The sequence below is a fragment of the Rhizobium sp. CF142 genome (assembly GCF_000281145.1).
GTDB lineage: Bacteria > Pseudomonadota > Alphaproteobacteria > Rhizobiales > Rhizobiaceae > Rhizobium.
On record NZ_AJWE01000015.1, the window covers coordinates 1 to 55,623 of the forward strand.

Below are 55,623 nucleotides of genomic sequence, written 5' to 3' on the forward strand. Positions count from 1 at the left end.
GGTGCGCCTGCCGGTGCCGGCTGCTGCGGACGAGGAGTTTCAACACGTGCTTCCGCTACAGGAGCGGCAGGTGGTTCGGCCAAGGCTGCTGCTGCGGCCTCCGCCTGGCGTACGGCCTCTTCTGCGGCACGCAGCTTGGCTTCTTCCGCTTCGGCGGCCTGGCGTACGGCCTCTTCTGCGGCGCGGCGCTTTTCTTCCTCAGCGCGACGGATGGCGTCCTGCGCGTCACGGGCTTGCGCGTCGGCAAGCGCGCGGCGACGGGCATCCATTTCCTCAGGCGAAAGGTGGTTCAGCACCACGGGACGCGGACGATCCTGCTGGCGCTGCGGCTGCTGGTAGGATTGCTGCGGACGCTGGTTTGTCTGCTGCGGGCGCTGGTTGTTCTGGCCACCAGGCTGTTGAATGCGCGGGGCCGGCGCCGACTGCTGCGGGCGAGCCTGCACAGGCGCCGGCGCCGGTTCAGGCGCGCGCACCGGAGCTATGGGAGCAGGTGTCATCGGCTTTTCGTCTTCAGGGCGCATGGGGCGCCGCTTGCGGGTCTCGACGACGACCGCTTTGGTGCGACCGCGACCCATATCCTGGCGAACGGTACCCTGGCTCATTCCTGATGGTTTCAGGGTGAGGGTTTTCTTCCCCGTTGCGCTGATTGTCTTGTCGTCGTTGCTGTCGGTCATTCGTTCCCGTTCCTTCGGACAGGGAACGATGAAGCCATCAGACCCTGTCAATCACATACAATCGATCAATGATATTGCGGCCGGCTTCCGCCGGTGACCGCATCATTGTTTTTGCTGGCCAGCGCCGCCCGGTGCCCGGGACTGACCGCCGTTACGGTACTGTTCGAGCATCTTTGCGCGCTTCACTACACCTTCACCCGCCTGCCCTGCAAGCACTGCGGCATGGATAAAAGCATTCTGGCCCATCACCCCTTCCATTTCGCTCTCCGAGAAGAGACGGAAGGAAGGTATTTCCTCCTCGGTTTCCATTCCGAGGTGCCAGGCCTTGCGAGCCTGGTCTATTTTTCTTACGCCGTCGGCTGCTGCCTCCGTCGAATGGAACACCGCCAGCGCAGCTCCGCTGCGGATCGCGGCATCCACCTTGGCCGAGCCGGTGACGAGCTGGCCCGCCTTGCGTGCCATGTTCATCATCTGCAGAAGCTGCAGCAGAAACAGCCGCTCCACCCGCTCGCCGAGATCATCGGCTGCCTTCACATCGGCCTTGAGGGCGCGAGCGAAAAGCTTTTTCGCCACCGCCCTCTCGACCAGCGACCGGTCGATCTTCACCCAGCAGCCGCGTCCCGGCAGCTCGCGTTTCAGATCCGGCACCACCGTCCCGTCAGGGGCGGCCACGAAGCGGATCAGCTCATCCGGCGATCCGCTTTCGCGTGTTGCGATGCACATGCGGCCGTTCACGTCGTAACCTGCAAGATCATCGTCCTCAGGAGATGTGTCCGGCGTCAGTGTCATTATGCGTCCTGCTCGGTCGCATCGGCTTCGACAGCTTCCGCGCCCTTCGCAAGGTCTTCTTCAGTGATCCAGCCGGCGAGCAGGCGGGCCTGCACAACCATCTGTTCGGCTTCGACGCGCGAAATGTCGAACTTCGAGAACAGGCCTTCGAACTTCTTCGTTTCGCCATTCTTGCGTTCGGTCCAGCCGACGAGATCGTCGGCTGCGCAGCCTGCGAAGTCCTCGATCGTCTTGATACCGTCTTCGCCGAGCGCCACCATCATCTGGGCGGTTATGCCGTCGATCTGGCGCAGCTCGTCGGCAACGCCGAGAGCCTTGCGCTTCTCGTCCATTTCCGCCTCGAGCTTCTCGAGGAATTCGCGGGCGCGGGTCTGGATTTCCTGCGCCGTGTCTTCGTCGAAACCGTCGATCGAGGAGATTTCGTCGAGATCGACATAAGCCAGCTCCTCGACGGCGGCGAATCCTTCCGAAGCCAAGACCTGTCCGACCATCTCGTCGACGTCGAGCGCATCCATGAAGAGGTTTGTGCGCTCGTTGAATTCCTTCTGACGGCGCTCGGACTCTTCGGCTTCCGTCATGATGTCTATGTCCCAGCCCGTCAGCTGCGAAGCGAGACGGACATTCTGGCCGCGGCGGCCGATGGCGAGCGAAAGCTGCTCGTCCGGAACGACCACTTCGATGCGTTCGGCATCTTCGTCGAGAACGACCTTTGCGACTTCGGCCGGCTGCAGGGCATTGACGACGAAGGTCGCCGGATCCTGCGACCAGGGAATGATGTCAATCTTCTCGCCCTGGAGTTCGCCGACAACGGCCTGGACGCGCGAACCGCGCATACCGACGCAGGCGCCGACCGGATCGATCGAGCTGTCATTCGAAATCACGGCGATCTTGGCGCGCGAACCCGGATCGCGGGCAACCGACTTCACCTGGATGATGCCGTCGTAAATTTCCGGCACTTCCATGGTGAAGAGCTTCACCATGAACTGCGGATGCGTGCGCGACAGGAAGATCTGCGGGCCGCGCTGCTCGCGACGGACATCATATACGTACGCACGGACGCGATCGCCATAGCGAACATTCTCGCGCGGGATCATTTCATCACGTCGGATGATGCCTTCACCGCGGCCGAGGTCGACGATGACGTTGCCATATTCGACGCGCTTGACCGTCCCGTTGACGATTTCGCCGACACGATCCTTGAATTCGTCGAACTGGCGGTCACGCTCGGCTTCGCGCACCTTCTGCACGATAACCTGCTTGGCCGACTGTGCGGCGATGCGGCCGAAATCCATCGGCGGCAGCGGATCGGCGATAAAGTCGCCGATGGCGGCGTCCGGGTTGCGGTCGCGGGCCAGTTCCAGCGGGATCTGCGTGGAATAGTCTTCGGCCTTCTCGACGACTTCGAGCAGGCGCTGCAGGCGGATTTCGCCGGTCTTCGGGTTGATGTCGGCGCGGATATTGGATTCGGTACCGTAACGGGAACGCGCCGCCTTCTGGATGGCATCGGCCATCGCGGCAAGCACGATCTCGCGGTCGATGACCTTTTCGCGCGCCACTGCATCTGCGATCTGCAGAAGTTCGAGCCGGTTTGCACTGACTGCCATTGTTGTGTTTCTCCGTCCTTGACTACCCGGGTTCCCGTCCCTGGAGCTTACGTTGATCGGTTATTCTTCGTCGTCCGCTTCGTTCTGGTTCGCAGCCTGCGCCTTTGCCAGCTTGTCGGCGCGCAGTGCATCCCGGATCAGATCGTCGGTCAGAATGAGTTTGGCATCGCTGAGCGCAGTGAAGGGAATGACGACCTTCTGCTCCTCGCCATAGGCAACCTGATCGCGTTCGATCGTAAACCCATCGGCGTCCGCTTCGACGATCTTGCCGCGGAAGCGTTTGCGATTGCCGATCATGATCGACGTTTCGCACTTTACGAGGTGGCCCTGCCAGCGAGTAAAATCGGACTTCCGCACGAGAGGGCGGTCGATACCCGGCGAAGACACTTCCAGATGATACTCTTTATCGATCGGATCTTCCACATCGAGCACCGGAGAAATCGCCATGGAGACCTGCTCGCAGTCCTCGACGCTCATCGTGCCATCGTTCTTCTCGGCCATGACCTGCATCGTCATGCCATTCTGGTTGAGCATGCGAACGCGAATGAGGCGAAAGCCGATGTCGACGAGTACGGGTTCGATGATATCGGCAAGACGCTGGTCAAGCCCGGTCTCGGTGATCAGCCGCGGCTCATGCTGATTGTCTGCGTTTGTCAGATCCGACAAGCGGTGCGCTCCCTGCGATTTCTGGCATTCGGGGTGATCGCGCTAATAAAAAAGAGCGGGTCCTTGCGGCCCACTCTTCATCGAACGATCAAGAATTTGAGTGCCATATAGTCCCGTTTTTTAGAAATTGCAAGGTCGGCGCCGATTCCGCCTCTTCCACCCCTGCAAGTGCAAGCTAACCTATGGCGAGCACCTATCTTCCGCATATATTGCTGTCGCGGCACAACGATAAAAGCGGGGGAAACGTGGCCTATACGTCTTCGACATTTGCGCCTTTACGGCATGAGACCTACCGCACCATCTGGTTTGCAAGCCTCGCCTCGAACTTCGGCGGCCTGATTCAGGCCGTCGGTGCCGCCTGGATGATGACGCTCATCACCTCGTCCGAGGACATGGTTGCGCTGGTCCAGACCTCGACGGCGCTGCCGATCATGCTGTTCTCGCTGATCTCGGGCGCTCTCGCCGACAATTATGATCGGCGTCGGATCATGCTGACGGCGCAATCCGCGATGCTCGTGGTTTCGATCGTGTTGACGGCCTGCGCCTTTCTCGGCTGGATTACACCCGGACTGCTGCTCTTCTTCACGTTTCTCATCGGCTGCGGCACAGCGCTCAACAATCCTTCCTGGCAGGCCTCGGTTGGCGACATGGTGCCGCGCGCCGATTTGCCGGGCGCGGTTACGCTGAACAGCATGGGCTTCAATATTACCCGCAGTGTCGGTCCGGCGATCGGTGGTGCCATCGTGGCGGCTGCCGGTGCCGCCGCGGCCTTTGCAGTGAACGCGCTGAGCTACATTGCGCTCCTTTATGTGCTGTTCCGCTGGCGGCCGAGCACGCCAGTCTCGACGTTGCCGCGCGAAACACTTGGCAGCGCCATTTTTGCCGGCCTGCGTTATGTCTCCATGTCGCCCAACCTCGAAAAGATCCTCCTGAGGGGGCTGATATTCGGTATCGGCGCGAGTTCTATCCAGGCGCTGCTGCCGGTCGTCGCGCTCGATCTCGTCTCTGGCGGGCCGCTGACCTATGGTTTCATGCTCGGCGCCTTCGGCGTCGGCGCGATCGGTGGTGCCATCCTGAGCACCAGGCTGCGCGAGATGTTCTCCAGCGAGACGATCATCCGCCTGGCCTTTTCAGGCTTTGCACTTAGCGCCGTGATCGCAGCTCTCAGCCCAAGTGCTGTGCTCACCTCGGCCGGGCTGCTTGTAGCCGGTGCCTGCTGGGTTTCGGCGCTTTCGCTCTTCAATATCATCGTCCAGCTTTCGACGCCGCGCTGGGTGGTCGGCCGCGCTTTGTCGCTCTACCAGACCGTTACTTTCGGCGGCATTGCCGGCGGAAGCTGGCTCTGGGGTGTTGCTGCCGATCGGTATGGTCTTTCGAATGCGTTGCTGATGTCGGCTGCGGTCCTGCTGTTTGGAGTCGTGATCGGCCTGCGCTTTCCCATGCCGGCTTTCGCTTCGCTCAATCTCGATCCGCTGAACCGCTTTATCGAGCCCGCACTCGGTCTCGATATCACGCCGCGCAGCGGCCCGATCGTCATCCAGGTCGCTTACCAGATTGCCGATGACGATCTGGCCGAATTCATGATGCTGATGGAAGAGCGCCGCCGCATCCGCATCCGTGATGGCGCGCGCAACTGGGCGCTGATGCGCGATCTCGAAAATCCTGGCCTCTGGACGGAAACCTATCATACGCCGACCTGGGTCGAATATATCAGGCACAATCAGCGCCGCACACAGGCCGATGCCGAAAATACCGACCGGCTTCGCGCCCTGCACCGCGGCGGGGGCCTGCCGAACGTTCATCGCATGATCGAACGACAGGCCATTCCGCCCGTCGATGACGTCTTCCACAAGGCACCGATCGATCTGCACCATTGAGGTCAGGCATGCACGTCTTCCGAAGCGCACGACAATCCGATCTCGCCGAGATCATCCGGCTGCTCGCCGATGATGATCTCGGCAGCATGCGGGAGGTCGTCTCGGATCCCGTCGATATACGCTATCTCGCGGCCTTCGCCGCAATCGAGGCAGATCCCAACCAGTTGCTTGCCGTCGCAACCGACGAGACCGACCGGGTCGTCGGCTGCCTGCAGCTGAGCTTTCTTCCCGGCCTTTCGCGAACGGGCATGTGGCGGGGCCAGATTGAAAGCGTGCGCATTGCAAAGGGCCATCGCGGTTCCGGGTTGGGCTCGCAATTCATTGAATGGGCGATTGCCCGCTGCGCGGAACGTGGTTGCGGTCTCGTGCAGCTCACATCCGACAAGACGCGCGGGGATTCGATCCGGTTTTATGAAAGGCTCGGCTTTGTGACGAGCCATAAGGGGCTGAAGCGCAACCTGTAAAGCCCGCTTGGCGCGCGCCTCTTACTTGAGCTTGCCCTTCATCGATGCCTCGGGAAAGCAAGTCGGTTTCATGCCGTTCTTTTCCTGCCACTGGCCGATCGCGCGGCGTGTCTTGTAGCCAGGCAGTCCATCCGAACCACCGACATCGTAACCCTGCCGTTCCAGCGCGCGCTGCATGGCGGCGACATCCGAGCGCAGCATCTTGCCGACATCGCCCCATTGTCCCTGGAAGGCTCCGGAACCGGAGGCGATACGGTCGGCAAGGTTGCCGATATAGAGGGCATAGAGGTCGGAGTTGTTGTATTCCTTGATGATATAGAAGTTCGGCGTGACGATGAATTCCGGCCCGTCACGCCCGGCCGGCACCAGCATCATGCCCTGCGCTTTTAACTCGCCGGATGGAAAACCCTTGCCGGAAATACGGTTGATGCCGAGCGACGCCCAGTGGGAGAGCGGCTTGGCAAGATCAGGCCCTTCCTGCGCGCAGGAGACGGCGTCGGGGATCGTCACTTCGAAGCCCCAGTCGCGGTCGCGCTGCCAGCCCTTTTTCACGAGGAAATTGGCAATCGAGGCGAGCGTGTCGGGAACCGAGGTCCAGATATTGCGGTGACCGTCACCGTCGAAATCGACGGCATATTTCAGGTAGCTCGTCGGCATGAACTGCGGCTGGCCGAGCGCACCTGCCGACGATCCCTTGAAATCGGCAGGGGTCACGTCGCCGCCGTCGAGAATATGCAGCGCAGCGATCAGCTCCATCCGGAACATCTCCTTGCGCGTCGACATGAAGGCCTTGGTCGCCAGAACCTCGACGGCGGAATTCGGGATCTTCGCAGCGCCGAAACCCGTCTCGCGTCCCCAGATTGCCAGCACGATCGAGCCCGGCACGCCATAGGTCTTTTCAATGCGGCTGAGCGTCGAGGCATATTGCGAGGCAAAGCCGCGTCCGGTCATCGCAAGCCGCTTCAGCCGATCCTCGTTGAAATAGGGGCCAGGGGAGGAAAACTCAGCCTGGGTCTGCTTCTGCTCCTTCGGCGGCGGAAAGCCGGGAGGAGCAAGATCGGTCAGGGTCCAATCCAGTTCGACACCGGAAAAGGCGGCGCGGAAGGTCTTCTCTGAAATGCCGTTCTTTTTCGCTTCCGGCCAGAGATCGGCCTGCACCCATTTTTCGAATTGGGCTTCGACATCGGCTTTCGAAGGTGCGGCGTAAGAGGGCAAGGGAAAAAGTGCGGGCACCAACATGAGCGTCAATATCCGCAGCCGCCGTAAAATACCCCCCTCTGCCCTGCCGGGCATCTCCCCCACAGGTGGGGAGATTGGCTGGGCGCGCTGTTTTTCGCCAGCTATCGACGTCTCAACCGGGCAAACCGTTTGTGAGGCGGGAAACCAGAGCCGCTTGCGATCTCCCTCCTTGTGGGGGAGATGCCCGGCAGGGCAGAGGGGGGTGGTTTGCCGCATCCTCAATTCCCTCATATTGCTGTGCGCGCTCGAAGCGCAGCTGTCAGCGTACCCTCGTCGAGATAGTCGAGCTCGCCCCCCACGGGTACGCCATGCGCCAGCCGCGTGATCTTCACATTGAGATCCGCAAGCTGATCGGTGATGTAATGCGCCGTCGTCTGGCCCTCGACGGTCGCGTTCACGGCGATGATGATTTCCTTGATGCCGCCCTCGCCGACGCGGTTGATCAGCCCGCGGATATTGAGATCGTCAGGGCCGACTCCGTCCAGCGGCGAGAGCGTGCCGCCAAGCACATGATAGGCGGCGTTCAGCGCGCCGGCGCGTTCCAGCGCCCAGAGATCCGAGACATCCTCGACGACGATGATGACGGATTGGTCACGCTGCGCATCGGTGCAGACCGTGCAGGGATCGACCGTATCGACATTGCCGCAGCGCGAGCAAATCTTCACCTTGTCATAGGCCTCGCCCATTGCATGTGAGAGAGGACCAAGCAGCTGGTCCTTCTTCTTGATGAGATGCAGTGCCGCCCGCCGCGCCGAGCGCGGCCCGAGGCCCGGCACTTTCGCCAGAAGCTGGATCAGTTTTTCGATTTCGGGGCCGGTGACTCGCTTTGCCATGCGCCGTTCTTAACTGATATGGAACGAAAACGGAATCACGGAAGAATCGCTGAAACCATGAAAATCTTCGCCGTCTGCCGTGGCTCTGCCGAAAGGCTGCCGGGCAAGAGCTATAAGACCGGTATCTTCAAACATGCCGTCACCGGCGGCGTCATGATCGATGCCGAAGGCCTCCTCGGCGATGCGATCTGCAACAGGAAACACCACGGCGGCGTCGATCAGGCCGTCTATCTGGAGGGTTCTGTCAGCCTCGACTGGTGGGCGAGCGAACTCGGCCACCCCGTCGAGCCCGGCACCTTCGGCGAGAATCTCGTCATCGAAGGGCTTGATAACCGCGATGTCGCGGTCGGCGACCGCTTCATGACAGGCGAACTGATCCTCGAAGTCACATCCTGCCGCATCCCCTGCGCCACGTTTGCTGCGAGGATGAACGATCCGAAATTCGTCAAGCGCTACACCAGGGCAGCACGCCCCGGCATTTATTGCCGCGTGATATCAAATGGAATCGTGGAAGCTGGAATGCCGGTCGAGTATAAGCCATTTTCGGGCGTTGCAGTCACCATGCTGGAAATGATGGAAACCTTCGGACGCCGGCTTTCAGCAGCAGACCGCGAGCGCTATCTGGCGGCGCCTGTTCACTACAAGCTGCGAGCCGAACTGGAAGCACAGCAATAGCTCAGCGGATCGCGATCGTGACGGCAGCGCCCGCCATCGTTCCCGCACTCACCCGATTGGCGATCCGCACGGCACGCCGGCTCTTCAGGAAACCGCGCGCCTTTGCTGCGAGGAACATCCAGCTGAAATCGACGACAGCCAGAACGACGAACAGCGTGACGACGAGTTCGGCCCAGCCGGCAAGCGATACCGACGGGATGTCGATGATCGACGGCAGAAGTGCCACATAGAACATCATGATCTTCGGATTGCCGAGCGCAATCGCCAACCCGGTCAGAAACATCCGACCACGCGAACGTTCCTGCGGCAGCTCTTCTTCCTCGACCTCGGCTTTGGCAACCCACATTTTCCAGGCGAGATAGAGAAGGTAGAGCACGCCGAGCCACTTGATGACGACGAAGACGTGGTAGAAACTTTCGGCGATCGCCGAGAGGCCGGCAATGGCGCAGGTCAGCCAGATCGCATCCCCGGCCCACATGCCGAACAGGAAAGGCAGCACGTCACGCGCGCCTTTCGAGATGACCCGGGCAACAAGCGCCGCAACGCTCGGACCGGGCGTCCCGGCTGCAATGAAAAGAGCGCCGGCGAAAACCAGCAGCGTCGTCAAGGTCATCATCTCCCGTCTCCTCTTCCGGGACCAGTCATTACCGGACCAGTCGACGAGATCAGAAAGGCAGCTTGAAACCGGGCGGGATCGGCAGGCCGGCCGTCAGCGCCTTGGTCTTTTCGGCAGCGATGGCTTCCGCCTTGTCCTTGGCGTCCTTGTGGGCGGCAACGATCAGGTCTTCGAGGATTTCGACATCGTCTTCCTTGAAGAGGGAAGGGTCGATCTTCAGGCTCTTCAATTCGCCCTTGCCGGAGATGATGACGGTGACGAGCCCGCCGCCTGCCTTGCCTTCGGCGGTCAGCTCGGCGATTTCCGCCTGCATCTGCTCCATCTTGGCCTGCATTTCCTTGACTTTGCCCATCATGCCCATGATGTCGCGCATCGTCTTCTCCTTCTTGAAACTAGAATTCTATGTCGTCGCCGGGCAGGATATCGCCCTCTTCGGATTCGGCGGCAGCTGGCGGGTTGACCTCCTCCGCTTCTTCCTCCGGCGTCGGCGCCCTCACGCGCACGTCGATGATCTTGGCGCCCGGGAACTGGGCGAGGATTGCCGCGACGTCAGGATCCTGGCGTGCGTCGCTGACGCGCTGCTCCTGCGCTCTTGCCTCCGCCTCCACCATCGTCGGCCCGCCTTCTTCGCGGCTGGTGCTGACGATCCAGTGGATGCCTGTCCATTCCTTGAGCTTGACGGCAAGCTCGTTGAGCAGCGTGCCGGGTGCGCCCTCGGTGAGGTTTACGTCCAGACGGCCTGGCTCGATCCGTACGGGCCGCACGAAGTTGCGCACCAATGCCTTGAGTTTGACATCGCGTTTTTCGGCAGCGAGATCAACGATATCGCCGATCGAATTGACCGGCACGAGCGGCTTCGGCGCTTCCGCCGGCTTCGTCTCGACGCGGCCGATACTCTGCGGCTCCGGATTGGGCACGGCGCGCAGCATGGCGGTTGGCCCCGAGGGCTGCGTCCGTGGGGCGGGCTCGGGAGCCCGTGCCGTCACATTCGTCTGGTAGGGCACACGCGTGCCGCCGCCATTGCCCGAAGGCACAGGAGAAGACGGGCGTGGCGCACTGTTTTCGTTGGAAAATTCCGCAAGCCGCCGCGCCGCATCCTCAGGTGCCGGCAGATGTGCTGCATGCGCGAGCCGGATCAGCACCATCTCGGCCGCACCCGCCGTGCGCGAAGAGTTTTCCGTCTCCGGAATGCCCTTCAGCAGCATCTGCCAGATGCGCGAGAGCGTTGTGACTGCGACACCTTGCGCAAATTCCGCAGCTTTGGTGCGCTCCACTTCGCTGAGCGATGGGTCGTTCGCGGCATCGGGTACATATTTCAGCCGCGTCACCAGATGCGTGAAGTCGGCAAGATCCGTCAGCACGACGACCGGGTTGGCGCCTGCCTCGTACTGGCTCTGGAATTCATTGAGGGCGCTTGCGACATCGCCGCGCACGATATGCTGGAAGAGATCAACGATGCGGGCGCGATCGGCAAGGCCGAGCATGCCGCGCACGGCTTCCGCCTGCACCACGCCGCCGCCATGGGCGATCGCTTGGTCCATCAGCGACAGGCCGTCACGGGCAGAACCTTCCGCGGCGCGCGCGATCATCGCCAGCGCATCCGGTTCCGCCTCGATGCCTTCCTTGGCGGCGATGGTCGAAAACAGGCCGACGAGATCGGAAGCGCTGATGCGGCGCAGGTCGAAGCGCTGGCAGCGCGAGAGAACGGTGATCGGAACCTTGCGGATTTCCGTCGTCGCGAAGATGAATTTCACATGTTCCGGCGGCTCTTCGAGTGTCTTCAACAACCCGTTGAAGGCTTGCGTCGAAAGCATGTGCACTTCGTCGATGATATAGACTTTGAAGCGGGCAGAAACCGGCCGGTAGCGCACCTGCTCAATGATCTCTCTGATATCGTCGATGCCGGTATGCGAGGCGGCATCCATCTCGATCACGTCGACATGGCGGCCTTCCATGATTGCTTGGCAATGTTCGCCCGGCACACGAAGGTCGATCGTCGGCTTGTCGATCTCGGCAGTCTTGTAGTTCAGCGCCCGCGCCAGAATGCGCGCCGTCGTCGTCTTGCCCACCCCGCGCACGCCGGTCAGCATATAGGCCTGCGCGATGCGGCCGGTCTCGAAGGCATTGGTGAGCGTGCGGACCATCGGCTCCTGGCCGACCATCAGGTCCGTAAAATCCTTGGGGCGGTATTTGCGTGCCAGCACCCGGTATCCGGTGCCCGTCGAGGCGGCATCTTGTGATTGTCGCTCGGTGTCGCTCATCGCCCTGCTTGCGCCCGGAAGGCCGGGCTTCTTGGAAGAGAAGGTGGGAGGCTGGCACGATGACCCGTGCCGGGGCTCGTTAGGGCTGCTTCCTTCCGGACCTGACCCGGTTGGCGAGTGGCTCGTCCACCACCAACCTCCCGGATGCACATATCGGCAAAATCGTCATCAAAAGCAAGCCAAGCTCCAAAAAAACTGCTAGTCCATTGGAAAACATGAGGAGAATGCCTTTGAGCGATTTCGTGATCGACCCCAGGCTGGAAAACGACAGCACCAGTCTCATGGTGACTGGCCTGTGCGACGTCAGGCTGTCGAAGGATGCTCGCTGGCCCTGGTTGATCCTGGTGCCGCGCCGGGCTGATATCACGGAGATCTTCGAATTGACGCCGCTTGATCAGGTGCTGTTGACCTTCGAGATCGAGCTTGTCTCCGCAGCACTCAAGAAGGTCACCGGTGCCACAAAAATCAATGTCGGAGCTCTTGGCAATATCGTCCGCCAGCTTCATGTTCATGTCATTGCGCGTTCCGAAGGTGACGCGAACTGGCCGGGTCCCATATGGGGTTTCGGCAAGGTCGAACCTTACGAGGACGCAACAAGAGACGAATTCATAGCAAAGCTGCGGGAAGCCCTTTCACCATGAGTCATTCGCTTTTCGATTCGGACGTGCCGCATCCGGAACCCAGCAATCTCACCGCCTTTGCCGCAAACGACCTGCACCGCGACAGCGAACATCGCGATGAAGGCTCTGTCGAAAAGGCGCTCGCCCGCGAAGGCACGCATATTTTCGCCTTCGCCAGGGACAAGCTAGTGCTCAAGCACGACGGCCAGGTGCTCGATCCGCTCTTTGCCCGCTATGAACTGCAGGAGCTGAAACCGAATTGGGACGAAACCGTGCTGCTCGGCTATCGCAAAACCGGCGAGCCGCGCCTGGCCGTGCCCGTCGGCATCGATGTCGAGGATATGGCGAGCCAGTACAAGCCGGTCGACGGCCGCTCGCTCTTTCGCGACGAGCTTGTCGACGAAATGCTGCTCGGCGAGTTCGCCCAGGCGGCAAGCCTCATCCGCTGGAACGGCGACAATCAGTTTTGTGGCCGCTGCGGCTCGGTCATGGAAATCCGCATCGGCGGTTACAAGCGGGTCTGCACTGCTTGCGAGCACATGATCTTCCCGCGCACCGATCCCGTCGTCATCATGCTGACGATCGATGAGGAGCGTGATCTTTGCCTGCTCGGACGCAGCCCGCATTTCGCGCCCGGCATGTATTCCTGTCTGGCGGGCTTCCTGGAACCAGGCGAGACCATTGAAAATGCCGTTCGCCGTGAAACGCTGGAAGAATCCGGCATCAAGACCGGCCGTATCCGCTATCATGCCTCCCAACCTTGGCCGATGCCGCATTCGCTGATGATCGGCTGTTATGCCGAGGCGAAGTCGCGCGATATCCACCGCGATGAGGCTGAGCTCGAGGATTGCCGCTGGTTCACCCGCGAGGAAACCATCGAAATGCTGGAGCGTCCTGGCGTCAACGGCAAGGCGCCGCCGCCGAAGGGTGCGATTGCCCATCGCCTGATGCGCGATTGGGTCGAGTGGAAACGCTGAACAAGAGGTCGGAGAGCACGGATGATCGTCAGCCGGCCCGGCCTGTCTGCATGAGGGCATAATCATGGTCGCCCGCTCAGAACGGCTGCTGACCCTGCTTCAGACACTCCGGCGCTATCGGCGGCCGGTCACTGGCATCGTGTTGGCCGAAGAAACGGGTGTCAGCCTTCGCACGCTCTACCGCGATATTGCGAGCCTTCAGGCGCAAGGCGCCATGATCGAGGGCGAGGCCGGCATAGGCTATGTGCTGAAACCCGGCTTCATGCTGCCGCCGATGATGTTTTCCGAGGAGGAGCTGGAAGCACTGGTGCTTGGCTCGCGTTGGGTGGCGCGCGCCGCCGAGCCGCGCCTGGCCAATGCCGGCGCTGATGCGCTGGCAAAGATCGCCGCGGTGTTGCCGCCCGACATGCGCGATATGGTCGATTCGGCCACACTTTTTGTCGGCCGCAAACGGCAGGATGAGGACAAGGCGGATGTTTCGGCCATCCGCAAGGCAATCCGCCTGGAGCGTATCCTTGAACTGCATTATGGCGACGAACAGGGGCGTATCTCCCGCCGCCGTGTCTGGCCTTTCGCGCTCGGCTATTTCGAGCATGTGCGCATCATCATGGCCTGGTGCGAACTGCGCCAGGATTTCCGTCATTTCCGCACCGATCGCATCATCGATATGACGATCCATGACGCGCGGTATCCGCGTCGTCGCACCGTTCTCCTGAAGCAATGGCGGGAAACGCAGGATACTCCGATCGAGCACTAACGCTACTGCCATAAACTGTCAGCAGGAACCGCTATTATCAGTACCAGTCCAGCAGGAAGGAGTACTGATCATGGGAATGCCTCAAGTCGTTCAATATGCCGGCCGTCGTACTTCAGTCGAAGCCGGAAAAAACCTTCGTTCGCGTCTGGTGCGCCTGTTTGCCGACAGGTTCACAGGAGCGTCATCACGCCGTCCGCGCCTCGATCTCGAGACGATGCCGCAATGGCACAAGCGCGATCTCGGCATCATGGACGGACAGGATTGGCGCGTCGGCGACGATCTCTTCCGTTAAGGCCGCACGCCGGCCTCATTGATATTCCTCCCGGTAACGAAGCGGCGCTGTCTGCAGCGCTGCAATCGGAAAGCTGCTGCCATAAAATGGCAGCAGCTTTCGGCCGGGCATCTTTCAACCCAGTGGAGAACTGAAATGGCCAGCCCCAATCTTATTATCCTCTATGTCAAGGATCCCGCCGAAAGCGCCGCCTTCTACCGCAATATTCTAAGCCGCGAGCCGGCGGTGGAGGCGCCGAATTTCGTCGCCTTTCCGCTCGATGGCGGCTTCACCCTCGGCCTCTGGCGCCGCAGCAACGTCGAACCGCAACCCTCTGCCATCGGCAATCGCGGTGAGGTCGCCTTCATGGTCGATGGAGAAAATGCCGTCGCCAGGCACTACGAAGACTGGCGCGGCCGCGGCCTGCCCTTCGCTCAGGATCTGACCGAACTCGACTTCGGTCCGACCTTCGTCGTGCTGGACCCGGATGGACATCGGCTGCGTGTTTGTGAGCCGGATAAATAAATTGAAATATGGATAAAGCCTCTCCGGTCTGCCGCCGGGGAGGCTTTGGCTAATCCTTAGAGAAGTCCCCGCATTGGATGGCCCTTGTAGACGCCGAGGATGCGCACTTTCTCGGAGAAGAAACGCAGTTCCTCCAGTGCCCGCCGCACATGCGCATCGTTCGGGTGGCCCTCGATATCGGCGTAGAACTGCGTCGCCACGAACTTGCCGCCGAGCTGATAGCTTTCGAGCTTCGTCATGTTGATGTTATTAGTCGCAAAACCGCCGAGCGCCTTGTAGAGCGCTGCCGGAATATTGCGGACGTTGAAGACGAAGGTGGTGACGATCTTCTCGTCACTGGCAGCGCGTTCTGCCCATTCCTCATCACGTGACAGCACAACGAAGCGCGTCACATTGTTTTCTGTATCTTCGACATTCTCGGCGATGATATCGAGACCATAGAGATCGGCGGCAAGGCGCGGCGCGAGCGCTGCCATAGAGCGATCGCCGGTTTCCTTGACGAGCTTGGCAGCCCCTGCCGTATCGCCGGCGATCACAGGCTTCCAGCCATTGGCGCGTACGATCTTGCGGCACTGGCCGAGCGCATGGATATGGCTGTGCACCGTGCGGATCTCGTCCTTCGTCACCCCCGGCAGCACCATGAGCTGAAAGCGGATCGGCATGAAATATTCGCCGATGATGTGCAGGCGCGATTCCGGCAGCAGGTGGTGGATATCGGCGACGCGGCCTGCGATCGTGTTCTCGATCGGAATCATGCCGATATCGGCGTCGCCATTGTCGACCGCCGTGAAGGCATCCTCGAAGGTCTGGCAGGGCAACGGCTCCATGGTCGGAAACATGTCGCGGCTCGCCATGTCGGAATTGGCGCCGAATTCGCCCTGGAAGGCGATCCTGTTGGTCTTGATGTTCATGAGGAAAATCCGTCAGTTGGCCTTTGCCGAGAGAATGCGCCGCGCCTTTTCGAGGTCGGCGGGAGTATCGACACCGAGCGGAACCGTGTCAACGATCTCGACATCGATGCGCATGCCGGCTTCGAGCGCCCGCAACTGCTCCAGCGATTCGCGTTTTTCCAGCGTCCCACGGTCGAGGGAGACAAAGCGCTCCAGTGCTGCGCGCCGATAGGCGTAAAGCCCGATATGGTGATAGAGCGGCCCTTCGCCATAAGGCGCGGTCGTGCGCGTGAAGTAAAGCGCGCGCAGACGGCTTTCGGAGACAGGCGTGCCGACGACCTTGACGATGTGTGGCGCTGTCTTGTCCTCCTCGTTGTCGATCTCGGTCGTCAACGTGCCGATATCGACCTCCGGGTTATCGAGGGGACGCAATGCTGCACGGACCGTTTCCGGATCGATTGTCGGAAGATCGCCCTGGACGTTCACGATAATTTTCGCCTTTTTGTCCGGATCCACGATCGTCAGTGCCTCGAAAATGCGGTCCGAGCCGACCTGATGGTCCTTGCTCGTCATGATCACTTCAAAGCCTGCTGCGGCCACAGTGTCGAAAACGTCCTGATCATCGACCGCCACGATGACGCGCCCAATAGCCGCTTCCTGCGCTCGTTTCGCCACCTGTACGATCATCGGCAGACCGCAAATATCGGCGAGCGGCTTGCCCGGAAGACGGGTCGAGGCCATGCGTGCGGGGATCAGCACCAGCACGCCATCTAATTTTGAATCAGTCATTGTTCGGGCCTTCTAATCCGGGCTGAAAAGTGGCAAAAAGTCTCACGCACAAGACCATTTAGACAGTTGCAACGAATAGCCAAAAGACATAGGTTCCGCGCAATTTCAAGATGGTCCGGTTTCTGGTCTGCCGGCTGCAAGGGGAGCATTGCAGATGAATTCATACGTCAATACGGCCGTGGGGGCGCTGCTGGGAACGATCTTCGTTCTTATGTCGGTCTCCATCGCGTCCGAGGGGATCTTCCATTCCGAGGCGCCGGAGAAGGAAGGTTTTGCCATCGTCGCCGAGGAGGCACCCGCCGCCGGCGGTGAAGGCGCACCTGCTGCCGTTGCTGTCCCGATCGCGCAGCTGCTTGCCAGCGCCGACGCCAAGGCCGGCGAGACCGTATTCAAGAAGTGTCAGGCCTGTCATGACGGCACCAAAGGCGGACCGAACAAAGTCGGTCCGAACCTCTTTGGTGTCGTAGATCGCCCGATCGCCTCGCATGAAGGCTTTGCCTATTCCGCTGCCATGAAGGACTTCTCCAAGGGCAGCAGCGAACATTGGACCTTCGAAAACCTCAACAAGTTCCTGACGGCGCCGAAGAAGGATGTCCCGGGCACCGCCATGGGCTTTGCCGGTCTGCCGAAGGATCAGGACCGCGCCAACGTCATTCTCTATCTGCACACGCTGGCAGATTCACCGGCTCCGTTGCCGGATCCGAATGCGCCGACTGCAACGCAGTAAGAAGCGCCTAATTTTTTCGAGAAGAAGCCCGGTCGTAAGCCGGGCTTTTTTATTGCCTCAGGCACCGAGAATATAGGCCCAGAAGGAAACGGTGATGGCGCCAAGCGCCGTGGTCACTGTGATCGTCGAGGCGGCGAGGCTGTGACCGACGCCGAAGCGGTTGGCGATCAGCCAGGCATTCACCCCCGTCGGCACCGATGAGGTCAGCACCAGAGCCGCCGCCCACTCGTTGTTGAGGCCGAAAAGATGGCTTGCAGCCCACACGCAGCCAGGCAGCAGCAGCAGCTTGAAGGCGGAGGTCACGCTGGCGATTCCGACATTGCCGGAGACGCCGTATTTCTGCAGCGCCATACCGAGCGAAATCAGCGCCGCCGGACCGGCCGTGCCGGCGATCTGCCCAACCACGGAGCTGACCGTTACCGGCATGGTCAGGCCCGAGACGTGAAAGGCGGCACCCGCCGCGATGCCGATGACCAGCGGGTTGTGTAGCAGGTTCAGGCCGATCTGCTTCAGTACCAAGGTCATGCTACGGTCGCTCTTGCCGGAAATCTTGCGTTCGGCATGTTCCATCATGATCGTGCCGGCCACCATCATGATCGGCAGATGCACGGCAAGCAGGATGGAAAGGGCAACAAGCCCTTCGCTGCCCACGGTACGCTCGACCAGCGGCAGGCCGATGAAGATGTTGTTGGCAAAAGCCGAGGATACGCCGGCAAGCACGCCGATCCGCTCATCGCGCCCGAAGAAACGCGTGGCAACGATGTGCCCGGCCGTCCATGTCACCGCGACACCGGCGAAATAGACGATCCAGAGTCGGAACGGCGACGCGCCATGGAAATCGGCCTCGGCGATAGTGCGGAAAAGCAGCAGCGGCACGGCGATCTTGAAGACGAACTCGCTCAAGGCATCGCCGACCTCAGCCGTCAGCAACCCTATACGGACAATCAGCCAGCCGATGAGAATGAGAAGGAAGATCGGAAGAACGTCGAAGATGATGGCTGACATAAACTGCTGCTCTGCGCGGGGATCCCCGAGGTCTAGCAGCTAATCGCCAGCCATGACAAATGCCTTGGATATAATATCTTTCGCGGCGCAACAAAAAAAGCGGGCTAGGCCCGCTTTTCCGCATCCGGTCCTGCCGGATAGCCGGTTGCGATACTGCCAGTTCATCCGTGGTCAGCGTCGTCCCGGTAAGATTGAAGAGATCATCTCTCCCATACCCGGCCATACGAGATACCTGCATGCCGGTCTTCCTGATGCTGTTTTTAGGCAGGCACGATGACAGCGGCATGACGAATAAACGGCAGTTTTGCGAAGACTTGGAAGGCGGTGTGCTGTTTATCCTTCCAATACCGACAAATTTCGCTAAGACCGATTACCGGCTATCACAAATCCGGGACTTCCCATTTCATGACCAAATTCGATGTTCTGACAGTCGGCAACGCAATCGTCGATATTATCGCCCGTTGCGACGACCAGTTCCTCATTGACAACAAGATCACCAAGGCAGCGATGAACCTCATCGATGCCGACCGCGCCGGACTGCTCTATTCTCGCATGGGGCCGGCACTCGAAGCTTCCGGCGGCAGCGCCGGCAATACGGCTGCAGGCGTTGCAAGCCTCGGCGGCAAGGCCGCCTATTTCGGCAAGGTCGCGGAAGACCAGCTCGGCGAGATCTTCGCGCATGATATCCGTGCTCAGGGCGTTCACTACCGGACCGAGGCCAAGGGCAAATTTCCGCCGACCGCACGCTCGATGATTTTCGTCACCGATGACGGCGAACGCTCGATGAACACCTATCTCGGCGCCTGCGTCGAACTCGGGCCTGAGGATGTCGAAGCGGATGTGGTGGCGCAAGCCAAGGTGACGTATTTCGAAGGTTATCTCTGGGATCCGCCGCGTGCCAAGGAAGCGATCCTCGATTGCGCCCGCATCGCCCACGAGAACGGCCGCGAAATGTCGATGACGCTCTCCGACAGCTTCTGCGTCGATCGCTACCGCAGCGAATTCCTGGACCTGATGCGCTCGGGCAAGGTCGATGTCGTCTTTGCCAACCGCCAGGAGATCCTGTCGCTTTACGAGACTGACGATTTTGAGGAAGCGCTGAACAAGATCGCCAAGGATTGCAAGATCGCCGCCGTGACCATGAGCGAGGACGGTGCCGTGATCTTGAAGGGCAACGAGCGCCATTACGTCGATGCGATCAAGATCAATGAAGTGGTCGATACGACCGGCGCCGGCGACCTCTTCGCCTCAGGCTTCCTCTACGGCTATACGCAGGGCCGCACGCTGGAAGACTGCGGCAAGCTCGGCTGCCTTGCCGCCGGCATCGTCATCCAGCAGATCGGCCCGCGGCCGATGAAGTCTCTGTCCGAAGCTGCAAAGGAGGCAGGCCTTATTTGAAGGCCTCGCCTGGATAGGCACCCCAGATTTCCGACTGCGCCACCCAGCCTTCGGCGCCGTCGGTTTTAGCGAAGCACCAGTCGCCGTTGCATTCACCGATCGAGATCATCACGCCAGGCTCCAGCTTGGCGACAATGCTGGCGGACGGCTGTGACTCACGGCGCAGGTTGACATAGACGCCCTTGCCCTTGCCCTTCATCCACGGTGCCGCGATTGCGGCCCGCTGGCCTGACAGCAGCGACTGATTGACCCAGCCCTCCGTGCCGTCGGCATCGCGGATACGGCGCCAGTTGTCGTATTCCTGGATGATCTCGACCGGCAAGCCCGTCTTCAGATACATCCACGAAACCGCATAATCCGTTCCCGGCCCGATGCGCAGGTTCACGCGTTTGGACTTCAGCGTCACGAAGCGCGGCAGCGGCAGGCCGCTCGGCCCCTTGGCCGCCTGTGCTTGCGCAAATTCGATGGTGCCCGCCGATACGGCAAAGGCAACCGCCAGGACGAGGCAGGAATTCATAACTGTGCGACGCATGGAAGCTTCCGTTGGCTCGAATTCGCAGCAGGCCGCGCCTGCTCGCTTTCCGGGATTTCCCGGCCGCCACACGAGTTTTGTTTGTCTTCGCGTGCGGGTCTGGTAGAAAATGCCCGGAACGGGAAAATGATCGCCCATCTTGGTTAAAGACCTCTAAACAAGGCACTGCAAGCCGCTATGACGACGAAGAAAAAACCGAAGGTCTACATAACCCGCAAGCTGCCTGATGTCGTCGAAACCCGCATGCGCGAGCTTTTCGATGCCGAGTTGAATATCGACGATACGCCGCGATCTGTCCCCGAACTCGTCGAAGCCGTCAGGACCTGCGACGTGCTGGTTCCGACCGTGACCGACCGCATCGATGCGGCCCTGATCGAACAGGCCGGGCCGCAGATGAAGCTGATCGCCAGCTTTTCCAACGGCACTGACCATATCGATGTCGAAGCCGCCGCCCGTAAAGGCATCACCGTCACCAACACGCCGAACGTACTGACCGATGACACTGCCGACATGACCATGGCGCTGATCCTCGCCGTGCCGCGACGGATCGGCGAAGGTGCGCGCGTGTTGACCGACAGGCCCGGCGAATGGGCAGGCTGGTCTCCGACATGGATGCTCGGGCGACGCATCCATGGAAAGCGAATCGGCATCGTCGGCATGGGCCGTATCGGCACGGCCGTTGCGCGACGCGCCAAGGCCTTCGGCCTGTCGATCCATTATCACAACCGCAAGCGCGTCAATCCGGCGACCGAGGATGAGCTTGAGGCGACTTATTGGGAAAGCCTCGACCAGATGCTCGCCCGCGTCGACATCGTCTCGGTCAATTGCCCCTCAACGCCTGCAACCTTCCATCTCTTGTCGGCAAGGCGCCTGGCGCTGCTTCAGCCGACGGCCTATCTCGTCAATACTTCTCGCGGTGACGTGATCGACGAGGCTGCTCTCATCAAAAGCCTGCGGGAAGGAAAGATCGCCGGCGCCGGGCTCGATGTTTTCGAGAACGAACCTGTCGTCAATCCGAAACTGGTAAAGCTCGCCAATGAGGGCAAGGTGGTGCTCTTGCCGCATATGAGCTCGGCAACGATCGAGGGACGTGCGGAGATGGGCGACAAGGTCATCATCAACATCCGCGCCTTCATCGATGGTCATCGCCCACCGAATCGGGTGCTGCCGGGCCGGTGACGGCCGAAGCGCGCTCATCTTCAGCCGGCCGGATTAGCCGGCCAGCGCTTTCTTCATCTCGATAAACGTCACGCGCGTAAAACCCGGATGGGATTTCTCTGCGGTCTTTTCAAAGCCCCAGGCAGCGAAGGTCGAGTGATTGTCGACGAGCTCTATCCGTGTCTCGAGCCTCAATGCCGGAAGGCTCAGATTAAGCGCCGTCTCTTCGGCGATATCAAGCAGTTGCCGGCCGATGCCCCTGCCTTGCGCGGATGGCAGAACCGCGAGTTTTCCGACATAGAGGCAATCTTTCTCCGGGCGCAGGAAAATGCAGCCGGCAAGCTGCCCCGCATTCTCGACGACATAGGCGATTTCTGCCTTTGCCTTTTCCACCAGCGATTCCATCGTCAGGCGAGTTGCGGAGGAGGGCGGATCGATGCGGCCCTCCATATAGGCGAAGGATGCGAGAATGAGATCGAGCAGTTCGCTCCAGCGGGCAAAGCTCTCATCGATGCGAAAAGGCGTCATGCGGTCCTGCTCTGCCTCGCGCGCCGACGCTTGTAGCGGATCGTATCGAAACGAGCAGACAGGGCGTCATAGAGCAGCAAGCGGCCGATCAACGGCTCTCCGGCACCGGTAATGAGCTTGATCGCTTCCATGGCCATCAGCGTGCCGATCACGCCCGTCAATGCACCAATGATACCGGCCTCCGCGCAGGCGGGGATCAATCCCGCCGGCGGTGCTTCGGGAAATAGGTCGCGATATCCAGGGTTCTGCGTGCCGTCTTCGGCGGCCTCATAGGGTTTCAGCACGGTCAGCGATCCGTCGAAGCGGCCGACGGCCCCTGTCACAAGTGGGATACGCGCTTCTTCTGCTGCATCGGCGGCCATATAGCGCGTATCGAAATTATCCGAGCCGTCGATCAGGAGATCGAAGGAGGAGAGGTGCAAACGCGCCGTATCGGCGGAAAGGCGCTCAGTGAAACGGATGACCTTGATATGCGGGTTCAGCCGAACGATCGCAATGGCCGCGCTTTCCGTCTTCATTTCGCCGATCGTGCCGGAATCGTGGATCACCTGTCGCTGCAGGTTGGAGAGCGAAACACGGTCGTCATCGGCAATACCGAGCGTGCCGACGCCTGCGGCCGCCAGATATTGCAGGATCGGCGCCCCGAGCCCTCCGGCGCCGATGACAAGCACGCGCGCGGCCTTGAGCTTCTGCTGGCCCGCGCCGCCGATTTCCGGCAGCAGGATATGGCGATGATAACGTGCGATTTCGTCCGGGCTGAGGGGTTCCATGGGCGTGATGCTAACACGCCCCGAACCGTCGGGAGAAGCGCTGTCGCTCATTCGAAAACCCTTCCGTCGGCAACCGTGAAAAACTGTGCCCGCTCGGCAAGTGCGGCAAACATCTGATGGTCCGTTCCCGTCATGAAGGCCTGGCCGCCAAGCCCGTCTATGAGGTCGAACAGTGCGGCTCGGCGTCCCTCGTCGAGATGGGCGGCAATTTCGTCCAGGAGCAGAACCGGCGCATGGCCGGTAAGGTTGCCGACGAGCCGCGCATGGGCAAGCACAAGGCCCACCAGCAGGGCTTTCTGCTCGCCGGTGGAGCAGCGCGCCGCTTCCATCTGCTTCTCACGATGATGCACGATGAGATCGGCGCGATGCGGCCCCTCCAGCGTGCGTCCGGCGCCGGCATCGCGGTAACGGTTGGCGGCGAGCGTTGCCGTATACTCATCTTCCAGATCGACCGAGGGTCGGGAGAACTGGCCATCCATGAAGCCCGAGAGCTGCAGCGACGCTGATGGGAAGGGGGAGGTCTCGCGGCTTTCCTCGATGAGGCGTGTCAGCAGGCCGAGCATTTCCTGCCGGGCGAGCGCCATGGCAATACCGAGGCTTGCCATCTGCTCCTCGATGCCGGAAAGCCAGGACGGGTCGAAGCGGCTCTCATCGAGCAGCTTGTTGCGGCTGCGCATGGCGCGCTCGAAATCGCTCGCCCGCCTGCCGTGCTCAGGGTCGAGCGACAGCACCAGCCTGTCGAGGAACCGTCTGCGATCGGATGATCCGCCGGTAAAGAGCCCGTCCATTGCCGGTGTCAGCCAGAGCACGCGCAGGTGGTCCGTCAGCTCGTCAACCGTCTTGGCCGTGGTTCCGTTGATGCGCAGACGGCGTGCCGTCGTCTCGTCGCTGGCATCGATCCCCGTGCCGATCTCGACATCGCCTTCCATGCCATCGAGCTCGGCAAAGATCGAAAATCCGCCCGTAGCACCGACGCGGGTGATATCGCCATAGGCGGCGCGGCGCAGCCCGCGTCCCGGCGACAGGAAGGAGACCGCCTCCATCAGGTTGGTTTTGCCGGCGCCGTTGTCACCGGTCAGCACCACGTGCCGCCCGTCGAGCGCAAGCGAGGCCGACGCATAATTGCGAAAGTCGGTCAGTTTCAGACGGGCAAGGGCAACCTTATGCGGCATCGGATATCCGGAAACATCAAGGCTGATAGTGAGAGCCTTTCCTGGTCAGAATGATTCAATCTGACCAGGAAAGGCTCTAAGCCGAAGCTATCGGGATATCAAGGCTGAGAGCCGTTTCGGCTGTCAATGCCTGCGAGGGGTGGGCGGCTCAAGCTGTGCCTCGGCCTCCGCAATCGCCTTTTCGATCCAATAGCGGAGATCCGGCCGGTCTTCGATGGAGCCGCGCAGCGATTTCAATGAATCGATCATCATCATCAGTTTCTGGCGGCGCATATCGATGACGATACTGTCGGCATCAGATTTCCCGGTGGGAGCGGATGTCATGCAGTATTCGAAGCCTCTTATCTGACCGGTACTATAGGGGTTCCGGCGCGAGTAACTATCGTCCCATGCAATGAAGTCAACTACAGGGTGTTCAATTTTTCGCGACATCGCCGCAAAGTCATTAAGTGAGGATTAGAAGTTGTAGATCAGCGAAGCGAATAGCTATTTTGGCGGCCTAATGTCCAAAAAAAGTCGGTTGAAAATTGCAACTTCCGGGTTGAGATATTCAGCTGACGCTATATGGTAAATGAAGGTTTTACCGGGAGAGAGTGCAGCAGTGCCAGATCCGATTGATATCATTGTTGGCAGCAACGTGAGACAGCTTCGCGCCCGCCGACGTGTTTCTCAACTGGAGCTCGGCGAAGCGCTTGGCCTTACATTCCAGCAGATACAGAAATACGAGAAGGGGACTAACCGCGTCTCGGCCAGCAAGCTGCATCAGATAGCGGTCTTCCTGGGGGTCGATATTTCAGAGCTATTTGAAGGTACGGGAATTTCCCAGTTTACCAACCGCGTCGAGCTGAGCCCCGAGGCCTATGAACTGGCGGTCAGCTTTGACAGGTTGAGCTCGATTGCGGGCAAGCAGGCGGTCAAGACGATCCTCAACCTCATGTGCGGTCAGGCAACCGAAAACGCCGCTTGATACGTCGCACGTATCCTTGAAATCGACGGGATTTCAGTGAAGCTCGCGCTCATGCAGAGCGACGAGCAGGGCATCCTGCGTCTGATGGCCGGCATGATAGAGGTCAATCGCGATGCTGGCGATCGAAAGGCCCTGCTGGCTGCGAAGCTTGATGTTGCGTTCGGCACACCACGAATAGAGCGCACCTGCCAACGCATCGACATCTTCGGACAGGCAATTTGAAAAGTTCGTTGCCGACATGGAGATACCCTCTGTTAGTCCCGGACTGCGGGCCAAAGACAGTATGGATCTCAGTAACTTGCAAGCGTCATCGGATCTGTGCGTTAACACAAGACATCTGCGTTTCGATCTGCGTCCCGACTTGAAACAGCTGTCCTGAATTGGAGCGCGCATGAAAAAAGCCGGAGGCGGAACCTCCGGCTTTCGCAATTTCGATGCGTGTCGAGATTAGCCCTCGAAGAATTCCTTCATCCGGGCAAAAAAGCCCGTCGATTCCGGATTGTTCTCCTTGGAGGAGAGCTGCTCGAATTCCTGAAGAAGCTCGCGCTGGCGCTTGGAGAGCTTCTGCGGCGTCTCGATCTGGATCTGGATGTAGAGATCGCCGGTCTGGCTGGAACGCAGCACCGGCATGCCCTTGCCCTTCAGGCGGAACTGTTTGCCTGCCTGCGTGCCCTCGGGAACGGTGACGCGCGACTTGGTGCCGTCGAGCGTCGCCACATCGAAGGTACCGCCGAGCGCTGCCGTCGTCATGGAGATCGGCACGGCGCAATAGAGATCGGCTCCGTCGCGCTGATAGAACTCATGCGGCTTCACCGACAGGAAGATATAGAGATCGCCCGCCGGGCCACCACGCGTACCGGCCTCGCCTTCGCCCTGCAGGCGAATGCGGGTGCCGTCCTCGATGCCGGCAGGGATGTTGACCGAGAGCGAACGCTCTTCGGTCACACGGCCCTGGCCGTGGCACTTCGGGCACGGATCGGGAATGATCTGGCCGCGACCATGACAGGTCGGGCAGGTGCGCTCGATCGAAAAGAAGCCCTGTGCGGCGCGGACACGACCGGAGCCCTGACAGGTGCCGCAGGTCTTCGGCTGCGTGCCCGGCTTGGCGCCGGAGCCGGAACAGACGTCGCAGGTAATCGACGTCGGAACACGGATCTGTGCCGTCTTGCCCGAGAAAGCCTCTTCCAGCGAGATTTCCATATTGTAGCGAAGGTCGGCGCCGCGTTCGCGACCGCCCGAAGAGCGCTGCCGTCCGCGGCCACCGCCCATCATCTCGCCGAAAATGTCCTCGAAAATGTCGGAGAAGCCGCCACCGGCAAATCCGGCGCCACCGCCGAAGCCGCCGGGACCGCCCATGCCGCCATGTTCGAAGGCCGCATGGCCATAGCGATCGTAGGCAGCGCGCTTTTGCGGGTCCTTCAGCGTCTCGTAGGCTTCGTTGATTTCCTTGAACTTGCGTTCGGCGTCTTTGTCATCCGGGTTCTTGTCCGGATGGAATTTCATCGCCAGCTTGCGGAAGGCGCTTTTCAGCTCTTTTTCATCCGCCGTCTTGGCTACACCCAGAGTTTCGTAAAAGTCCGCTTTTGCCAATTTAAGCCCCGGAAATGGATTTCCGGCTGCCATGGTGAGCAGCCGGATGTCTATCGTCTAGCGTAGGCCGCCAGTCCGCTGATTAAGCGGACTTCTTGCGGTCGTCGTCCTTGACTTCTTCGTAGTCGGCATCGACGACATTGTCATCCTCAGCCGAAGCGTCGGTCGCGCCGCCTTCGGTCTGCTGGGCTTCATAGATCGCCTGGCCGAGCTTCATGGAAACTTCCATCAGCGTCTGGGTCTTGGCCTTGATGTCTTCGGCGTCGGCATCGGTTGCTTCAGTCGCGGACTTCAGAGCGGCAATCGCATCGGAGATCGCGGTGCGGTCGGCTTCGGAAACCTTGTCACCATAATCCTTGAGCGACTTTTCGGTGGAATGAACAAGGCTTTCGGCCTGGTTCTTGGCTTCCACACCTTCGCGGCGCTTCTTGTCTTCGGCAGCATGCGATTCTGCGTCCTTGACCATCTTCTCGATGTCGGCGTCCGAAAGACCACCGGAAGCCTGGATGCGGATCTGCTGTTCCTTGCCGGTGCCCTTGTCCTTGGCCGAAACCTGCACGATGCCGTTCGCGTCGATGTCGAAGGTGACTTCGATCTGCGGAACGCCGCGCGGTGCCGGCGGCAGGCCAACGAGGTCGAACTGGCCGAGCAGCTTGTTGTCGGCAGCCATTTCACGCTCGCCCTGCGAGACGCGGATGGTGACGGCCTGCTGGTTGTCGTCGGCGGTCGAGAAGGTCTGGCTCTTCTTCGTCGGGATCGTCGTGTTACGTTCGATCAGACGGGTGAAGACGCCGCCGAGCGTTTCGATGCCGAGAGACAGCGGGGTTACGTCGAGAAGCAGAACGTCCTTGACGTCGCCCTGGAGAACGCCGGCCTGGATGGCGGCGCCGAGAGCGACGACTTCATCCGGGTTGACACCCTTATGCGGTTCCTTGCCGAACAGCTGCTTGACGACTTCCTGTACCTTCGGCATGCGGCTCATGCCGCCGACGAGAACGACTTCGTCGATTTCGGCAGCGGTGACGCCTGCATCCTTGAGGGCTGCCTTGCACGGAGCGATCGTGCGCTGGACGAGATCGTCGACCAAGCTTTCGAGCTTGGCGCGGGTCAGCTTCAGCGTCAGGTGCTTCGGGCCGGAAGCATCGGCCGTGATGAACGGCAGGTTGATTTCGGTCTGCTGCGAAGAGGATAGCTCGATCTTTGCCTTTTCAGCAGCTTCCTTGAGGCGCTGCAGGGCGAGCTTGTCGTTCTTCAAGTCGATGCCGTTGTCCTTTTTGAACTCGGCAACGAGATATTCGACGAGACGCATGTCGAAGTCTTCACCGCCGAGGAAGGTATCACCGTTGGTGGACTTCACTTCGAAGACGCCGTCGCCGATCTCGAGGATCGAGATGTCGAAGGTACCGCCGCCAAGGTCGTAGACGGCGATCGTCTTGCCGTCCTTCTTGTCGAGGCCATAGGCGAGAGCAGCAGCAGTCGGCTCGTTGATGATGCGGAGCACTTCAAGACCTGCAATGCGGCCGGCATCCTTGGTTGCCTGGCGCTGCGCGTCGTTGAAATATGCAGGAACCGTGATGACGGCCTTTTCGACCTTTTCACCGAGGTAGGATTCGGCGGTTTCCTTCATCTTTTGAAGGATCATCGCGGAAATCTGTGCAGGCGAGTAGCCCTTGCCGTTGGCTTCGACCCAGGCGTCGCCATTGTCGCCCTTGACGATTGTGAAGGGAACGAGGTGCTTGTCCTTCTCGACGGTCGGATCTTCGTAGCGGCGGCCGATGAGGCGCTTTACGGCGAAGAGGGTATTCGTGGGGTTGGTGACCGCCTGGCGCTTGGCCGGCTGGCCGACGAGGCGTTCGCCATCATCGGAAAATGCCACCATGGAAGGGGTCGTACGCGCGCCTTCTGCGTTCTCGATGACCTTTGCGTCCTTGCCGTCCATGACCGCGACGCAGGAATTTGTCGTTCCAAGGTCGATACCAATTACTTTTGCCATGTCATTCTCTCCTTGAAGCAAGCTGTCGGAACCCCGGTAAGGCATTTCCCTGACAGCCCCTTACGGGATGGGTCTACTAAGATTACGCAATCGTGATTGCGGTGATGCGGCGTATATAAGGAGCGGTTTTCTGGACTGCAAGGCGAGAAATGGCCCGGAATCCAGCAAAACGAATGTGTTGCCTTCAATTTTTACAGTAGCCGGAAAAGGGTCTGCTTTGCACGTCCAAACCGTGCAATTCTTGCACGTCGAGCCTTGCGCGGGCCGTGCTCCTGCAAGGCGTCTTATCCGGTCTCAATACTGTCTACTGTCTCCTATTGCCCCATGATGAGATCGAGAAGGGTCGTGCGACGTGGCTGCGCCCCTGATGTTGCCTGCGGTCCGCCGACATCACCGGGCGGCACCATGTCGTCGTAACCGCCGCCGGCGACATCGGCAGGCGGCACGGGGCCGCCATTCACCGGCATCGCCGTCTGCCGCTGTCCGGGTGCCGGCGGATAGCGGTTGAGGTCGGCATTGCCGCCGAAGACCCCGGAAATGATGCTCCCGACCGTCGAAGGCTGCTCAGGTGCCGGCTGCGCCTGCGCCATCGGTTGGCCGTTGGCGGGATCGGTTCCAGGGTCGGAGAATGTCTGGCCCATGCCGAAAAGCGGTGCCGGCGAAAGCCCCTTATGCGCGGCGACCATGAATTCCTTCCAGGCCTTGGCCGGGAGCCCGCCGCCGGTCACCTTCTTCATTGGCGTGCCATCGTCATTGCCGAACCACACGCCCGTCGTCAGATTGCTGGTGAAGCCGACGAACAGCGCATCGCGCGAATTCTGTGTCGTACCGGTCTTGCCCGCTGCCTGCCAGCCGGGAAGCTTGGCGCTCGAGCCTGTGCCGCCGTTGATGACGCCCATCATCATCATGTTCATTTCGGCAACGATCTGCTCGGAAAGCACGCGCGGCGGATTGTCATAGGTGTTCTCGTAAAGCACCTTGCCGTCGGTGGTGGTCACCCGGCGGATCACATGCGGGGTAGCCTTGTAGCCACCGTTCATAAAGGCGGCATAGGAGGCCGTCAGTTCCATGAGAGAGACTTCGGAGGTGCCGAGCGCGATCGAGGCATTGGGCTGCAGGTCTGATTCGATGCCGAGGCGATGGGCGAGTTTGATCACCTGATCCGGCCCGTCATACATGACGAGCTGCGCCGCAACCGTGTTCAGCGACTTGGCAAGCGCCGTGCGCAGCGTCACCTGGCCATTATATTTCTTCTCATAATTTTCCGGCGTCCAGTCGCCGATGCGGATCGGCGCATCGTTGAAGACGGAGTCGGGCGTCAGGCCCTTTTCGAGCGCGGCGGCATAGACGAAGGGTTTGAAGGAGGAACCCGGCTGGCGCTTGGCCTTGACGGCGCGGTTGAACTGGCTCGTCGCATAATCCCTGCCGCCGACCAGCGCCCGGATCGCGCCCGTACCGTCGATCGAGACGAGGGCGGCCTGCGATGCATCGAATTTGCCGCCTTCCTTGTCGAGCACATCGACCAGCGACTGCTCTGCCTTCTTTTCGAGGTTCTTGTCGATGGTCGTATCGACGATGACGTCTTCCTTCACGTCTCCGACCAGCCCCTGCAGCTCGTCCATCACCATATCGGCGACATATTGTCCGGCACCCGACCAGTAGCTGCGGGCAGAAGCCGGTGTTTGCGACATCGCCGTCTTGATCTCGCCGTCGCTGATATAGCCCTGGTCGCGCATGGCCTGCAGTACGATCTGCGCGCGGGCATTTGCTGCCTCCGGATCACGGGCCGGCGAAAGGCGGGACGGCGCTTTCACAAGGCCCGCAAGCAGGGCTGCTTCGCCAAGGTTCACATCGCGCGCCGACTTGTTGAAATAGCGCCGGGCAGCCGCTTCCACGCCATAGGCGTTCGAGCCGAAATAGACGCGGTTCAGATACATCGCCAGGATCTGGTCCTTGGTGTATTTCTGTTCCAGCCAGAAGGAGAGCAGCACCTCCTGCACCTTGCGCTCGAGCGTGCGCTCGGGCGAGAGGAACAGGTTCTTGGCAAGCTGCTGCGTCAGCGTCGAGCCGCCCTGGATCGGCTGGCCGGTCGCATTGTTGACGAAGGCGCGCGCCAGCCCGAACGGGTCGACGCCGAAATGCGAATAGAAGCGCCGGTCTTCGATGGCGATGATCGCTTCCGGAATATAGGGAGACATGTTCTCCAGCGACAGCTCCTCGCCGCCGGTCGCACCGCGGTTGGCGATCGCGCTGCCGTCTACGGCGGTGATCTTGACGTTTGGCGGCCGTTCCGGGATTGCCCAGGTGCTGGCGCTCGGCATGCGCGAACCATAATAGAATACGAGGCCGGCAACACCGATGCCGACCCAGATGCCAAGCACGATGCACCAGTAGATGACCCTGCGCAGGAACGCGAACAGCCCGCCGCCTTCGCGCTCGCGCGGCTCGGGACGGCGCTTTGCCGGTGTGCGGCGGGGAGCAGGCGATCGCGATGGACGCTTGGAGCCGTGCCGCCCGTCGATGCGGTCGTCGGCATCGAGCGCGAATTCGTCGTCCTCCTCACGGCCGCCGCGGCCGTTGAAGGACGGTTCGATCCTGTCGTCTGATCTGCGTCTGGCTACCATCGTGGAGCGGCTGAACCCTTGCTCTAAGACCGCGCCCCCAGGCAACGGTTTTATCCGATTGAATTGTAAATGCGGCGAATTAACGGGCTGTTAAGAACAATACCAATACGGCCAAGTACTCTCCCTGCCTGCATTTTTTCCGTCAGCCAGCCATGACTTTCCCACATGGCTGCCATTCATTGTGAGTGTCACAAAACTGACATATATCGCCGCGACTTCGCTCCTCCAAAGAAGCAGAGCGCAATATCAGGCAGAAAATGACGATCGATCCCGACAAGATGGACGAAGCTCGCCTCCGCGAAGTCTGGAGCGTGCATGCCTTTGCGCAGCATTATCGCCTCGACAGGGTGGAGGAGAGCCGGCTGAAAATGCTGCTTGGCCCTTATGCAGAGATGCGCGACTTGCTGGCGACCCAGCGTCGCACATCTTCTGGCTGGTGAGGGAACCAATAGGCTTCGCAGCAGTTTTATCGAGAGCGGGACATACCCCTCACGTTCCGCTCAGATCGGCCGTCTCCCCTCAACACGTGCCGATCGATATCAGGCCCGGCGTATCACCAGATACGTCGGGTCCTTTTCTTAAGGGGCGATAAGGCTCGCGATCGCGATAATAGTCCGGCCCGCGGCGCCAGCGGTCGCGATCACGGTAGAAGTCGCGATTGCGGTAATAACGATCCCAATAGGGGCCGACGCTGAAGGTGACGGCGATCGAGGTTTTTCACGGGGCCTTGAAATGTGAAAGGCGGCTTCCGATATAAGGTTTCAGAAATCGCAGCCCGGAAATGTTGTACGCGTTATCCGTCGTATCGTTTCCGCGATCTGGTCGGACTAGCCGTTTACCGGCAGTAAACCTTTCGGGATCACTCTGGCTGTGCACTATCCGCTTCTCCTTTGACCACGGATGTACTGGCACTGAGATGAGGCGGATAACGGAAGGCCGGTTTGCCCCGGCCTTTTTGTTTGCAGATTTCGGATGGCGTGCCGCGCAGACCGCGGGCACGCCTTTTTTATTTCAAGCCTTCAGTGCAGCAAGGATACGCACCCAGGAGCGGATGCCCTTGTGGTAGGAGGCGAGCTCGTACTTTTCGTTCGGCGAATGGATACGGTCATCGGAAAGGCCGAAGCCGACGAGCAGGGATTCCATGCCGAGCATTTTCTGAAAATCTCCGACGATCGGGATCGAGCCACCCATGCCGATGACAATGGCAGGCTTCGGCCATTCATCGGAAAGCGCGTTGCGCGCCTTGGTCAGAACAGGCGAGTCATAGGAAAGATGAATGGCCGGCGAGGCGCCATGCGGATGGAACTCGACCGAGCAGTCGGCCGGGATCTTCGAGCGAACGTAGTTGCGGAAGCTTTCGCGGATCGCTGCCGGATCCTGCGTGCCGACGAGGCGGAAGGAAACTTTCGCCGATGCCTTTGCGGCAATGACGGTCTTGAAGCCTTCACCGGTATAGCCGCCCCAGATGCCGTTGACCTCGGCCGTCGGGCGCGCCCAGGTGAGTTCCAGGACCGAACGGCCCTTTTCGCCCGAGGGAATGGAGAGGCCGACTTCGCCGAGGAAGTTTTCCGCCGACTTGCCAAGCGCCTCCCAGGATGCCTTGATGTTGGCGGGCGTTTCCTCCACACCGTCGTAGAAGCCTTTAAGTGTAATGCGGCCGGTCTCGTCATGCAGGCCGGCAAGCGCTTCCACGAGAATATGGATCGGGTTGGCGGCGGCACCGCCGAACAGGCCGGAATGCAGGTCGCGGTCGGCAGCCGTCACCACGATTTCTTCACCGACAAGGCCGCGAAGAGCGGCCGCGATTGCCGGCGTATCGCGATCCCACATGCTCGTGTCGCAGACGAGGGCGTAATCGGCCTTGAGCTCAGTGGCATTGGCTTCGAGGAACGGCTTCAGCGACGGCGAACCGGATTCTTCCTCGCCTTCGAAAAGAATGGTGACGCGGCAGGGAAGCGCGCCGTTGATCTCCTTATAGGCGCGGCAGGCCTCGACGAAGGTCATCAGCTGGCCCTTGTCGTCGGCAGTGCCGCGGCCGGTCAGGATCTTGCGGCCGTTGCCGGCATCCTTGACGGCGGGAGAGAAGGGGTCGTTTTCCCAGAGCTCGATCGGATCGACTGGCTGCACGTCATAGTGACCGTAGAACAAGACGTGGGGCGCATCAGCCGAGGCGCCTTCGTGATGGGCGACCACCATCGGGTGGCCGGGCGTATCGCGAACCGAGGCATCAAAGCCAAGCGTCTTGAGATAGTCTACCAGCCACTCGGCTGCCTTGCGGCATTCGGCCTTATAGGCCGGATCGGTCGAGATCGACTTGATGCGCAAGAGCTCGAACAGCTTTTCGAGGCTTGAATCGAGATTCTTGTCGGCACGCGCAAGGATGGGATTTAGTTCGGTCATTTCCGACTCCTTCTGAAATTCGGCCGGACGATAGACCCAATCGGCTGCGGTTTCGAGCGTCAAATTTCAAGATGTTATGTTGGCACTAAATGCTACAATAGATAAAGTGATGATGAATAATGCAATTTACGGTTATTTAGTATAATCTAAATAACATCGCGCAGAGGTCGACTTTCGAGGTGGCGAATGTTCTCGGTTATTGCCTGCATCAGGGATAATCATGACTGGCGGCTCGTCATTGCCGCTGTGATCGTCTGCCTCGTTGGCAGCCTGACGACCATGCTCCTTCTTTTCCGTGCCCAGGAATGCGATGTCGGCCAGAAAAAGCTCTGGATCGGCACGTCAGCCTTTGCCTGCGGCGTGGGCGTATGGGCAACGCATTTCATCGCGATGCTCGCCTATGATGGCGGCATGCCGATCAGCTACGATCTGCGCCTCACTTTTCTCTCGGTATTCCTGTCGATTTTCGGCTCCTGGGTGGCCATACTGATCGCGTCGGAGGGCAGGACCGGCTATTCCCTTGCTTTTAGTGGCTTGCTGATGGCGCTTGGTATCACGGCCATGCATATGACTGGCATGCAGGCGATCGAGGCCCCGGCCGTCATCGTCTATGATGCCTTCACGTCGGTCGTTGCTTTCTGCTCCTGCGCGGTTCTGGCGACGGTAGCCTTCCTCGTCTTCTTCCAGTTGAAAGGCATCAAACGCTTCGCCGCCTCCTCCGGCGCCTTTGTGCTGGCGATCTGCACGCTGCATTTCATCTCGATGAGCAGCATCACGCTGGTGCCCGACCCGACGCGCGAGGTGCCCGCGATGGCGCTTCAGCCCGAGGTGCTTGCGGTGATCGTCATGGTTGTCGCAACCGGCCTCATCCTCATGGCTTTCGGCGCAGTCTTCCTGGAAAGCCATCTGACCGATCTTCGCGGCCTTGCCAACGTTTCGCAGGAGGGCCTCGTCATCCTGCGCGAAGGCAGGATCATCGACACCAATGAGCGCTTCCTGGCCCTATCTGGCTGGAAGCTTGCGGAACTCGCTGGCAACATTCCCTCTGCCGTCCTGTCTCTCATCCAAGTTGAGCAGGAGAGTGATCACCGGGAAATGCTGTTGATTGCCAAGGATGAGAGGCAGATCCGTGTCGAGGTCGTCACACGGCGGATCGTCTATCGCGGGCGCCATTGCGATGTTCTCGTCGTTCGTGACCTCACCCAGCACAGGCGCGCCGAAGAGATGAGCGAGCATCTCGCCCATCATGACGTTTCGCCAGGCTCTGCAGGTCGCTGAGCCAGAGTGGGCGCGGATTGCCGGCATGCCGAGGTCAACGTAGTAAAACTCAAGCGCAATCACGCCGCCCCAGAGCGATTCAGAGTGCCTTGGCGTTGTTGATGAGCCGCCGGATATATTCGAGCATCAGCTCCCGCTCGAAGACCCGGAAGCCCTTGAAGAGCGCAAGATCGGCCTCGCGCGCCGTATCGATGGCCTCAGCCTCCATCGCCTTGGCTTTCTCGGAGAGGAAGATCAGTTGGGCGCGTTTGTCGGTTGGGTGCGGGCGCCGCTCGATCAGCCCGTCGCGCACCATGCGGGAGAGCGTGTTGGCCATCGTCGCTTGTTCGATATCGACGCGCTCCAGAAGCTGCTTCTGGGTGAGCCCGTCTTCGGCCCAAAGTTCCAGAAGTATCGGGAACTGGCCGGGAGAAAAACCGAGTCCTGCCGCGCGCTGATGCAGCGAGCGGGCAAAACCCTTGGCCAGCTGGCTGGCAAGGTAGGCGCCGGAATCCATTCGATTAAATCCCATGATTGTAAATTAGGCTCAAAATCGTGCAGTAGACAATGCAACAAATCGCATACGATCCATCAAAACATATGCGGCAGGCTCTTAAATTTTCGAGAGGTGAAGCGATTGGCTGAAAAACAAAGCCGCCATGGCCTGGAGGGTGGCCATGGCGGCTTGAAAATGGGGACAAAGGCCCGGAGAGGGGGATGAGGCCTTTGTCCAAGCCTGACGCGGCGGGGGACAAGCCGGCTATCAGACCCGCGGCGCGATCAAACGCCGGTAGGTCTGATTTGTGATTGAAAATGTGGTTTTTCAAGGGAAAGAGAAAAAACCGCCTATTACAAATTGGTAACAGTTTGGTGAGGCGGAATCTTTTTGCGCACCCAAGTTTATATGGACCTTGAAAGGCCGCCGCGCTATCCATGCTGCCATGAAAAAAGGCGATCACCTCTTCCTTATCGACGGTTCGGGTTTCATCTTCCGGGCCTTTCACGCTTTGCCCCCGCTGACACGCAAATCCGACGGCCTGCCGGTCGGCGCGGTCTCCGGTTTCTGCAACATGCTTTGGAAGCTGCTGAGGGATGCACGCGGTACCGACGTGGCTGCCACGCCCACCCATCTTGCCGTCATTTTCGATTACTCGTCGAAGACCTTCCGCAAGGATCTCTATGACGCCTATAAGGCGAACCGTTCGGCGCCGCCCGAAGAGCTGGTGCCGCAGTTCGGCCTGATCCGCGAAGCGACGCGCGCCTTCAATCTGCCCTGCATCGAGACGGAAGGTTTCGAGGCTGACGACATCATCGCGACCTATGCCCGCCAGGCCGAAGCCGTCGGCGCCGACGTGACGATCGTCTCCTCCGACAAGGATCTGATGCAGCTCGTCACCTTGAATGTCCACATGTACGACAGCATGAAGGACAAGCAGATCAGCATCCCCGATGTCATCGAGAAATGGGGCGTGCCGCCGGAAAAGATGATCGACCTGCAGGCGATGACCGGCGATTCCGTCGACAATGTTCCCGGCATTCCCGGCATCGGCCCGAAGACGGCCGCCCAGCTTCTCGCCGAATATGGCGATCTCGATACGCTTCTCGAGCGTGCCCATGAGATCAAGCAGGAAAAGCGCCGCCAGACCATTCTCGAAAACATCGACAAGGCAAAGCTGTCCCGCGAGCTGGTACGCCTTCGCACCGACGTACCGCTGGGACTCGATCTCGACGCGCTCGTCCTGGAGCCACAGAACGGTCCCAAGCTGATCGGCTTCCTGAAAACCATGGAGTTCACGACGCTGACGCGCCGTGTCGCAGAGTTCTGCAATTGCGATGCCAGTGAGATCGAGCCAGCCTTCGTGAAGATCGAATGGGGTGCGGATGCGCATGGCCCGGATCTCGACGCTGAGGAGCCGAAGCCTGTCGCCGGCGCTGTGCCTGACGTGGGTGGGGAAGCCGTCGCCGTTCCGCCACGGGCGAAGGCGAAAGCTGCGGTCGAAGGCACGTTTGCGCCGGCCGACCTCGCCAAGGCACGTGCGGAGGCCTTTGCGACCCTGCCGTTCGACCATTCCTCCTATGTGACGATCCGTGACCTTGCGACCCTCGACCAATGGATCGCCGACGCGCGGGATACCGGCCTTGTCGCCTTCGATACGGAAACGACCTCGCTCGACGCGATGCAGGCCGAGCTCGTCGGCTTCTCCCTGGCGATTGCCGACAACACCGCCGATCCGACAGGCACGCGCATTCGCGCCGCTTATGTGCCGATCGGCCACAAGACGGGCTTCGGTGACCTGCTCGGCGGCGGCCTTGCCGACAACCAGATCCCGATGGGCGATGCGCTGTCGCGGCTGAAGGCACTGCTGGAGGATGAATCGATCCTCAAGGTGGCGCAGAACCTGAAATACGACTACCTGCTGATGAAGCGCTACGGCATCGAGACGAAGAGTTTCGACGATACGATGCTGATATCCTACGTGCTTGATGCCGGCACCGGCGCGCATGGCATGGACCCGCTGTCGGAAAAGTTCCTCGGCCACACACCGATCGCCTACAAGGATGTCGCCGGCTCCGGCAAGTCGAACGTCACCTTCGACCTCGTCGATATCGAGCGCGCCACGCACTATGCCGCCGAAGACGCCGATGTCACGTTGCGCCTCTGGATGGTGCTGAAGCCGCGCCTTGCCGCCACCCAGCTGACGCGCGTCTATGAGCGCCTGGAACGTCCGCTCGTGCCGGTTCTGGCGCGGATGGAAGCGCGCGGCATCACGGTCGACCGCCAGATCCTTTCGCGCCTCTCGGGCGAATTGGCCCAGGGTGCAGCCAGATACGAGGATGAAATCTATCAGCTTGCCGGCGAGAGGTTTAATATCGGCTCTCCCAAGCAGCTTGGCGACATCCTGTTCGGCAAGATGGGTCTTGCCGGCGGCACCAAGACCAAGACCGGCCAATGGTCGACCTCGGCAAGCGTGCTGGAAGACCTGGCGGCAGCCGGCTTCGAGCTGCCCCGCAAGATCGTCGACTGGCGCCAGCTCACCAAGCTGAAGTCCACGTATACGGATGCGCTTCCGGGTTACATCCATCCGGAAACGAAACGGGTGCACACCTCCTATTCGCTGGCATCGACGACAACAGGCCGTCTTTCCTCCTCGGAGCCGAACCTTCAGAACATTCCGGTGCGCACCGCTGAAGGCCGCAAGATCCGCACCGCCTTCATTTCGTCGCCGGGTCACAAGCTGATCTCGGCCGACTACAGCCAGATCGAGCTGCGCGTGCTTGCCCATGTCGCCGAAATCCCGCAGCTCGTGCGCGCTTTCGAAGACGGCATAGACATCCACGCCATGACCGCCTCCGAAATGTTCGGTGTGCCCGTCGAAGGCATGCCGGGCGAGGTGCGCCGCCGCGCTAAGGCCATCAACTTCGGCATCATCTATGGCATCTCGGCCTTCGGCCTCGCCAACCAGCTTTCCATCGAGCGCTCAGAAGCCGGCGACTACATCAAGAAATATTTCGAACGCTTTCCCGGCATCCGCGATTACATGGAAAGCCGCAAGCAGATGGCCCGTGACAAGGGCTACGTCGAGACGATCTTCGGCCGCCGAATCAATTATCCGGAAATCCGCTCGTCGAATCCTTCCGTCCGCGCCTTCAACGAACGCGCGGCCATCAATGCGCCGATCCAGGGGTCGGCCGCCGATGTCATCCGCCGCGCCATGATCAAGATCGAGCCGGCGCTCGCCGAGGCCGGCCTTGCCGATCGGGTGCGCATGCTCTTGCAGGTGCATGATGAATTGATCTTCGAGGTCGAAGACGGGGATGTCGAAAAGGCGATGCCGATCATCGTCTCTGTCATGGAAAACGCCACCTCGCCGGCGCTTGAAATGCGCGTGCCGCTTCGCGTCGACGCCCGCGCTGCCACCAATTGGGACGAAGCGCACTAAAGCATGTCGCGCAAAACTGTGTAGCGGTTTTGCGCCAACGACATGCGAAAACGAAAGCCCAAAGTGCGGCAAGCGAATCCGAAAGATCGCGCCGCGCTTTAGGCGCTTCGTCAGATTGCCTCAAAGATTTTTCCTGAAGAGTCAAATCTCTGAAACCAATGAGGTTTCGTCTTTTTGGTCGTCCCGGAACGAGACGGCTGGAAGGAACTTATTAACCTTCATTTCCTATCCGGAAGGATGTCAGAATTTACCAAGCGTGAGTGAGTAACTGTCGCATGCGTTTTCCTAGAACCAATTTGACGGATGCCGGAGATTTCTCTTCCGGACTTGAAGCTGAACATCCCGTGGAAAATGCACCCGTGGAATATGAGGGCGAAAAGCCGGTGCCGCCGCTCTGGCAGAGCAATTTCTCGCTCGCCCCGAACGTCCGCTTCACCCGCACGCCGGAAACGCTGATCAGCAAGCGCCGCGCGCCGGAAGAGCCAGGCCGTGAGGAAATCGTCGTGCCTCCTCCGCAGGCCGTAGCAGCGCCGCAACCCTTAGCAGCACCGCAGATGCGCGCGCCGATCACGGTGAACGTGCCCTTCGATATCTATCTGCCCGAGGTCGCCGAACCGATCGTCGCGCCGGAACCTCAGCCGCAGCCCGTTGCCGCAATTCCCGTGGAAACCACGCTACGCGCCGCAACGGAGCTTTCCTCCATTTCGGATTTCGCCTTCTGGGAAGTCATGGCCTTCGAGGAGGCAGATGTCAGTCCGTCGCGTACCCCGGTCGTCGCATTGCAGCAGGCCGAACCCGAATCGATCACCTCGCGCTTCCGCATCATGGAATGGCGCCCGGGCCGGCATAATCCGGCGCCGGTGGCACCGCGCGCAACGCTGCCCACTGCACCCGCGCCCCGCCCCGCACGTCCTCCGGCTGTCCGCGTTGCTCCGGCTCCGGTCGCCCCAACTCCAATCGCCTCAACTCCGACCGCTCAGGCTCCGATAGTTCGGGCCCCAGCAGGTCAGGCTCCAGTAGTTCAGCCGCCTGTGGTTCAGTCGAACCAGGCACCGGCAGATGTCCGGCCCGCGTCGCGTGTCGAGATCGCCGCACCTGCACTGTCCCCGGTTCGTCCGGCCCGCATGATCGTCGAGAAGGTCGATGCATCCGGCTACGAATTCCCGCCGCGCGCTCTGCTGCAGGAGCCGCCGGAGCGGCTCGGCGAGATCATGTCGCAGGAAACACTGGAGCAGAATGCTGGCCTTCTGGAAAGCGTGCTGGAAGATTTCGGCATCAAGGGCGAGATCATCCATGTCCGCCCCGGTCCGGTTGTCACCCTCTATGAATTTGAGCCGGCGCCGGGCGTAAAGTCATCCCGCGTCATCGGCCTTGCCGATGATATCGCCCGCTCGATGTCGGCACTGTCCGCCCGCGTGGCTGTCGTTCCCGGCCGCAACGTCATCGGCATCGAATTGCCGAATGCGACGCGCGAAACCGTCTATTTCCGCGAGATGATCGAGAGCGACGATTTCGATAAGAGCGGCTACAAGCTGGCGCTCGGCCTCGGCAAGACGATCGGTGGTGAGCCCGTGATCGCCGAACTCGCCAAGATGCCGCATCTGCTCGTCGCCGGCACCACCGGCTCGGGCAAATCCGTCGCCATCAACACCATGATCCTGTCGCTGCTCTACCGGATGACACCGGAACAGTGCCGCCTGATCATGGTCGATCCCAAGATGCTGGAACTCTCCGTCTATGACGGCATTCCCCACCTGCTGACACCAGTCGTCACTGATCCCAAGAAGGCCGTCATGGCGCTGAAATGGGCGGTGCGCGAGATGGAAGAGCGGTACCGCAAAATGTCGCGCCTCGGCGTGCGCAATATCGACGGCTATAACGGCCGCGTCTCCCAGGCCCGTGAGAAGGGCGAGACCATCCATATCATGGTCCAGGTTGGTTTCGACCGTCAGACCGGTGCGCCGATCGAGGAGCAGCAGGAGCTGGACCTTGCGCCGATGCCCTATATCGTCGTCATCGTCGACGAAATGGCCGACCTGATGATGGTCGCCGGCAAGGAGATCGAAGGCGCGATCCAGCGCCTTGCGCAGATGGCGCGTGCCGCCGGCATCCATCTCATCATGGCAACCCAGCGTCCATCGGTCGACGTCATCACCGGCACGATCAAGGCGAACTTCCCGACCCGCATCTCCTTCCAGGTGACCTCGAAGATCGACAGCCGCACGATCCTCGGCGAACAGGGCGCCGAACAGCTGCTCGGCCAGGGCGACATGCTGCATATGCAGGGCGGCGGCCGCATTTCCCGTGTCCACGGCCCCTTCGTTTCCGACGCGGAAGTCGAGAAGGTCGTGGCACACCTGAAGACGCAGGGCCGGCCGGAATATCTCGATACGGTCACGGCCGGCGAGGAAGAAGAAGGCGAGGATGAAGAGGACGGCGCCGTCTTCGACAAGAGCGCCATGGGCGCTGAGGATGGCGACGAGCTCTACCAGCAGGCCGTCAAGGTCGTCATGCGCGACAAGAAGTGCTCGACCTCCTATATCCAGCGCCGCCTCGGCATCGGCTACAACCGCGCCGCCTCGCTGGTCGAGCGCATGGAGAAGGAAGGGCTCGTCGGCCCGGCAAACCATGTCGGCAAGCGTGAAATTGTCTCGGGGCGCGGCGACGGCGAATAATCGGATCGCGGCTGGTTATCCTTCTTCAGAGGCCAGCCGCAGCGTCTCCAGCACGAAGTCACGCTTGCCGCCGGTATAATAATCCCAATCGTCATTTGCCTCGCCCATGAGCTTCATCTTGAGGGCGGCATAGGCCTCTGCTCTTTCTGGATGTGAGCGCAGATAGTCGCGAAACGAGATCCGGTCTCGCAGCACGGCGTTATACGTCGAGCATAGATAGAGCCGCGCGCCATACGAGCCCTTGCCGCTGGTGAAGGTCCAGGTCTGCTGCTGGTACTTGTCGCCATGGAAGGTGTAGGCGTCGAGCGATTGCACCCGTTCGATCGCCTCGGGAAGCACATCCGCATTTGCAAAGGCGGCGTGCAGGTCGATCTTCGGCTTGGCCGCCAGTCCGGGGACGGATGTGCTGCCAACATGATGAAAGACGGGGGTGAGATCGGCGAGAAACGGCTCAAGCTCGCCGACGATCTGACGGAAGAGAGACGGCCATTCCCGGTCATAGTCGACGACACGAATAGCCATTCCCGTTTCCTGTCTCGTTCAGACGATTTCCTTCAGGAAACCATCCAGGATATCGATCATCTTGCGCTCGGCTTCTTCCAGCGAGTCGCTGTTGTCGAGCTCCACGACATCGTAATCGCCGCGCACCGTCAGCGGGCCGCGGGCGAGGCGGGCCATGATGTCCTCGTGCGTCTCGCGGCCGCGTGCTTCCAGGCGGCTGGCCAGCACTTCCGGGCGAGCGGTCACATTGATGACCTTCAGCCGCGGAAAGGCTGCCTGGAAACGGTGCAAGGCCGAACGCGAACCATTCGCAACGACAATGTGGCCCTTGGAAAGCGCTACGGAAACCTCCGCCGGAATGGCGTATTTGAGACCATGCGCCTCCCACCAGACGGCAAAGGCGCCGGCCTGCTCCATCGATGCGAATCCGGCATCCGAAACGGCGAGATGCTCTTCTCCGCCGGCATCGCCGTCACGAGTGATGACGCGGCGGGCAAAATGCACGTCTTCGCGGCGATCGAAATGCCGCGCCGCGAGGTTCATCAGCGTGTCCTTGCCAGCCCCGCTCGGACCGACGACGACGACCATGATGCCGCGTTCGGCACCGGCGCCCGGATGGGGTTCGTGTGACATCATCATGCGACACGGCGTCCTTCACGCCAAACGGAACGAGTCACCGGTACGCCATGCGAGCGGTGGACGCGGACGAGATCGGCACGCAGGCCGGTTTCGATGCGGCCGCGATCGTTGAGGCTGACGGTGCGCGCCGGCGTTGCCGTCACCATTGCAATTGCCTTCGACAAGGTAATGCCCTCAACCTCGTCGGCAAGAATGAAGGGTGCATGCAGCAGGCTGAGGGGCACATAGTCGGACGAAAGCACGTCGAGAACGCCGAGCTGCGCCAGATCACGCGCGGCGATATTGCCGGAGTGCGATTTGCCGCGCACGATGTTCGGCGCGCCCATCAGAACGCTCATGCCGTTTTCATGCGACAGCCGGGCTGCGTCGACGCTGGTCGGGAATTCGGCCAGGCGAACGCCGTTTTCAATCGCTTCATCGACATGGGAAGATGTGGCGTCGTCATGGCTCGCAACGGTGATGCCGCGTTCGGCGCAGACCTTGGAGATCGCGTCGCGATTTGGTGTCGAATTGCGATCGGATTCGGCGATGCGTCTGGCGCAGAAGCGGGCGAATTCCTCATCGGAAAGACCGCGCTTCTTCTGATAGTAAAAGATGTACTGGTCCATTGTCTGGAACTGGCGCTGGCCGGGCGCGTGGTCCATCAGCGAGACGAGACGGACATAGGGGTCGTTTTCGAAATCGGCGAAGTGCTGCAGCACGTTGTCGGCCGAAACTTCGCAACGCAGATGGAGGAGATGCTCGGCGCGCAGGCGCCCTTCCTTTTCGGCGGACTGGATGGCATCGGCCATCTCGCGCATCTCGCCGTGCTCGAAGCCGCCGTCTTCGTCGGCACCCATGCGCAGGCAGTCGAAGACCGTGGTGATACCAGAGGTGACGATCTGCGCGTCATGGGCCTGGATGGCCGCCGTCTTGTTCCAGCGGATGCCCGGACGCGGCGAATAGTGGCCTTCCAGATGGTCCGTATGCAGCTCGACGAGGCCGGGAATGATGTAATCGCCCTCAAAGTCTTCGCCGGCTACCGAATTGCCTTTTGAAATATCGGCGATCTTGCCGTCGCGGATCAGGATAGAACCCGAAAGAATATCGTCTTCGAGAACGATGCGGGCATTTGAAAGAACGGTTTCTTTGCTCATGTCAGGAGATCTTTCAGCTTTTGGCGCCAGCAAGAGGCAGCCATGTGTGGACTTTGAAAGGCGCGCCGCGCGCCTCCTCGCGAAAGACGGCAAGGCCGGAAATGTGAAGCGGCCTGCCGGTGAAAGCTGCAAAACGCTCCGTCAGGACCGCCTTCATCACTTCCGCGCGCTCTTCCGGCACCTGGCCGGTCAGCGTCATATGGAAGCCGAAGTCATCCATGACATATGGATAGCCCCAGCGCATGAGATTATTGCGCTGGCTCTCGGAAAGCCTTTCCGGTTTGCGCCTGATAATATCGGCCTCGGAAAGCGCCGCCCGGAATGGCTCGAAAGACTTTACCACCTTTGCTGCGAAATCCTGAAGCGGCTGGTGTAGCGAACCCGGCACAAGCGCGAAGAAGCGACCAAGCTGGCCCAGCACCAGTTCCGGGATTTCAAAAGCCGGCGTCTTGGCGGCGAAATCTTCGATGACCGCCATCAGGTCCTTTTCGGTCACGGAGGAGGCAAGCTCGAAGGGCGCTTTGATCGTCGCATGAAACCCGTACCGGCGTGGATCGGCCGTCAGTTCGAATTGTTCGTGAGCGGGCAGCGTCTCGTGGTCGGGCGCAGGATAGGTCTCGCCGGTAAAGGCATCGCGGCCAAGCCAGACGGAGGCCGCATCCGTCAGGGGATCATCCTTGGACGGCGAAAAATAGAGAGCGTAGCGCAAGGCGTTTATCCTGGAGATCGTCCGAATGGGGAGCGCAATGTGCAGTGATTTGGCGGCGAACCGCAAGCACGCTCCGGCTAAAAGATTTCCATGACAGAATGATGATGACGGCAGCCCGTCATCATCTTTACTTCGGCTTAGTGACCGGCCTTGGTGCCCATCAGGCGATGGCGCAGCGCATTCGATGCTGTATCGAACAGGAAGACGACGATCAGGATCAGGATGACCATGTAGGCGACGTTTTCCCAATTGGAATTGGTGCGCATGGCTTCCCAGAGCTTGAGGCCGATACCGCCGGCACCGACGGCGCCGATGATCGTCGCGCCGCGAACGTTCGATTCCCACTGATAAAGCGTCTGGCTGACGATAACGGGGACGATCTGCGGCATGATGCCGTAGCGATGCACCAGCACCGTCGAAGCGCCCGTCGACTTCACACCTTCGCGCGGTTTGTTGTCGATGTTTTCGAGACCTTCCGAGTAGAGCTTGCCGAGCGTGCCCGTCTCCGTGAGGAAGATGGCGCCGGAACCGGCGAGCGGGCCGGGACCGAAGGCGCGCGTCAGGAACAGCGCCCAGATCAGCATGTCGACCGAACGCAGGAAGTCGAAGAACCGCTTCAGGGCCTGATTGAGGAACCTGTTGGGCGTGATGTTGCGTGCTGCCATGAAGGCGAGCGGGAAGGCTGCAAGCGAGCCCAGCAGCGTGCCGAGGAAGGCCATCACGATGGTCTGGAACAGCTTGGTCCAGACATCGCCATGCTGCCATTCGCTATTGTTCCAGATATTGTCGAAAGCGAGCGACAGGTTCGACTGGTCGGGATGGAGGCGCGGGCCGGAGACGATGAGACTGATGACCTCGCTTGCCGGCTTGTCGAAGAAGGGCGACTGCGTATCGAAGATGAAATTCGCCCAGCCGATGAGGCGCTTGCGCACCTTCACGCGATCGACGGAAATGCTGACATCCCCGGCAAAACCAAGATTGGCGAGCACGTTGTCGTCATAAACAGTCACCCAGCCCGGAACCGGACCGACGACCTTCGGCGCGCCGCTGCTGACATCGACCGGCACCGTGATGCCATGGGCAACGATCGTCGTCTGGCTCTTGCTGACCGTCACCGTGCGACCGCTGCCGCCGACGAGAACCGTGATGCTGCCATCCGTGTTGGTTTTCAGCCAATCCGGATGCGGATCGTCGCCAAGGGGCGAGAAGCGCGGGTAGCGCGTCTGGATCGTGCCGTCGTCCTGGATACGGAATTCCGGCTGCACGTCATAGCTGATCCACTGGCTCATGTAGATGCCGAAGCGTTCCCAATGGGCTTCGGCGATGAGCTTCGGCAGGTCGAAGAACCAGACGGCATAAATGCCGTAGAGGATCGTGGCGAGGACGATGAGCAGGCCGCCGAAACGCTGGCGAAAGGACCGGTGAAAATATTCCGGGTAGCGCGTTTCGATCTCATGCATGCGGTTTGCGTCGATGACCGTCATGGCAGCCTCAATGTTGCAGGAGGAAGGCGTGTTCGCCGACAAGACGGCGGCGCAGCCAGGCAGAGAACTGATCGACGGCAACGATCGTGATGAAGAGCAGGAGCACGAGAGCGACCGTCTTCGCGCCGAAGCCGCGGGAAATGGAGAGCTTGAGCTCTTCGCCGATACCGCCGCCGCCGACGGCGCCGATGATCGTCGATGCGCGCACGTTGATTTCGAGGCGCAGCAGCGCATAGGACGCGTAGTTCGGCATCACCTGCGGCAGCGCGGCAAAGCGCACGCGCTCCAGCCAGTTGGCGCCGACGGCCCGCATGCCCTCGTCCGGTTTCATGTCGATGTTTTCGGCGACTTCATAGAAGAGCTTGCCAAGTGCGCCGATCGTGTGGAGCGTGATCGCGATGATGGCCGCCACCGGTCCGATCGACAGGATCGCCGAAAACAGGCCGGCGATAACGATTTCCGGGAAGGCGCGCAGGAATTCCATGATGCGCTTGGTAAAGATGCGCAGCGGCCAGTTCTTCGTCAGATTGCGCGCCGCAAAGAAGCTGAGCGGAACGGCGAAGACGAAGGCGATGATGGTCGAGACGAGCGCGATATTGATCGTGACGATCATCAGCTCGAAATATTCAGGGATATAGAAACTGCCCCAGACATAGACGCGGCCATTGGCGAAGTTGAATTCTTCACCACCCTTGTCATTCGGGCTCGCAATATCGAAAAGCGCGCGCCAGACATCGGTCCAGTCTTTGGGAATGAGCCAGCTCAGGAAATCAAAGAGATGCGGCAGGCGCTCGAAGAAGTGACCGGCATTGCTCTCGTCGGCAAAGCGCACGGAGCTGAGGAAGGCCGCGATGAGGATCACCAGGCCGAGGATGGTGTAGAAACGCCGTCTGGCGATCATCTTGTCCCAGGCGGTGGCGATTTCCTTCGTGCTCTGCATCGGCACATGCGGCTGTGTATCGGCAATAGTCATGAACGCCTCGCCCGGTCATAAGAAAAAGGGCGGCCGTTGCCGACCGCCCTGTGCACGCATGGCGCAATCAGCCGCCGATGGCAGCCTTACGAACTTCTACGACAGCATTGTAGAAGTCGTGCTTGACCGGGGCGTAGCCCTTGTAGTCGCCGCCTTCGATAGCTGCGAAGCACTTGTGATCCTTCTCCGGCAGGGCCGTGAAGAAGGCGGTGAGCTTCTTCTGCCACTCTTCGCCGAGAGCGTTGCGAACGACGAGCGGGCCGTTCGGGATCAGCGGCGAACGCCATACTTCAACCAGCTTGTTCGGGTCGACGGCGCCCTTGTCGACTTCCTTGCGGAAGGTACCGGAGGTGTAGCCGTCCTTGAAGTCGCCGATACCAGAAGAATCGTCAACGGCAACGTCGACCTTGCCGTCGTAGGCAGCGAGCAGGTTGTTCTCGTGGCCACCGTTGAACTGCGTGGAAGCGAAGAACTTGTCGTTCGGCATGCCGGTGTCCTTCGGGATCTGCGTCAGCGGAACGAGGTAGCCCGAGGTGGAGTCCGGATCGGCGTAGCCGAGCTTCTTGCCCTTGGCGTCCTTGATCGTCTTGATGCCGGAGGACTTCAGAGCGAGACCGATCGAGTAGTAACCCGTGGAACCGTCCTTCTGCTGCGTCGTCAGGATCGGCGTAACAGCCTTCGGGTCCTTGATGTAAACGGATGCGTAGCCGGAAGCGCCGAGTTCGGCGAAGTCGAGCGTGCCGCCGAGCAGACCCTGGATAACGCCGTCATAGTCGGCGGCCGGGAAGAGCGAAACCTTCTCGAAGCCGAATTCCTGCTTCAGGTGGTCTGCAAGGCAGGCGTAGTTGCGCAGGCGGTCGGTTTCGTTTTCGCCGCCGAGGATGCCGACGCGGAATTCCTTGAGGTCAGCTGCATTGGCAGCGCCGGCTGCGAGCGACAGGATCGCCGTAGCCGCAAAAAGTGCTTTCTTCAACATGGGTTCTCTCCTGAATGACCGGGACTCCGGTCGTTTTTGTTACGAAGATACGAAGAAATCTGCCCTTGACGCGGGCATTCGATCGCGGCCGTCCCTCTCACAGACCGGCCAGCGCCAGCGGTTGGTTGCCGGCGGATTGGTTTTCGGCTCCTTCCGGAGCCATGTTGATTGCGGTCGAGGTCATCGTTTCGTCGATGCCCGCGCCGTCCTTGTCCGTGCCGTAGATTTCTTTCACGGCCTCGGCGGTCAGTTCCGAGGGCTTGCCGTCGAAAACGACGCGCCCGCCCGCCATGCCGACGATGCGTTCGCAATAGTTGCGGGCCGTATCCAGCGTATGCAGGTTGGTGATGACGGTAATGCCCTCGCGCTCGTTGATGTCGCGCAGCGCATCCATGACGATCTTTGCATTCAGCGGGTCGAGCGAGGCGATCGGCTCGTCGGCCAGAACCATCTTCGGGTTCTGCATCAGCGCGCGGGCGATCGCCACGCGCTGCTGCTGGCCGCCCGAAAGCGTGCCGGCGGCCTGCAGCGCCGTCTGCTCGATGCCGAGGCGCTCGAGCGCCGCGATTGCCTGGATGCGCTCTTCACGGCTGAAGACGTTGAGCAGGCTAAGGATCGTCGAGCGATGGTTCAGGCGGCCGAGCATGACGTTGGTGAGCACGTCGAGGCGCGGCACGAGGTTGAACTGCTGGAAGATCATCGCGCAGTCGCGCTGCCAGCTGCGCAGGGCCTGGCCACGAAGGCCGGAGACCTCGACACCGCCGAAATGGATGGTGCCGGAGGAGGGCTCCTGCAGGCGATTGATCATGCGCAGAAGCGTGGACTTGCCGGCGCCCGAACGACCGATGATCCCGACCATCTGGCCCTGCGGAATGTCCAGCGTCACGGAATCGACAGCGAGCTTCTTTCCGAACCGGCGTGTGACATTCTTCAGCTCGAACATCATGCTCTTCCCTCGCATTGCAGGCTTGTTATGCGATGGCATTAGTCCCGCTTCGTGAAGCTCGCATGTCAGTTTTGTGTAAGTCCTGTCACAAAACTCTGCACCGCAGCATTGAGCTTAGCCACCGTAGCGCGAGAGGAAGTCTTCGGCTCCGAGTGCCCGGAAATCTGCCAATGCGCCGCGCAGCCGGTCGTGTTCCCAGTCCCACCAGGCAAGCCTGTCCATGCGCTCCCCGACCTCTTTCGGAAAGCGTTCGCGGATGAGCTTGGCCGGCACGCCGCCGACGATCGTGTAGGGAGCGACATCCTTCGAAACGACTGCGCCAGCGCCGATGACGGCGCCATTGCCGACCGTCACGCCGGGCAGGATCGTCGCGCCATGGCCAATCCAGACATCATTGCCGATGATGACTCGATTGGAGCGGCGCCATTCGAAGAATTCCGTCTCCATGTCGGCATCCGGCCAGTAATCGACGGCGCGGTAGGTGAAGTGGTGCAGCGTGGCGCGCCAGGTCGGATGGTTGGTCGCATTGATGCGCACTGCCGCGGCGATGTTGACGAATTTGCCGATCGTTGCGCACCAGATGGAGCCGTCCTGCATGATGTAGGAATAGTCGCCGAACTCCGCCTCGCTGATGCGGCAGCGTTCGGATACTTCCGTATAGCGGCCGAAGCTCGAGTTGGAGACGGAGGCAGTCTCGTGAAAATAGGGCTCGGTGCCCAGCTTGCGGCTCATGCTGCGATCGCCTTTCGGGGGGAGAATTGCTGAACGTCGAGAATGCGGTCGGCGGCGGCCTCGCGCACTTCCTCGTCGTGGAAGATGCCGAGCAGCGCGACGCCCGCCTTCTTCTTTTCCTCGATCATGGCGACGACGACGGCACGGTTCTTGGCGTCGAGCGAAGCGGTCGGCTCGTCGAGCAGCAGGATCGTGTGATCGGTAATGAAGCCGCGGGCGATGTTGACGCGCTGCTGCTCGCCGCCTGAAAAGGTGGCGGGCGGCAGCTGCCAGAGCGCTTCCGGCAGATTGAGCTTTTCGAGCAGGGTGGCGGCCTTTTCCCTGGCGCTCGCGGCATTTTCACCACGCGCGAGCAGGGGTTCGGCGACCACATCGAGTGCCGCAACACGCGGCACGGTGCGCAGGAACTGGCTGACATAGCCGAGCGTCTGGCGCCGCACATCGAGAATGGTGCGAGGGTCGGCGGTGGCGAGATCGACGATCTTGCCCTTGTGATTGACGAGGATCTGTCCGGTATCGACGGCATAGTTGCCGTAGATCATCTTGAGCAGCGAGCTTTTACCGATGCCCGAGGGGCCACCGAGCACGACGCATTCGCCTGAAGCCACCGAGAAGGAGACATCGGAGACGACAGGCAGCTTGATGCCGTCGCGCAGGTGCATGGTGAAGCTCTTGGCGACTTCTGAAACGACGAGAGGTGTTGCCATGGTCTTAAACCTGCAGGATCGAGGAAACGAGGAGCTGGGTGTAGGGTTCGCGCGGGTCATCGAGCACACGGTCGGTCAGGCCCTGCTCGATGACGAAGCCGTCCTTCATCACCATCATGCGATGGGAGAGAAGGCGGGCGACGGCGAGGTCGTGCGTGACGATGATGGCCGACAGGCCGAGATCGTTGACGAGGCCGCGCACCAGATCGAGCAGACGTGCCTGTACTGATACGTCGAGACCGCCGGTCGGCTCGTCCATGAAGACGAGGCGCGGGCCGGTCACGAGGTTGCGGGCGATCTGCAGGCGCTGGCGCATGCCGCCGGAGAAGGCGCGCGGCTGGTCGTCGATGCGGTCGGCGTCGATTTCGACACGCTCCAGCCAGTCGATGGCGGTGGAGCGGATCTTGCCGTAGTGGCGATCGCCGATCGCCATCAGGCGTTCGCCGACATTTGCCCCGGCAGACACCGTCATGCGCAGCCCGTCAGCCGGGTTCTGATGCACGAAGCCCCAGTCGGTGCGCATCAGGAAGCGGCGCTCGGCCTCGTTCATGTGGTAGAGGTCACGGTAGCTGCCGTCGCGCATGTGGTACTCGACACTGCCGGTCGTCGGCATCAGCCGGGTGGAGATGCAGTTGAGCAACGTCGTCTTGCCCGAGCCGGATTCGCCGACGATGGCGAGCACTTCACCGGGCCAGAGCTCGAAGGAGACGTTCCGGCAGCCAATGCGGTTGCCGTAGAACTTCGAGAGGTCGTTGACTTTCAGAAGTGGTATCTCGGTCATTCTGCAGCCTCCCGGGCCAGCATTTCGCCGGCATGTCCGTGCGCGCGGCGGTCTTCGCAATGGTCGGTATCGGAGCAGACGAACATGCGCCCGCCCTTGTCGTCGAGGATCACCTCGTCGAGATAGACCTCCTCGGCGCCACACAGCGCGCAGGGTTTGCCGAAGCGCTGGATCTCGAAGGGATGATCTTCGAAGTCCAGGCTGACGACGTCGGTATAGGGCGGCACGGCATAGATGCGCTTTTCGCGCCCGGCGCCGAAAAGCTGCAGCGCTTCCGACCTGTGCATCTTCGGATTATCGAATTTCGGCGTCGGCGAGGGATCCATGACATAGCGGCCATGAACCTTGACCGGATAGGCATAGGTCGTGGCGATACGGCCGTTGCGGGCGATATCCTCGTAGAGCTTCACATGCATGAGGCCGTATTCTTCCAGCGCATGCATCTTGCGTGTCTCCGTCTCGCGCGGTTCGAGGAAGCGCAGCGGTTCCGGGATCGGCACCTGATAGACGAGCACCTGGCCTTCTGCGAGCTTGTCCTCAGGGATACGGTGACGCGTCTGGATGATCGTCGCCTCCTTGGTGTGCGTCGTGACGGCGACATTGGCGACCTTCTGGAAGAAGGCGCGGATGGAGACGGCATTCGTCGTGTCGTCGGCGCCCTGGTCGATGACCTTGAGAACGTCGTCAGGCCCGATGATCGAGGCTGTCACCTGCACGCCGCCGGTGCCCCAGCCGTAGGGCATCGGCATTTCTCTTGATGCAAAGGGTACCTGATAGCCGGGAATGGCGATTGCCTTCAGGATGGCGCGGCGGATCATGCGCTTGGTCTGTTCGTCGAGATAAGCGAAATTGTAGGTGGCGAGATCACTCATTCGGCGGCCTCCTTTTGGGTCTCGCCGCTGTTGCGGGCGGCTTCGAATTCGCGGCGCATGCGGCGGACGAGGTCGAGTTCGGCCTGGAAGTCCACGTAGTGCGGAAGCTTCAGGTGCTCGACGAAGCCGGTCGCCTGCACATTGTCGGAATGGGAAATGACGAATTCCTCGTCCTGCGCCGGCGCGGTGATGTCCTCGCCAAGCTCTTCGGCGCGCAGCGCACGATCGACGAGCGACATGGCCATCGCCTTGCGCTCGCTCTGGCCGAAGACCAGGCCGTAACCGCGGGTAAACTGCGGCGGCGCCTTGGCCGAACCCTTGAACTGGTTGACCATCTGGCATTCGGTCAGCTGGATCGGGCCGAGCGAGACGGCAAAGCCGAGTTCGGCCACATCGAATTCCACCTCGACCTCGCCGATGCGGATCTCGCCGGTGAACGGGTGGTTGCGGCCATAGCCGCGCTGCGTGGAATAGCCGAGCGCCAGAAGGAAGCCCTCGTCGCCGCGCGCCAGCGCCTGCAGGCGAAGATCCCTGGTCATCGGAAATTCCATCGGCTCGCGCGTCAGGTCGCCCGTCTCGTGATCCTCGGGCAGTTCGCCGTCGTTTTCGATCAGGCCCTCCGGGCCGAGGATTTCGGAGACGCGCATGACGCGGCCGGTTTCAGCCTCGCGCTGCGCGGGTTCTTCCACGGCCTCATCCGAGAGCAGGCTCGGGTCGAGCAGGCGGTGCGTATAGTCGAAGGTCGGGCCGAGCAGCTGGCCGCCCGGGAGATCCTTGTAGGTGGCGGAGATGCGGCGCTCGATCTGCATATTGGCGGTATCGAGCGGCCTGGAATAGCCGAAGCGCGGCAGCGTCGTGCGGTAGGCGCGCAGCAGGAAGATCGCCTCGATCATGTCGCCGCGCGACTGGCGCACGGCAAGTGCGGCAAGCGTGCGGTCGTAAAGCGAAGCTTCGGCCATGACGCGGTCGACGGCGAGAGCGAGCTGTTCGATGATCTGCTCGATGCCGATGGCGGGCACGGAGCGGTCGCCGCGCCGGCGGTCGGCGAGCAGGCGGTGGGCATTGGCGATGGCGGCCTCGCCACCCTTGACGGCAACATACATGAGCTCAGATCTCCGTTGCTGTGATCTTGGTGGTGCGCGGCAGGCAGAGGAAACGCTTGCCTGCCGTCAGCACGATGTCGACGCCGCGCGGGAAGAGCGCGCGGTTTTCCGTCCAGAGGCGCAGGAAGGTTTCCGGCAGGCCGACAGGCGCGATCTCGGTCACGCTCTGGATGCCCGGCCCCATCAGCGCGAGGCGGCGCCCTCCTTCGAGATCGGCAAGCTCGATCACCACCGTTGTGGAGCGATCGGGATATTCCTGCGTCCCTGCGGCAAACAGGCCGAAGGTGGAGATCATCGTGCCGGCCTCGACGAAGGCGAAGCGCGCCTCGGCCTTCTCGGCCGTCAGCGGGGCGCTGGTGTGGAAGCCCAGCCATTCCGGGATCGCCGATTTGGCAAGCCCGGCCGAAAGCCAGACGGGCGTGTCGTGGTCGCAGAGCGTCAGGCCGATCGCGCCGGCGGCAATGCCGAGCGGTGCGGGCGCCGTCACTTCGGCCGCCACCGTCTGGATGGTGCCGGGCCGGGCCATGCCGTCCATCAGCATCTTGAACACGCTTTGGGCCTCGAATACCGGCTCGGCAAAGCCGCCGGTCAGAACATCGGTCTTGGCGCTCATCAGTTGTCTCCCCGCACCATGGTGAAGAAATCGACGCGGGTCGCGGCCGTCTCCTCGGCCTTGCGACCGGCCTCGGCGGTTATGCGGCTTGATATCGGCGACAGCAGCCTGTCCTCGACGAAGCCCTTGGTGGCTTCCTCCTGCCAGAGCGCATCGAAGATCGCCGAAAGCCGTGCCTTCTCGCGGTCGGTTCCGAGCGCCTGCGCATGGCCGACTGAGCCGGAGGCAAGGCGCACCGTCGCACGCGTCACCGTGACCTCGCCGAGATTGAAGGGCGCCCCGCCGCCACCGATGCGGCCGCGAACCATGACAAGGCCCGTTTCCGGGCCGCGCACCGGCTGTGCCGCCGGCTTTTCGGCAAGCGCATCCCACGCCGCCAGCAATTCCTGTGTCTCAGCGCGCGCCAGCAGATCGACGGTGCGTTTGCGTCCGTTGCCTGCCTGCGCCGCAGCGTCTGTCTTCTCTGCTGCCGTCATCGTTTTTCCTCGAAATGTCTATTGATATAGACAACTATACAAGCTATACCTATCCCTAAATCGGCGAGGTGACAAGCGTGTGACACGACACGTCCAAAATTGGCCGGGTCCGAAGATCAATTGCGTCGAAAGTGATCAGGGAAGGGGTGCAATGGCAGGCATAAAGCAGGTGCAGCGGCAGACGGGCGTGGCGCTGTGGCGGCAGATCGCCGACCGGATCCGCGAGGCGATCAGCAGCGGTGCCTATGACGAAACGGGCATGGTGCCGCCGGAAACCGCGCTGGCACTGCAGTTCGGCGTCAACAGGCATACGGTTCGTAGCGCCCTTGCCGCATTGGCGCAGGAAGGCATCGTGCGTGCAGTGCAGGGCCGCGGCACACTGATCGAGCGCAAGGAGCGCCTGAATTTTCCGATCAGCCGCCGCACCCGCTTTACCGATGGTCTAGGCGACCAGGCACGCGAGACGCACTCGCTCCTGCTGGACCATGCGCAAGAGCCGGCCAATGCCGAGGTGGCCCGCTGGCTCCGCATCGAACAGGGTACGCCGGTCATCCGGCTGGAAACGGTGCGGGATGCGGACAGGCGGCCAGTCGCACGCGGAACGAGCTGGTTTCCGGCAGCGCGCTTTCCCGGCCTCGTCGAGATCTATCGCCAGACCGAGTCCATCACCAAGGCTTTCGCCGCACTTGGCCTTTCGGACTATGTGCGCGCCACGACCGAGATCACCGCCGCCCACGCCGATTCCGGCGACCTCGCCGATCTGGAACTGACGCCCGGCGCCGTGCTCCTGATCACCAAGGCGATGAACACCGATCTGGACGGCGTGCCGGTGCAATATTCGATCAGCCGCTTTGCCGCCGATCGCGTCCAGTTCACCATCGAGAACTGAAAACGAAAAAGGCCGGGCGCGAGCCCCAGCCACTTACCTAAATGTGGATTCGTTTGAATGATCGGTAGCAATGTCCGTTACAGCGTCGGTTGTCGGGGGTATTGCCGATGCCGGAGATTTTTGCTGAAGACCCAAAGCGGCTTCGACTTGCCCTGGCGGACTTGCACTTCGAATAGTTGCTAAGCGCGAAGAATTGGGGATCGGGCCTGCTTTCGGCCGTGAAGTGCGATGACAACTACGCGCAAATTGCGGGCGTGTCCTTGCCCACAGTAGATGACCGGGTTAGGCCGGAGGCGCACCTTTCATCCGCGCCGGAGTCTTATCCCGGCAGCTAACGGTTTGGCGACTGGGTGTGGCAACGTGGTCGAGCGCTCGTGACGGCCGGGCTTTGGACCAGCCATCTGCAAGCGCCTAGCCGTTCTTCCGGGGGCGTCCGCCCTTGGCACCGTTGGCACGGCTTGCCTCTACCTTGGCCGTTGAACGGGACTGACCACCTCGGCGCTGCGCATCCATGAACTTCGCAGTGCCGAATATGCCGTTCATCAACCCGGAAATGGTAAAATCCACGTCCAGGCTTTCCCAATGCAGGCCGGTCCCGCCGAGAAGCTCGACCTCAGCCAACTGCGCAACGGTTGCATTCTCCAGGCCCTGTATCGATCGGGCAGGCACCATGAACGCAGCGCCGTTGGTAAAATCCACGACGATGCGGCCGGATGCCTCATCGAAACGGGCTGATGCCGGGATGGGCGCGCGGACGCGTTCCGCCTCCCCCTTCACGGTAGCTTCTCGGTAGTGACGATCTTCAAAGACAACTTCACCCAT

The 55,623-nt window shown here is 60.9% G+C and carries 56 protein-coding genes, 1 other RNA gene and 2 pseudogenes (1 of these 59 only partly in view); 17 read left to right on the plus strand and 42 right to left on the minus strand.

Annotated elements, in window-relative coordinates; translation table 11 throughout:
- From PMI11_RS04460 to rimP, 4 genes are all read right to left on the minus strand, one after another.
- On the minus strand, positions 1 to 674 hold a 674-nt coding region (locus tag PMI11_RS04460; protein ID WP_007813836.1), incomplete at its 3' end, for a translation initiation factor IF-2 associated domain-containing protein.
- A 102-nt stretch (positions 675 to 776) separates the two neighbouring features.
- A complete protein-coding gene (locus PMI11_RS04465) occupies positions 777 to 1,463 on the minus strand; it encodes an RNA-binding protein (RefSeq protein ID WP_007813838.1) in 687 nt (228 codons plus the stop codon).
- Complete coding sequence (gene nusA, locus PMI11_RS04470) at positions 1,463 to 3,067, minus strand: transcription termination factor NusA (RefSeq protein ID WP_007813840.1); 1,605 nt, start codon at positions 3,065 to 3,067, stop codon at positions 1,463 to 1,465. Before nusA ends, PMI11_RS04465 begins: the two co-directional genes overlap by 1 nt.
- A 60-nt stretch (positions 3,068 to 3,127) precedes the next feature.
- Positions 3,128 to 3,733, minus strand: a complete 606-nt coding sequence (gene rimP, locus PMI11_RS04475) for a ribosome maturation factor RimP (RefSeq protein WP_007813842.1) — start codon at positions 3,731 to 3,733, stop codon at positions 3,128 to 3,130.
- Between the two features lie 245 nt (positions 3,734 to 3,978).
- Between rimP and PMI11_RS04480 the strand changes: the two genes are divergently transcribed.
- Together PMI11_RS04480 and PMI11_RS04485 are read left to right on the plus strand one after the other, a co-directional pair.
- Positions 3,979 to 5,610, plus strand: a complete 1,632-nt coding sequence (locus tag PMI11_RS04480) for an MFS transporter (protein ID WP_037070698.1) — start codon at positions 3,979 to 3,981, stop codon at positions 5,608 to 5,610.
- An 8-nt stretch (positions 5,611 to 5,618) separates the two neighbouring features.
- Entirely contained in the window at positions 5,619 to 6,074 is a 456-nt protein-coding gene (locus PMI11_RS04485) for a GNAT family N-acetyltransferase (protein ID WP_007813846.1), read from the plus strand.
- A gap of 21 nt (positions 6,075 to 6,095) precedes the next feature.
- On the opposite strand, the gene PMI11_RS04490 is transcribed toward PMI11_RS04485, so the two are convergent.
- Positions 6,096 to 7,367, minus strand: coding sequence for a lytic murein transglycosylase (locus tag PMI11_RS04490; RefSeq protein WP_037070700.1), 1,272 nt, complete (start codon positions 7,365 to 7,367; stop codon positions 6,096 to 6,098).
- Positions 7,368 to 7,540: 173 nt separating this feature from the next.
- Complete coding sequence (gene recR, locus PMI11_RS04495) at positions 7,541 to 8,146, minus strand: recombination mediator RecR (protein WP_007813850.1); 606 nt, start codon at positions 8,144 to 8,146, stop codon at positions 7,541 to 7,543.
- Positions 8,147 to 8,203: 57 nt separating this feature from the next.
- Between recR and PMI11_RS04500 the strand changes: the two genes are divergently transcribed.
- Positions 8,204 to 8,821 (plus strand): MOSC domain-containing protein, encoded by a 618-nt coding sequence (locus PMI11_RS04500; RefSeq protein WP_007813852.1) that lies wholly within the window; start codon positions 8,204 to 8,206, stop codon positions 8,819 to 8,821.
- Between the two features lies 1 nt (position 8,822).
- Here the strand turns inward: PMI11_RS04500 and PMI11_RS04505 are convergent, their stop codons facing one another.
- The 4 genes from PMI11_RS04505 to ffs all read right to left on the minus strand — a co-directional run bounded on the left by PMI11_RS04505 (position 8,823) and on the right by ffs (position 11,839).
- Complete coding sequence (locus PMI11_RS04505; RefSeq protein ID WP_007813853.1) at positions 8,823 to 9,434, minus strand: LysE family translocator; 612 nt, start codon at positions 9,432 to 9,434, stop codon at positions 8,823 to 8,825.
- Positions 9,435 to 9,486: 52 nt separating this feature from the next.
- Positions 9,487 to 9,810, minus strand: coding sequence for a YbaB/EbfC family nucleoid-associated protein (locus PMI11_RS04510; protein WP_007813855.1), 324 nt, complete (start codon positions 9,808 to 9,810; stop codon positions 9,487 to 9,489).
- A gap of 19 nt (positions 9,811 to 9,829) precedes the next feature.
- Positions 9,830 to 11,698: a DNA polymerase III subunit gamma/tau gene (locus PMI11_RS04515; RefSeq protein WP_037070676.1), complete on the minus strand. Its 1,869-nt coding sequence runs from the start codon at positions 11,696 to 11,698 to the stop codon at positions 9,830 to 9,832.
- A gap of 43 nt (positions 11,699 to 11,741) precedes the next feature.
- Positions 11,742 to 11,839, minus strand: an RNA gene (ffs, locus tag PMI11_RS35935) — signal recognition particle sRNA small type.
- Positions 11,840 to 11,928: 89 nt separating this feature from the next.
- On the opposite strand from ffs, the gene PMI11_RS04520 reads away from it, so the two are divergent.
- The 5 genes from PMI11_RS04520 to PMI11_RS04540 all read left to right on the plus strand — a co-directional run bounded on the left by PMI11_RS04520 (position 11,929) and on the right by PMI11_RS04540 (position 14,848).
- On the plus strand, positions 11,929 to 12,339 hold the full coding sequence (locus PMI11_RS04520) for an HIT domain-containing protein (protein WP_007813858.1): 411 nt from the start codon (positions 11,929 to 11,931) through the stop codon (positions 12,337 to 12,339).
- Positions 12,336 to 13,295: an NAD(+) diphosphatase gene (gene nudC, locus PMI11_RS04525; protein ID WP_007813860.1), complete on the plus strand. Its 960-nt coding sequence runs from the start codon at positions 12,336 to 12,338 to the stop codon at positions 13,293 to 13,295. Before PMI11_RS04520 ends, nudC begins: the two co-directional genes overlap by 4 nt.
- Before the next feature lie 61 nt (positions 13,296 to 13,356).
- The gene (locus PMI11_RS04530; protein ID WP_037070681.1) at positions 13,357 to 14,052 is read left to right on the plus strand and encodes a helix-turn-helix transcriptional regulator; all 696 of its coding nucleotides are present in this window, start codon (positions 13,357 to 13,359) and stop codon (positions 14,050 to 14,052) included.
- A 70-nt stretch (positions 14,053 to 14,122) separates the two neighbouring features.
- Positions 14,123 to 14,344: a hypothetical protein gene (locus PMI11_RS04535; RefSeq protein WP_007813865.1), complete on the plus strand. Its 222-nt coding sequence runs from the start codon at positions 14,123 to 14,125 to the stop codon at positions 14,342 to 14,344.
- A gap of 135 nt (positions 14,345 to 14,479) precedes the next feature.
- Positions 14,480 to 14,848, plus strand: coding sequence for a VOC family protein (locus PMI11_RS04540; RefSeq protein WP_007813866.1), 369 nt, complete (start codon positions 14,480 to 14,482; stop codon positions 14,846 to 14,848).
- Between the two features lie 56 nt (positions 14,849 to 14,904).
- Here PMI11_RS04540 and PMI11_RS04545 read toward each other — a convergent pair whose 3' ends face one another.
- Both PMI11_RS04545 and PMI11_RS04550 read right to left on the minus strand, forming a co-directional pair.
- Positions 14,905 to 15,759 (minus strand): prephenate dehydratase, encoded by an 855-nt coding sequence (locus PMI11_RS04545; RefSeq protein WP_007813868.1) that lies wholly within the window; start codon positions 15,757 to 15,759, stop codon positions 14,905 to 14,907.
- Positions 15,760 to 15,771: 12 nt separating this feature from the next.
- Positions 15,772 to 16,527, minus strand: a complete 756-nt coding sequence (locus PMI11_RS04550; protein ID WP_007813870.1) for a 3-deoxy-manno-octulosonate cytidylyltransferase — start codon at positions 16,525 to 16,527, stop codon at positions 15,772 to 15,774.
- Positions 16,528 to 16,681: 154 nt separating this feature from the next.
- Between PMI11_RS04550 and PMI11_RS04555 the strand changes: the two genes are divergently transcribed.
- The gene (locus tag PMI11_RS04555; protein WP_007813872.1) at positions 16,682 to 17,254 is read left to right on the plus strand and encodes a c-type cytochrome; all 573 of its coding nucleotides are present in this window, start codon (positions 16,682 to 16,684) and stop codon (positions 17,252 to 17,254) included.
- A gap of 57 nt (positions 17,255 to 17,311) precedes the next feature.
- Here PMI11_RS04555 and PMI11_RS04560 read toward each other — a convergent pair whose 3' ends face one another.
- A complete protein-coding gene (locus PMI11_RS04560) occupies positions 17,312 to 18,259 on the minus strand; it encodes an AEC family transporter (RefSeq protein ID WP_007813875.1) in 948 nt (315 codons plus the stop codon).
- A gap of 405 nt (positions 18,260 to 18,664) precedes the next feature.
- On the opposite strand from PMI11_RS04560, the gene PMI11_RS04565 reads away from it, so the two are divergent.
- Entirely contained in the window at positions 18,665 to 19,657 is a 993-nt protein-coding gene (locus PMI11_RS04565) for an adenosine kinase (RefSeq protein ID WP_007813877.1), read from the plus strand.
- Here the strand turns inward: PMI11_RS04565 and PMI11_RS04570 are convergent.
- On the minus strand, positions 19,650 to 20,189 hold the full coding sequence (locus PMI11_RS04570; RefSeq protein ID WP_007813880.1) for an SH3 domain-containing protein: 540 nt from the start codon (positions 20,187 to 20,189) through the stop codon (positions 19,650 to 19,652). The genes PMI11_RS04565 and PMI11_RS04570 overlap by 8 nt on opposite strands.
- Positions 20,190 to 20,366: 177 nt before the next feature.
- Between PMI11_RS04570 and PMI11_RS04575 the strand changes: the two genes are divergently transcribed.
- Positions 20,367 to 21,368: a 2-hydroxyacid dehydrogenase gene (locus PMI11_RS04575; RefSeq protein ID WP_007813881.1), complete on the plus strand. Its 1,002-nt coding sequence runs from the start codon at positions 20,367 to 20,369 to the stop codon at positions 21,366 to 21,368.
- 33 nt (positions 21,369 to 21,401) lie between these two features.
- Here PMI11_RS04575 and PMI11_RS04580 read toward each other — a convergent pair whose 3' ends face one another.
- From PMI11_RS04580 to PMI11_RS04595, 4 genes are all read right to left on the minus strand, one after another.
- Positions 21,402 to 21,875, minus strand: a complete 474-nt coding sequence (locus PMI11_RS04580) for a GNAT family N-acetyltransferase (protein WP_007813884.1) — start codon at positions 21,873 to 21,875, stop codon at positions 21,402 to 21,404.
- Positions 21,872 to 22,696, minus strand: coding sequence for a molybdopterin-synthase adenylyltransferase MoeB (locus tag PMI11_RS04585; RefSeq protein WP_007813887.1), 825 nt, complete (start codon positions 22,694 to 22,696; stop codon positions 21,872 to 21,874). Before PMI11_RS04585 ends, PMI11_RS04580 begins: the two co-directional genes overlap by 4 nt.
- Positions 22,693 to 23,817, minus strand: a complete 1,125-nt coding sequence (gene recF, locus PMI11_RS04590) for a DNA replication/repair protein RecF (protein WP_007813889.1) — start codon at positions 23,815 to 23,817, stop codon at positions 22,693 to 22,695. The genes PMI11_RS04585 and recF overlap by 4 nt, the downstream gene beginning before the upstream one ends.
- Positions 23,818 to 23,940: 123 nt before the next feature.
- Complete coding sequence (locus PMI11_RS04595; RefSeq protein WP_007813892.1) at positions 23,941 to 24,141, minus strand: hypothetical protein; 201 nt, start codon at positions 24,139 to 24,141, stop codon at positions 23,941 to 23,943.
- 277 nt (positions 24,142 to 24,418) lie between these two features.
- Here PMI11_RS04595 and PMI11_RS04600 point away from each other — a divergent pair, with 277 nt between their 5' ends.
- Positions 24,419 to 24,784, plus strand: coding sequence for a helix-turn-helix domain-containing protein (locus PMI11_RS04600; protein WP_007813894.1), 366 nt, complete (start codon positions 24,419 to 24,421; stop codon positions 24,782 to 24,784).
- 33 nt (positions 24,785 to 24,817) lie between these two features.
- Here PMI11_RS04600 and PMI11_RS04605 read toward each other — a convergent pair whose 3' ends face one another.
- The 4 genes from PMI11_RS04605 to PMI11_RS04620 all read right to left on the minus strand — a co-directional run bounded on the left by PMI11_RS04605 (position 24,818) and on the right by PMI11_RS04620 (position 30,991).
- A complete protein-coding gene (locus tag PMI11_RS04605; protein WP_007813896.1) occupies positions 24,818 to 25,024 on the minus strand; it encodes a hypothetical protein in 207 nt (68 codons plus the stop codon).
- Positions 25,025 to 25,231: 207 nt separating this feature from the next.
- Entirely contained in the window at positions 25,232 to 26,374 is a 1,143-nt protein-coding gene (gene dnaJ, locus PMI11_RS04610) for a molecular chaperone DnaJ (RefSeq protein ID WP_037070684.1), read from the minus strand.
- Between the two features lie 82 nt (positions 26,375 to 26,456).
- Positions 26,457 to 28,367 carry a molecular chaperone DnaK gene (gene dnaK, locus PMI11_RS04615; protein ID WP_007813900.1) on the minus strand — a complete coding sequence of 637 codons (1,911 nt, stop codon included), beginning with the start codon at positions 28,365 to 28,367 and terminating at the stop codon, positions 26,457 to 26,459.
- Between the two features lie 314 nt (positions 28,368 to 28,681).
- Positions 28,682 to 30,991 carry a transglycosylase domain-containing protein gene (locus PMI11_RS04620; RefSeq protein WP_007813902.1) on the minus strand — a complete coding sequence of 770 codons (2,310 nt, stop codon included), beginning with the start codon at positions 30,989 to 30,991 and terminating at the stop codon, positions 28,682 to 28,684.
- Positions 30,992 to 31,248: 257 nt separating this feature from the next.
- Between PMI11_RS04620 and PMI11_RS04625 the strand changes: the two genes are divergently transcribed.
- Positions 31,249 to 31,431, plus strand: coding sequence for a hypothetical protein (locus PMI11_RS04625; RefSeq protein ID WP_007813904.1), 183 nt, complete (start codon positions 31,249 to 31,251; stop codon positions 31,429 to 31,431).
- 142 nt (positions 31,432 to 31,573) lie between these two features.
- Here the strand turns inward: PMI11_RS04625 and PMI11_RS37225 are convergent.
- Both PMI11_RS37225 and PMI11_RS04630 read right to left on the minus strand, forming a co-directional pair.
- Positions 31,574 to 31,699, minus strand: a pseudogene (locus PMI11_RS37225) (SH3 domain-containing protein); the annotation flags it as partial.
- Positions 31,700 to 32,002: 303 nt separating this feature from the next.
- Complete coding sequence (locus tag PMI11_RS04630) at positions 32,003 to 33,391, minus strand: dipeptidase (protein ID WP_007813905.1); 1,389 nt, start codon at positions 33,389 to 33,391, stop codon at positions 32,003 to 32,005.
- A 186-nt stretch (positions 33,392 to 33,577) separates the two neighbouring features.
- Here PMI11_RS04630 and PMI11_RS04635 point away from each other — a divergent pair.
- Positions 33,578 to 34,645 (plus strand): annotated as a pseudogene (locus tag PMI11_RS04635) (MHYT domain-containing protein); the annotation flags it as partial.
- A 103-nt stretch (positions 34,646 to 34,748) separates the two neighbouring features.
- Here PMI11_RS04635 and PMI11_RS04640 read toward each other — a convergent pair.
- Complete coding sequence (locus PMI11_RS04640; protein ID WP_007813909.1) at positions 34,749 to 35,165, minus strand: MarR family winged helix-turn-helix transcriptional regulator; 417 nt, start codon at positions 35,163 to 35,165, stop codon at positions 34,749 to 34,751.
- A 424-nt stretch (positions 35,166 to 35,589) separates the two neighbouring features.
- On the opposite strand from PMI11_RS04640, the gene polA reads away from it, so the two are divergent.
- Both polA and PMI11_RS04650 read left to right on the plus strand, forming a co-directional pair.
- Entirely contained in the window at positions 35,590 to 38,589 is a 3,000-nt protein-coding gene (polA, locus tag PMI11_RS04645; protein ID WP_007813911.1) for a DNA polymerase I, read from the plus strand.
- A gap of 275 nt (positions 38,590 to 38,864) precedes the next feature.
- On the plus strand, positions 38,865 to 41,264 hold the full coding sequence (locus PMI11_RS04650; protein WP_007813913.1) for a DNA translocase FtsK: 2,400 nt from the start codon (positions 38,865 to 38,867) through the stop codon (positions 41,262 to 41,264).
- A gap of 15 nt (positions 41,265 to 41,279) precedes the next feature.
- Here the strand turns inward: PMI11_RS04650 and PMI11_RS04655 are convergent, their stop codons facing one another.
- The 15 genes from PMI11_RS04655 to phnG all read right to left on the minus strand — a co-directional run bounded on the left by PMI11_RS04655 (position 41,280) and on the right by phnG (position 53,912).
- On the minus strand, positions 41,280 to 41,786 hold the full coding sequence (locus PMI11_RS04655; protein WP_007813916.1) for a GrpB family protein: 507 nt from the start codon (positions 41,784 to 41,786) through the stop codon (positions 41,280 to 41,282).
- A gap of 18 nt (positions 41,787 to 41,804) precedes the next feature.
- Positions 41,805 to 42,401, minus strand: a complete 597-nt coding sequence (gene phnN / locus PMI11_RS04660) for a phosphonate metabolism protein/1,5-bisphosphokinase (PRPP-forming) PhnN (protein WP_037070704.1) — start codon at positions 42,399 to 42,401, stop codon at positions 41,805 to 41,807.
- Complete coding sequence (locus tag PMI11_RS04665; RefSeq protein ID WP_007813920.1) at positions 42,401 to 43,540, minus strand: alpha-D-ribose 1-methylphosphonate 5-triphosphate diphosphatase; 1,140 nt, start codon at positions 43,538 to 43,540, stop codon at positions 42,401 to 42,403. The genes phnN and PMI11_RS04665 overlap by 1 nt, the downstream gene beginning before the upstream one ends.
- A gap of 13 nt (positions 43,541 to 43,553) precedes the next feature.
- Complete coding sequence (locus PMI11_RS04670; protein ID WP_037070687.1) at positions 43,554 to 44,249, minus strand: DUF1045 domain-containing protein; 696 nt, start codon at positions 44,247 to 44,249, stop codon at positions 43,554 to 43,556.
- Positions 44,250 to 44,386: 137 nt separating this feature from the next.
- Positions 44,387 to 45,733, minus strand: a complete 1,347-nt coding sequence (phnE, locus tag PMI11_RS04675) for a phosphonate ABC transporter, permease protein PhnE (protein ID WP_007813924.1) — start codon at positions 45,731 to 45,733, stop codon at positions 44,387 to 44,389.
- A gap of 7 nt (positions 45,734 to 45,740) precedes the next feature.
- On the minus strand, positions 45,741 to 46,706 hold the full coding sequence (gene phnE, locus PMI11_RS04680; RefSeq protein WP_007813927.1) for a phosphonate ABC transporter, permease protein PhnE: 966 nt from the start codon (positions 46,704 to 46,706) through the stop codon (positions 45,741 to 45,743).
- A gap of 67 nt (positions 46,707 to 46,773) precedes the next feature.
- Entirely contained in the window at positions 46,774 to 47,682 is a 909-nt protein-coding gene (gene phnD, locus PMI11_RS04685) for a phosphonate ABC transporter substrate-binding protein (RefSeq protein ID WP_007813929.1), read from the minus strand.
- Between the two features lie 97 nt (positions 47,683 to 47,779).
- Positions 47,780 to 48,625, minus strand: coding sequence for a phosphonate ABC transporter ATP-binding protein (gene phnC, locus PMI11_RS04690; RefSeq protein WP_037070690.1), 846 nt, complete (start codon positions 48,623 to 48,625; stop codon positions 47,780 to 47,782).
- Between the two features lie 117 nt (positions 48,626 to 48,742).
- Positions 48,743 to 49,360: a DapH/DapD/GlmU-related protein gene (locus tag PMI11_RS04695; protein WP_007813934.1), complete on the minus strand. Its 618-nt coding sequence runs from the start codon at positions 49,358 to 49,360 to the stop codon at positions 48,743 to 48,745.
- Positions 49,357 to 50,067, minus strand: coding sequence for a phosphonate C-P lyase system protein PhnL (gene phnL, locus PMI11_RS04700; protein ID WP_007813935.1), 711 nt, complete (start codon positions 50,065 to 50,067; stop codon positions 49,357 to 49,359). Before phnL ends, PMI11_RS04695 begins: the two co-directional genes overlap by 4 nt.
- A gap of 4 nt (positions 50,068 to 50,071) precedes the next feature.
- Positions 50,072 to 50,848, minus strand: coding sequence for a phosphonate C-P lyase system protein PhnK (gene phnK / locus PMI11_RS04705; RefSeq protein ID WP_007813937.1), 777 nt, complete (start codon positions 50,846 to 50,848; stop codon positions 50,072 to 50,074).
- Positions 50,845 to 51,720 carry an alpha-D-ribose 1-methylphosphonate 5-phosphate C-P-lyase PhnJ gene (locus PMI11_RS04710; RefSeq protein ID WP_007813939.1) on the minus strand — a complete coding sequence of 292 codons (876 nt, stop codon included), beginning with the start codon at positions 51,718 to 51,720 and terminating at the stop codon, positions 50,845 to 50,847. Before PMI11_RS04710 ends, phnK begins: the two co-directional genes overlap by 4 nt.
- On the minus strand, positions 51,717 to 52,823 hold the full coding sequence (locus PMI11_RS04715) for a carbon-phosphorus lyase complex subunit PhnI (RefSeq protein WP_007813941.1): 1,107 nt from the start codon (positions 52,821 to 52,823) through the stop codon (positions 51,717 to 51,719). Before PMI11_RS04715 ends, PMI11_RS04710 begins: the two co-directional genes overlap by 4 nt.
- Positions 52,824 to 52,827: 4 nt before the next feature.
- Positions 52,828 to 53,436 carry a phosphonate C-P lyase system protein PhnH gene (gene phnH / locus PMI11_RS04720; protein ID WP_007813942.1) on the minus strand — a complete coding sequence of 203 codons (609 nt, stop codon included), beginning with the start codon at positions 53,434 to 53,436 and terminating at the stop codon, positions 52,828 to 52,830.
- Positions 53,436 to 53,912: a phosphonate C-P lyase system protein PhnG gene (phnG, locus tag PMI11_RS04725; protein WP_007813944.1), complete on the minus strand. Its 477-nt coding sequence runs from the start codon at positions 53,910 to 53,912 to the stop codon at positions 53,436 to 53,438. The genes phnH and phnG overlap by 1 nt, the downstream gene beginning before the upstream one ends.
- Before the next feature lie 151 nt (positions 53,913 to 54,063).
- Here phnG and phnF point away from each other — a divergent pair, with 151 nt between their 5' ends.
- Positions 54,064 to 54,801, plus strand: coding sequence for a phosphonate metabolism transcriptional regulator PhnF (gene phnF, locus PMI11_RS04730; RefSeq protein WP_007813947.1), 738 nt, complete (start codon positions 54,064 to 54,066; stop codon positions 54,799 to 54,801).
- Between the two features lie 411 nt (positions 54,802 to 55,212).
- Here phnF and PMI11_RS04735 read toward each other — a convergent pair whose 3' ends face one another.
- Positions 55,213 to 55,623 (minus strand): DUF2442 domain-containing protein, encoded by a 411-nt coding sequence (locus tag PMI11_RS04735; RefSeq protein WP_007813949.1) that lies wholly within the window; start codon positions 55,621 to 55,623, stop codon positions 55,213 to 55,215.
- A protein-coding gene (locus tag PMI11_RS04740) for a DUF4160 domain-containing protein (RefSeq protein WP_007813951.1) crosses the window boundary here: on the minus strand, positions 55,616 to 55,623 show its 3' portion. 220 nt of this gene lie beyond the right edge of the window; 8 of the gene's 228 nt are visible here — the last part of the coding sequence; its start codon lies off the right edge, out of view; it ends in the stop codon at positions 55,616 to 55,618. The genes PMI11_RS04735 and PMI11_RS04740 overlap by 8 nt, the downstream gene beginning before the upstream one ends.

Coding starts and splice junctions, on each gene's coding strand:
- PMI11_RS04465 (WP_007813838.1), bottom strand. CDS start 1,463: ATGACACTGACGCCGGACACATCTCCTGAGGACGATGATCTTGCAGGT.
- nusA (WP_007813840.1), bottom strand. CDS start 3,067: ATGGCAGTCAGTGCAAACCGGCTCGAACTTCTGCAGATCGCAGATGCA.
- PMI11_RS04485 (WP_007813846.1), top strand. CDS start 5,619: ATGCACGTCTTCCGAAGCGCACGACAATCCGATCTCGCCGAGATCATC.
- PMI11_RS04490 (WP_037070700.1), bottom strand. CDS start 7,367: ATGCCCGGCAGGGCAGAGGGGGGTATTTTACGGCGGCTGCGGATATTG.
- recR (WP_007813850.1), bottom strand. CDS start 8,146: ATGGCAAAGCGAGTCACCGGCCCCGAAATCGAAAAACTGATCCAGCTT.
- PMI11_RS04500 (WP_007813852.1), top strand. CDS start 8,204: ATGAAAATCTTCGCCGTCTGCCGTGGCTCTGCCGAAAGGCTGCCGGGC.
- PMI11_RS04505 (WP_007813853.1), bottom strand. CDS start 9,434: ATGACCTTGACGACGCTGCTGGTTTTCGCCGGCGCTCTTTTCATTGCA.
- PMI11_RS04510 (WP_007813855.1), bottom strand. CDS start 9,810: ATGCGCGACATCATGGGCATGATGGGCAAAGTCAAGGAAATGCAGGCC.
- PMI11_RS04515 (WP_037070676.1), bottom strand. CDS start 11,698: ATGAGCGACACCGAGCGACAATCACAAGATGCCGCCTCGACGGGCACC.
- nudC (WP_007813860.1), top strand. CDS start 12,336: ATGAGTCATTCGCTTTTCGATTCGGACGTGCCGCATCCGGAACCCAGC.
- PMI11_RS04535 (WP_007813865.1), top strand. CDS start 14,123: ATGGGAATGCCTCAAGTCGTTCAATATGCCGGCCGTCGTACTTCAGTC.
- PMI11_RS04540 (WP_007813866.1), top strand. CDS start 14,480: ATGGCCAGCCCCAATCTTATTATCCTCTATGTCAAGGATCCCGCCGAA.
- PMI11_RS04545 (WP_007813868.1), bottom strand. CDS start 15,759: ATGAACATCAAGACCAACAGGATCGCCTTCCAGGGCGAATTCGGCGCC.
- PMI11_RS04550 (WP_007813870.1), bottom strand. CDS start 16,527: ATGACTGATTCAAAATTAGATGGCGTGCTGGTGCTGATCCCCGCACGC.
- PMI11_RS04555 (WP_007813872.1), top strand. CDS start 16,682: ATGAATTCATACGTCAATACGGCCGTGGGGGCGCTGCTGGGAACGATC.
- PMI11_RS04560 (WP_007813875.1), bottom strand. CDS start 18,259: ATGTCAGCCATCATCTTCGACGTTCTTCCGATCTTCCTTCTCATTCTC.
- PMI11_RS04565 (WP_007813877.1), top strand. CDS start 18,665: ATGACCAAATTCGATGTTCTGACAGTCGGCAACGCAATCGTCGATATT.
- PMI11_RS04570 (WP_007813880.1), bottom strand. CDS start 20,189: ATGCGTCGCACAGTTATGAATTCCTGCCTCGTCCTGGCGGTTGCCTTT.
- PMI11_RS04575 (WP_007813881.1), top strand. CDS start 20,367: ATGACGACGAAGAAAAAACCGAAGGTCTACATAACCCGCAAGCTGCCT.
- PMI11_RS04580 (WP_007813884.1), bottom strand. CDS start 21,875: ATGACGCCTTTTCGCATCGATGAGAGCTTTGCCCGCTGGAGCGAACTG.
- PMI11_RS04585 (WP_007813887.1), bottom strand. CDS start 22,696: ATGAGCGACAGCGCTTCTCCCGACGGTTCGGGGCGTGTTAGCATCACG.
- recF (WP_007813889.1), bottom strand. CDS start 23,817: ATGCCGCATAAGGTTGCCCTTGCCCGTCTGAAACTGACCGACTTTCGC.
- PMI11_RS04595 (WP_007813892.1), bottom strand. CDS start 24,141: ATGACATCCGCTCCCACCGGGAAATCTGATGCCGACAGTATCGTCATC.
- PMI11_RS04605 (WP_007813896.1), bottom strand. CDS start 25,024: ATGTCGGCAACGAACTTTTCAAATTGCCTGTCCGAAGATGTCGATGCG.
- dnaK (WP_007813900.1), bottom strand. CDS start 28,367: ATGGCAAAAGTAATTGGTATCGACCTTGGAACGACAAATTCCTGCGTC.
- PMI11_RS04620 (WP_007813902.1), bottom strand. CDS start 30,991: ATGGTAGCCAGACGCAGATCAGACGACAGGATCGAACCGTCCTTCAAC.
- PMI11_RS04625 (WP_007813904.1), top strand. CDS start 31,249: ATGACGATCGATCCCGACAAGATGGACGAAGCTCGCCTCCGCGAAGTC.
- PMI11_RS04630 (WP_007813905.1), bottom strand. CDS start 33,391: ATGACCGAACTAAATCCCATCCTTGCGCGTGCCGACAAGAATCTCGAT.
- PMI11_RS04640 (WP_007813909.1), bottom strand. CDS start 35,165: ATGGATTCCGGCGCCTACCTTGCCAGCCAGCTGGCCAAGGGTTTTGCC.
- polA (WP_007813911.1), top strand. CDS start 35,590: ATGAAAAAAGGCGATCACCTCTTCCTTATCGACGGTTCGGGTTTCATC.
- PMI11_RS04650 (WP_007813913.1), top strand. CDS start 38,865: ATGCGTTTTCCTAGAACCAATTTGACGGATGCCGGAGATTTCTCTTCC.
- PMI11_RS04655 (WP_007813916.1), bottom strand. CDS start 41,786: ATGGCTATTCGTGTCGTCGACTATGACCGGGAATGGCCGTCTCTCTTC.
- phnN (WP_037070704.1), bottom strand. CDS start 42,401: ATGATGTCACACGAACCCCATCCGGGCGCCGGTGCCGAACGCGGCATC.
- PMI11_RS04665 (WP_007813920.1), bottom strand. CDS start 43,540: ATGAGCAAAGAAACCGTTCTTTCAAATGCCCGCATCGTTCTCGAAGAC.
- phnE (WP_007813924.1), bottom strand. CDS start 45,733: ATGACGGTCATCGACGCAAACCGCATGCATGAGATCGAAACGCGCTAC.
- phnE (WP_007813927.1), bottom strand. CDS start 46,706: ATGACTATTGCCGATACACAGCCGCATGTGCCGATGCAGAGCACGAAG.
- phnD (WP_007813929.1), bottom strand. CDS start 47,682: ATGTTGAAGAAAGCACTTTTTGCGGCTACGGCGATCCTGTCGCTCGCA.
- phnC (WP_037070690.1), bottom strand. CDS start 48,625: ATGTTCGAGCTGAAGAATGTCACACGCCGGTTCGGAAAGAAGCTCGCT.
- PMI11_RS04695 (WP_007813934.1), bottom strand. CDS start 49,360: ATGAGCCGCAAGCTGGGCACCGAGCCCTATTTTCACGAGACTGCCTCC.
- phnL (WP_007813935.1), bottom strand. CDS start 50,067: ATGGCAACACCTCTCGTCGTTTCAGAAGTCGCCAAGAGCTTCACCATG.
- phnK (WP_007813937.1), bottom strand. CDS start 50,848: ATGACCGAGATACCACTTCTGAAAGTCAACGACCTCTCGAAGTTCTAC.
- PMI11_RS04710 (WP_007813939.1), bottom strand. CDS start 51,720: ATGAGTGATCTCGCCACCTACAATTTCGCTTATCTCGACGAACAGACC.
- PMI11_RS04715 (WP_007813941.1), bottom strand. CDS start 52,823: ATGTATGTTGCCGTCAAGGGTGGCGAGGCCGCCATCGCCAATGCCCAC.
- phnH (WP_007813942.1), bottom strand. CDS start 53,436: ATGAGCGCCAAGACCGATGTTCTGACCGGCGGCTTTGCCGAGCCGGTA.
- phnG (WP_007813944.1), bottom strand. CDS start 53,912: ATGACGGCAGCAGAGAAGACAGACGCTGCGGCGCAGGCAGGCAACGGA.
- phnF (WP_007813947.1), top strand. CDS start 54,064: ATGGCAGGCATAAAGCAGGTGCAGCGGCAGACGGGCGTGGCGCTGTGG.
- PMI11_RS04735 (WP_007813949.1), bottom strand. CDS start 55,623: ATGGGTGAAGTTGTCTTTGAAGATCGTCACTACCGAGAAGCTACCGTG.